Origin of the sequence: Streptomyces sp. NBC_01750 (assembly GCF_035918095.1) — a bacterium.
Lineage (GTDB): Bacteria > Actinomycetota > Actinomycetes > Streptomycetales > Streptomycetaceae > Streptomyces.
In genome coordinates this window covers 7,318,274-7,373,272 of the sequence record NZ_CP109137.1, presented here as the reverse complement: position 1 = coordinate 7,373,272, position 54,999 = coordinate 7,318,274, and the positions used below count along the sequence as shown (strand labels likewise).

The 54,999-nt window shown below is 69.3% G+C and carries 61 protein-coding genes (2 of these 61 only partly in view); 27 read left to right on the top strand and 34 right to left on the bottom strand.

The window, feature by feature from the left end; all coding sequences use genetic code 11:
- The 4 genes from OG966_RS33305 to OG966_RS33290 all read right to left on the bottom strand — a co-directional run.
- Positions 1-880: the 5' portion of a PP2C family protein-serine/threonine phosphatase gene (locus OG966_RS33305; protein ID WP_326653750.1), read on the bottom strand. Its footprint begins 485 nt before the window's first position; 880 of the gene's 1,365 nt are visible here — the first part of the coding sequence; its start codon is at positions 878-880; its stop codon lies off the left edge, out of view.
- A gap of 225 nt (positions 881-1,105) precedes the next feature.
- Entirely contained in the window at positions 1,106-1,480 is a 375-nt protein-coding gene (locus OG966_RS33300) for a hypothetical protein (RefSeq protein WP_326653749.1), read from the bottom strand.
- 72 nt (positions 1,481-1,552) lie between these two features.
- Entirely contained in the window at positions 1,553-1,969 is a 417-nt protein-coding gene (locus OG966_RS33295) for a (2Fe-2S) ferredoxin domain-containing protein (protein WP_326653748.1), read from the bottom strand.
- Positions 1,970-2,267: 298 nt separating this feature from the next.
- Positions 2,268-3,305 (bottom strand): bile acid:sodium symporter family protein, encoded by a 1,038-nt coding sequence (locus OG966_RS33290; RefSeq protein ID WP_326653747.1) that lies wholly within the window; start codon positions 3,303-3,305, stop codon positions 2,268-2,270.
- Between the two features lie 124 nt (positions 3,306-3,429).
- Here OG966_RS33290 and OG966_RS33285 point away from each other — a divergent pair, with 124 nt between their 5' ends.
- From OG966_RS33285 to OG966_RS33260, 6 genes are all read left to right on the top strand, one after another.
- A complete protein-coding gene (locus OG966_RS33285) occupies positions 3,430-4,305 on the top strand; it encodes a LysR substrate-binding domain-containing protein (protein ID WP_326653746.1) in 876 nt (291 codons plus the stop codon).
- A gap of 155 nt (positions 4,306-4,460) precedes the next feature.
- Positions 4,461-5,510 (top strand): MFS transporter, encoded by a 1,050-nt coding sequence (locus OG966_RS33280; protein WP_442806777.1) that lies wholly within the window; start codon positions 4,461-4,463, stop codon positions 5,508-5,510.
- A gap of 230 nt (positions 5,511-5,740) precedes the next feature.
- Entirely contained in the window at positions 5,741-7,540 is a 1,800-nt protein-coding gene (locus OG966_RS33275; protein WP_326653744.1) for an AMP-dependent synthetase/ligase, read from the top strand.
- A gap of 484 nt (positions 7,541-8,024) precedes the next feature.
- Positions 8,025-8,852 (top strand): FAD binding domain-containing protein, encoded by an 828-nt coding sequence (locus OG966_RS33270; RefSeq protein ID WP_326653743.1) that lies wholly within the window; start codon positions 8,025-8,027, stop codon positions 8,850-8,852.
- Positions 8,849-11,575: a molybdopterin-dependent oxidoreductase gene (locus OG966_RS33265; protein WP_326653741.1), complete on the top strand. Its 2,727-nt coding sequence runs from the start codon at positions 8,849-8,851 to the stop codon at positions 11,573-11,575. The genes OG966_RS33270 and OG966_RS33265 overlap by 4 nt, the downstream gene beginning before the upstream one ends.
- Positions 11,572-11,907: a hypothetical protein gene (locus OG966_RS33260; RefSeq protein ID WP_326655583.1), complete on the top strand. Its 336-nt coding sequence runs from the start codon at positions 11,572-11,574 to the stop codon at positions 11,905-11,907. Before OG966_RS33265 ends, OG966_RS33260 begins: the two co-directional genes overlap by 4 nt.
- 276 nt (positions 11,908-12,183) lie before the next feature.
- On the opposite strand, the gene OG966_RS33250 is transcribed toward OG966_RS33260, so the two are convergent.
- The 12 genes from OG966_RS33250 to pqqA all read right to left on the bottom strand — a co-directional run bounded on the left by OG966_RS33250 (position 12,184) and on the right by pqqA (position 24,951).
- The gene (locus OG966_RS33250) at positions 12,184-12,411 is read right to left on the bottom strand and encodes a hypothetical protein (RefSeq protein ID WP_326653740.1); all 228 of its coding nucleotides are present in this window, start codon (positions 12,409-12,411) and stop codon (positions 12,184-12,186) included.
- A 43-nt stretch (positions 12,412-12,454) separates the two neighbouring features.
- The gene (locus OG966_RS33245; RefSeq protein ID WP_442806776.1) at positions 12,455-13,522 is read right to left on the bottom strand and encodes a chitinase; all 1,068 of its coding nucleotides are present in this window, start codon (positions 13,520-13,522) and stop codon (positions 12,455-12,457) included.
- A complete protein-coding gene (locus OG966_RS33240; RefSeq protein ID WP_326653738.1) occupies positions 13,519-15,246 on the bottom strand; it encodes a carbohydrate-binding protein in 1,728 nt (575 codons plus the stop codon). The genes OG966_RS33245 and OG966_RS33240 overlap by 4 nt, the downstream gene beginning before the upstream one ends.
- The gene (locus tag OG966_RS33235; protein ID WP_326653737.1) at positions 15,243-17,420 is read right to left on the bottom strand and encodes a discoidin domain-containing protein; all 2,178 of its coding nucleotides are present in this window, start codon (positions 17,418-17,420) and stop codon (positions 15,243-15,245) included. Before OG966_RS33235 ends, OG966_RS33240 begins: the two co-directional genes overlap by 4 nt.
- A complete protein-coding gene (locus OG966_RS33230; RefSeq protein WP_326653736.1) occupies positions 17,417-19,357 on the bottom strand; it encodes a glycosyl hydrolase family 28 protein in 1,941 nt (646 codons plus the stop codon). Before OG966_RS33230 ends, OG966_RS33235 begins: the two co-directional genes overlap by 4 nt.
- Positions 19,358-19,368: 11 nt before the next feature.
- Positions 19,369-20,145 carry a Tat pathway signal sequence domain protein gene (locus OG966_RS33225; RefSeq protein ID WP_326653735.1) on the bottom strand — a complete coding sequence of 259 codons (777 nt, stop codon included), beginning with the start codon at positions 20,143-20,145 and terminating at the stop codon, positions 19,369-19,371.
- A 5-nt stretch (positions 20,146-20,150) separates the two neighbouring features.
- Positions 20,151-21,716 (bottom strand): glycoside hydrolase family 88 protein, encoded by a 1,566-nt coding sequence (locus OG966_RS33220; RefSeq protein WP_326653734.1) that lies wholly within the window; start codon positions 21,714-21,716, stop codon positions 20,151-20,153.
- Positions 21,713-22,780, bottom strand: a complete 1,068-nt coding sequence (pqqE, locus tag OG966_RS33215) for a pyrroloquinoline quinone biosynthesis protein PqqE (RefSeq protein ID WP_442806822.1) — start codon at positions 22,778-22,780, stop codon at positions 21,713-21,715. The genes OG966_RS33220 and pqqE overlap by 4 nt, the downstream gene beginning before the upstream one ends.
- A 110-nt stretch (positions 22,781-22,890) precedes the next feature.
- Positions 22,891-23,151, bottom strand: coding sequence for a pyrroloquinoline quinone biosynthesis peptide chaperone PqqD (pqqD, locus tag OG966_RS33210; RefSeq protein ID WP_326653733.1), 261 nt, complete (start codon positions 23,149-23,151; stop codon positions 22,891-22,893).
- Positions 23,148-23,804: a pyrroloquinoline-quinone synthase PqqC gene (gene pqqC, locus OG966_RS33205; RefSeq protein WP_326655474.1), complete on the bottom strand. Its 657-nt coding sequence runs from the start codon at positions 23,802-23,804 to the stop codon at positions 23,148-23,150. Before pqqC ends, pqqD begins: the two co-directional genes overlap by 4 nt.
- 128 nt (positions 23,805-23,932) lie before the next feature.
- Positions 23,933-24,829, bottom strand: coding sequence for a pyrroloquinoline quinone biosynthesis protein PqqB (gene pqqB, locus OG966_RS33200; RefSeq protein ID WP_326653732.1), 897 nt, complete (start codon positions 24,827-24,829; stop codon positions 23,933-23,935).
- A gap of 11 nt (positions 24,830-24,840) precedes the next feature.
- Positions 24,841-24,951 (bottom strand): pyrroloquinoline quinone precursor peptide PqqA, encoded by a 111-nt coding sequence (pqqA, locus tag OG966_RS33195; RefSeq protein ID WP_326653731.1) that lies wholly within the window; start codon positions 24,949-24,951, stop codon positions 24,841-24,843.
- A 272-nt stretch (positions 24,952-25,223) separates the two neighbouring features.
- Between pqqA and OG966_RS33190 the strand changes: the two genes are divergently transcribed.
- On the top strand, positions 25,224-26,060 hold the full coding sequence (locus OG966_RS33190; protein WP_326653730.1) for an aldo/keto reductase: 837 nt from the start codon (positions 25,224-25,226) through the stop codon (positions 26,058-26,060).
- A gap of 304 nt (positions 26,061-26,364) precedes the next feature.
- Positions 26,365-26,778, top strand: a complete 414-nt coding sequence (locus OG966_RS33185) for a hypothetical protein (RefSeq protein ID WP_326653729.1) — start codon at positions 26,365-26,367, stop codon at positions 26,776-26,778.
- Between the two features lie 188 nt (positions 26,779-26,966).
- On the opposite strand, the gene OG966_RS33180 is transcribed toward OG966_RS33185, so the two are convergent.
- On the bottom strand, positions 26,967-27,236 hold the full coding sequence (locus tag OG966_RS33180) for a TetR/AcrR family transcriptional regulator C-terminal ligand-binding domain-containing protein (protein ID WP_326653728.1): 270 nt from the start codon (positions 27,234-27,236) through the stop codon (positions 26,967-26,969).
- Between the two features lie 220 nt (positions 27,237-27,456).
- On the opposite strand from OG966_RS33180, the gene OG966_RS33175 reads away from it, so the two are divergent.
- Positions 27,457-28,221 carry a GNAT family N-acetyltransferase gene (locus OG966_RS33175; protein ID WP_326653727.1) on the top strand — a complete coding sequence of 255 codons (765 nt, stop codon included), beginning with the start codon at positions 27,457-27,459 and terminating at the stop codon, positions 28,219-28,221.
- A 188-nt stretch (positions 28,222-28,409) separates the two neighbouring features.
- Positions 28,410-28,868, top strand: coding sequence for an RICIN domain-containing protein (locus OG966_RS33170; RefSeq protein ID WP_326653726.1), 459 nt, complete (start codon positions 28,410-28,412; stop codon positions 28,866-28,868).
- Here the strand turns inward: OG966_RS33170 and OG966_RS33165 are convergent.
- A complete protein-coding gene (locus OG966_RS33165; RefSeq protein ID WP_326655473.1) occupies positions 28,858-29,208 on the bottom strand; it encodes a hypothetical protein in 351 nt (116 codons plus the stop codon). The genes OG966_RS33170 and OG966_RS33165 overlap by 11 nt on opposite strands.
- A gap of 154 nt (positions 29,209-29,362) precedes the next feature.
- Positions 29,363-30,325 carry an AraC family transcriptional regulator gene (locus tag OG966_RS33160; RefSeq protein WP_326653725.1) on the bottom strand — a complete coding sequence of 321 codons (963 nt, stop codon included), beginning with the start codon at positions 30,323-30,325 and terminating at the stop codon, positions 29,363-29,365.
- Positions 30,326-30,406: 81 nt separating this feature from the next.
- Here OG966_RS33160 and OG966_RS33155 point away from each other — a divergent pair, with 81 nt between their 5' ends.
- Positions 30,407-31,243: an NmrA family NAD(P)-binding protein gene (locus OG966_RS33155; RefSeq protein WP_326653724.1), complete on the top strand. Its 837-nt coding sequence runs from the start codon at positions 30,407-30,409 to the stop codon at positions 31,241-31,243.
- 37 nt (positions 31,244-31,280) lie between these two features.
- On the opposite strand, the gene OG966_RS33150 is transcribed toward OG966_RS33155, so the two are convergent.
- Positions 31,281-32,249: a helix-turn-helix transcriptional regulator gene (locus tag OG966_RS33150; protein WP_326653723.1), complete on the bottom strand. Its 969-nt coding sequence runs from the start codon at positions 32,247-32,249 to the stop codon at positions 31,281-31,283.
- 39 nt (positions 32,250-32,288) lie between these two features.
- Between OG966_RS33150 and OG966_RS33145 the strand changes: the two genes are divergently transcribed.
- On the top strand, positions 32,289-32,768 hold the full coding sequence (locus OG966_RS33145; RefSeq protein WP_326653722.1) for a hypothetical protein: 480 nt from the start codon (positions 32,289-32,291) through the stop codon (positions 32,766-32,768).
- On the top strand, positions 32,765-33,241 hold the full coding sequence (locus tag OG966_RS33140; protein ID WP_326653721.1) for a hypothetical protein: 477 nt from the start codon (positions 32,765-32,767) through the stop codon (positions 33,239-33,241). Before OG966_RS33145 ends, OG966_RS33140 begins: the two co-directional genes overlap by 4 nt.
- Before the next feature lie 6 nt (positions 33,242-33,247).
- Here OG966_RS33140 and OG966_RS33135 read toward each other — a convergent pair whose 3' ends face one another.
- Positions 33,248-33,553: a 4a-hydroxytetrahydrobiopterin dehydratase gene (locus OG966_RS33135; RefSeq protein ID WP_326653720.1), complete on the bottom strand. Its 306-nt coding sequence runs from the start codon at positions 33,551-33,553 to the stop codon at positions 33,248-33,250.
- 96 nt (positions 33,554-33,649) lie between these two features.
- Between OG966_RS33135 and OG966_RS33130 the strand changes: the two genes are divergently transcribed.
- Positions 33,650-34,156, top strand: a complete 507-nt coding sequence (locus OG966_RS33130; RefSeq protein WP_326653719.1) for an FBP domain-containing protein — start codon at positions 33,650-33,652, stop codon at positions 34,154-34,156.
- A 7-nt stretch (positions 34,157-34,163) separates the two neighbouring features.
- Here OG966_RS33130 and OG966_RS33125 read toward each other — a convergent pair whose 3' ends face one another.
- On the bottom strand, positions 34,164-35,702 hold the full coding sequence (locus OG966_RS33125; protein WP_326653718.1) for an ATP-dependent DNA ligase: 1,539 nt from the start codon (positions 35,700-35,702) through the stop codon (positions 34,164-34,166).
- A gap of 403 nt (positions 35,703-36,105) precedes the next feature.
- Here OG966_RS33125 and OG966_RS33120 point away from each other — a divergent pair, with 403 nt between their 5' ends.
- Positions 36,106-36,261, top strand: a complete 156-nt coding sequence (locus tag OG966_RS33120) for a hypothetical protein (protein ID WP_326653717.1) — start codon at positions 36,106-36,108, stop codon at positions 36,259-36,261.
- 58 nt (positions 36,262-36,319) lie between these two features.
- Here OG966_RS33120 and OG966_RS33115 read toward each other — a convergent pair whose 3' ends face one another.
- Positions 36,320-36,931: a TetR/AcrR family transcriptional regulator gene (locus tag OG966_RS33115; protein WP_326653716.1), complete on the bottom strand. Its 612-nt coding sequence runs from the start codon at positions 36,929-36,931 to the stop codon at positions 36,320-36,322.
- Between the two features lie 88 nt (positions 36,932-37,019).
- On the opposite strand from OG966_RS33115, the gene OG966_RS33110 reads away from it, so the two are divergent.
- The 4 genes from OG966_RS33110 (at position 37,020) to OG966_RS33095 (ending at position 41,321) form a co-directional block, all read left to right on the top strand.
- Positions 37,020-37,538: a PH domain-containing protein gene (locus tag OG966_RS33110; protein ID WP_326653715.1), complete on the top strand. Its 519-nt coding sequence runs from the start codon at positions 37,020-37,022 to the stop codon at positions 37,536-37,538.
- A complete protein-coding gene (locus OG966_RS33105; protein WP_326653714.1) occupies positions 37,535-39,037 on the top strand; it encodes a PH domain-containing protein in 1,503 nt (500 codons plus the stop codon). Before OG966_RS33110 ends, OG966_RS33105 begins: the two co-directional genes overlap by 4 nt.
- Positions 39,038-39,131: 94 nt before the next feature.
- The gene (locus OG966_RS33100; protein ID WP_326653712.1) at positions 39,132-40,193 is read left to right on the top strand and encodes a phosphatidylinositol-specific phospholipase C domain-containing protein; all 1,062 of its coding nucleotides are present in this window, start codon (positions 39,132-39,134) and stop codon (positions 40,191-40,193) included.
- 318 nt (positions 40,194-40,511) lie between these two features.
- Complete coding sequence (locus tag OG966_RS33095; RefSeq protein WP_326653711.1) at positions 40,512-41,321, top strand: helix-turn-helix domain-containing protein; 810 nt, start codon at positions 40,512-40,514, stop codon at positions 41,319-41,321.
- On the opposite strand, the gene OG966_RS33090 is transcribed toward OG966_RS33095, so the two are convergent.
- On the bottom strand, positions 41,311-41,484 hold the full coding sequence (locus OG966_RS33090) for a hypothetical protein (protein ID WP_326653710.1): 174 nt from the start codon (positions 41,482-41,484) through the stop codon (positions 41,311-41,313). The two genes, OG966_RS33095 and OG966_RS33090, sit on opposite strands and share 11 nt — an antisense overlap.
- A 333-nt stretch (positions 41,485-41,817) precedes the next feature.
- On the opposite strand from OG966_RS33090, the gene OG966_RS33085 reads away from it, so the two are divergent.
- From OG966_RS33085 to OG966_RS33070, 4 genes are all read left to right on the top strand, one after another.
- Positions 41,818-42,240: a hypothetical protein gene (locus OG966_RS33085; protein WP_326653708.1), complete on the top strand. Its 423-nt coding sequence runs from the start codon at positions 41,818-41,820 to the stop codon at positions 42,238-42,240.
- A gap of 335 nt (positions 42,241-42,575) precedes the next feature.
- A complete protein-coding gene (locus tag OG966_RS33080; protein ID WP_326653707.1) occupies positions 42,576-42,929 on the top strand; it encodes a hypothetical protein in 354 nt (117 codons plus the stop codon).
- A 449-nt stretch (positions 42,930-43,378) separates the two neighbouring features.
- Positions 43,379-43,684, top strand: coding sequence for a hypothetical protein (locus OG966_RS33075; protein ID WP_326653705.1), 306 nt, complete (start codon positions 43,379-43,381; stop codon positions 43,682-43,684).
- Positions 43,685-43,827: 143 nt separating this feature from the next.
- Entirely contained in the window at positions 43,828-45,048 is a 1,221-nt protein-coding gene (locus OG966_RS33070; protein WP_326653704.1) for a serine hydrolase domain-containing protein, read from the top strand.
- A gap of 50 nt (positions 45,049-45,098) precedes the next feature.
- Here OG966_RS33070 and OG966_RS33065 read toward each other — a convergent pair whose 3' ends face one another.
- Both OG966_RS33065 and OG966_RS33060 read right to left on the bottom strand, forming a co-directional pair.
- Positions 45,099-45,437, bottom strand: a complete 339-nt coding sequence (locus OG966_RS33065) for an ArsR/SmtB family transcription factor (RefSeq protein ID WP_326653703.1) — start codon at positions 45,435-45,437, stop codon at positions 45,099-45,101.
- A 195-nt stretch (positions 45,438-45,632) separates the two neighbouring features.
- On the bottom strand, positions 45,633-46,007 hold the full coding sequence (locus tag OG966_RS33060; protein WP_326653702.1) for a hypothetical protein: 375 nt from the start codon (positions 46,005-46,007) through the stop codon (positions 45,633-45,635).
- A gap of 297 nt (positions 46,008-46,304) precedes the next feature.
- Between OG966_RS33060 and OG966_RS40985 the strand changes: the two genes are divergently transcribed.
- Positions 46,305-46,676, top strand: coding sequence for a GNAT family N-acetyltransferase (locus tag OG966_RS40985; RefSeq protein ID WP_406733695.1), 372 nt, complete (start codon positions 46,305-46,307; stop codon positions 46,674-46,676).
- On the opposite strand, the gene OG966_RS33055 is transcribed toward OG966_RS40985, so the two are convergent.
- The 3 genes from OG966_RS33055 to OG966_RS33045 all read right to left on the bottom strand — a co-directional run bounded on the left by OG966_RS33055 (position 46,624) and on the right by OG966_RS33045 (position 48,571).
- Positions 46,624-47,082: a hypothetical protein gene (locus tag OG966_RS33055; RefSeq protein ID WP_326653701.1), complete on the bottom strand. Its 459-nt coding sequence runs from the start codon at positions 47,080-47,082 to the stop codon at positions 46,624-46,626. The genes OG966_RS40985 and OG966_RS33055 overlap by 53 nt on opposite strands.
- 2 nt (positions 47,083-47,084) lie before the next feature.
- A complete protein-coding gene (locus OG966_RS33050; protein WP_326653700.1) occupies positions 47,085-47,555 on the bottom strand; it encodes a MarR family winged helix-turn-helix transcriptional regulator in 471 nt (156 codons plus the stop codon).
- Positions 47,556-47,632: 77 nt separating this feature from the next.
- Complete coding sequence (locus tag OG966_RS33045; protein WP_326653699.1) at positions 47,633-48,571, bottom strand: helix-turn-helix transcriptional regulator; 939 nt, start codon at positions 48,569-48,571, stop codon at positions 47,633-47,635.
- A gap of 118 nt (positions 48,572-48,689) precedes the next feature.
- Here OG966_RS33045 and OG966_RS33040 point away from each other — a divergent pair, with 118 nt between their 5' ends.
- The 3 genes from OG966_RS33040 to OG966_RS40980 are packed head-to-tail and all read left to right on the top strand — an operon-like array spanning position 48,690 to position 51,588.
- On the top strand, positions 48,690-49,979 hold the full coding sequence (locus tag OG966_RS33040) for an ATP-grasp domain-containing protein (RefSeq protein WP_326653698.1): 1,290 nt from the start codon (positions 48,690-48,692) through the stop codon (positions 49,977-49,979).
- Positions 49,976-51,205 carry an MFS transporter gene (locus OG966_RS33035; protein ID WP_326653697.1) on the top strand — a complete coding sequence of 410 codons (1,230 nt, stop codon included), beginning with the start codon at positions 49,976-49,978 and terminating at the stop codon, positions 51,203-51,205. The genes OG966_RS33040 and OG966_RS33035 overlap by 4 nt, the downstream gene beginning before the upstream one ends.
- The gene (locus OG966_RS40980) at positions 51,103-51,588 is read left to right on the top strand and encodes a transposase (RefSeq protein WP_442806775.1); all 486 of its coding nucleotides are present in this window, start codon (positions 51,103-51,105) and stop codon (positions 51,586-51,588) included. The genes OG966_RS33035 and OG966_RS40980 overlap by 103 nt, the downstream gene beginning before the upstream one ends.
- On the opposite strand, the gene OG966_RS33030 is transcribed toward OG966_RS40980, so the two are convergent.
- From OG966_RS33030 to OG966_RS33010, 5 genes are all read right to left on the bottom strand, one after another.
- The gene (locus OG966_RS33030) at positions 51,533-51,730 is read right to left on the bottom strand and encodes a hypothetical protein (protein ID WP_326653696.1); all 198 of its coding nucleotides are present in this window, start codon (positions 51,728-51,730) and stop codon (positions 51,533-51,535) included. The genes OG966_RS40980 and OG966_RS33030 overlap by 56 nt on opposite strands.
- A gap of 373 nt (positions 51,731-52,103) precedes the next feature.
- Positions 52,104-52,265: a hypothetical protein gene (locus tag OG966_RS33025; RefSeq protein WP_326653695.1), complete on the bottom strand. Its 162-nt coding sequence runs from the start codon at positions 52,263-52,265 to the stop codon at positions 52,104-52,106.
- 55 nt (positions 52,266-52,320) lie between these two features.
- Positions 52,321-52,668, bottom strand: a complete 348-nt coding sequence (locus OG966_RS33020) for a hypothetical protein (RefSeq protein ID WP_326653694.1) — start codon at positions 52,666-52,668, stop codon at positions 52,321-52,323.
- Between the two features lie 92 nt (positions 52,669-52,760).
- Positions 52,761-53,813 carry a zinc-dependent alcohol dehydrogenase family protein gene (locus OG966_RS33015; RefSeq protein WP_326653693.1) on the bottom strand — a complete coding sequence of 351 codons (1,053 nt, stop codon included), beginning with the start codon at positions 53,811-53,813 and terminating at the stop codon, positions 52,761-52,763.
- Positions 53,814-53,953: 140 nt separating this feature from the next.
- Positions 53,954-54,999, bottom strand: the 3' portion of a protein-coding gene (locus OG966_RS33010) for a phage holin family protein (RefSeq protein WP_326653692.1). 1,030 nt of this gene lie beyond the right edge of the window; 1,046 of the gene's 2,076 nt are visible here — the last part of the coding sequence; the start codon falls outside the window, past its right edge — the gene reads right to left on this strand; it ends in the stop codon at positions 53,954-53,956.

The window sequence follows — 54,999 nt, the reverse complement described above, 5'->3', positions numbered from 1 at the left end:
GGATCTTGCCCGGCGGCTCCTTGCGGTCGCAGGCGATGCCTCGCAGCATATTGCGCATGTGGCTCATGGTGACGGTGGCCTGCAGGTCGTGGCCTGCGACGTCTCCGATGATGAAGGCCATGGCACCGCCGGGCAGCACGAACGCGTCGTACCAGTCCCCGCCGACCTGGGAGACGGCCAGGGCGGGCTGGTAGCGGGCGGCCATCTCGAGGGGGCCGTGCGCGGGCAGATCGGGCAGCAGGGAGCGCTGGATGCGCTCGCCCGTGTGCTGGACCTCGGAGTGCAGACGTGCGTTCTCGACGGCGAGCGCGACGCGGTGTGCGAGGTCCTCCGCCAGCGGAAGACTGTCCTCGTCCAGAGCGCCGGTACTCGCTGTGCGTGCCAGGGTCAGGACGCCCAGCACCTGGCGGCGGGCTCGCAGCGGCGCGATCACCACCGTGCCGGCTCCCAGGTGATCGAACAGTTCCAGCTCCCTGGCGTGCAGAGGATCGGCCGCGCTGTCGGGTGCGGGGAAGGCCGTGACGAGCAGTGGTCCGGCGCCCCGCAGCGCGCGGGCCACCGCGGCAGCCGAGTTCTCGGACACGGGTGGCAGCTCACCCTCGTACAGGCCCGGTGACAGCAGATCCGGCTCACGGTGCTCGACCACCTGTCGGCGCAGGCGGCCGTCATCGTCGAGCAGATCCACCGCGCACCAGTCCGCGAGACCCGGCACCAGCGTGCGGCACAGGCGTCGCAGACCTTCGTCGATGTCGAGGGTGCCGGCCAGCGCCTCGGAGGCGTTGGTCAGCAGCGTCAGCCGGTCCAGGGCATTCTGCACTGCCCGGTCCACCTCATGGATGTCCTCGGTCGGCTGGTCATGGCCCGGGGACCTCGAATCCATGCGCCTGCACCTCTTCCGCGTCTGCCGTCCGCCGCCGTGAAACGCAACCCCGTCGCGCGACCGGGGGCCTGACTCCATGCTGCCGCCCAGTCGGGCACACGACCGGTGGCGACATCCCGACCGCCCGGGCTCGACGCCCACTCACCGACCGGACAGGGGTCCGGGCGCGGAAGCGTCGCCGGATATCAGTGGGCGTACGGCACGGTGCAGTCGAGGGCGAGCCGCTCAGTGGTCGGAATAGCTGAAGTCCCCTACGGTCCAGGCACTCACGTCCTTGATGGCGATGCGGTACATCCCGCCGGTCTCGGGGATTCCGAGACTGCCCTGGAGAATCCTCGCGACATGAAAGTGCAGATATGAGGGGTGGTCGCGCTGACCGCCGGAGGCACCCGCTACGGCGGTCATGAAGATGGTGGAAAACGGGCCGAGCCGGTCCGAGTCCTTGAGGACCTCAGCCACCCGCTCCCTCCAAATGGCCTCAGGAGCCAGCCGTCCGGTGATGACAGCCCCGGGGACAACCACGGTGAGGGACATCTGATTGGTGTGCTCCGACTCCACCGCGGCGGCGATGTCAACAAGCAGATCATCAGGCTTCGACATGAGTACCGACTCTACTCCGCAGCCGGCCGCGGGAAGCGGCCGAACCCCCGGCCCACGGTGCGAGTCGAGCCACTACGGCGCATTGCGGGCGCGGCGGCGGGTCTGTGCCGGGGCCGGGATCGTCTGGAGTTCGAGGGTGGCCGGGAGTTCCGCGAGGCCGGGGCCGCCCGCGCGTACCCAGGCCAGGATGTCGTCCGTGCAGTCGTCGTCCAGCGCCCAGCCGATCCAGGCCGCGCGAGCTCCTCGGCGGCGGCCCTCCGTGGAAGGCTGGACCACGATCACATTCGCCTGACCGCAGGGGCCGAGGCAGTCGGTCGTACGGACCGCGAGCCGACCGTCGGAGGCTGCGGCCGCCTCCCGCAGCCTGGCCAACTGGCCCTCGTGGTCGGTACCGGGATGCTTCCGGGCATCACCGCAGCAGCACCCACGGCAGACGACCAGGGTGCAGGGGCGGGCGCCGTAAGGGCGTATCGCGTACGTCGTCGTCACTCGGCGATCTTGCCAGTCGCAGGGCGCGGCGGGGTCCGCGATCGGCCTCGGCAGCGCGAGGAATTGGTCACGTTCGGCGGTCGTCAGCGCCGCGAGCAGTGCGTTGTTGGCGCGATCTGCGACGGTCTCGCGGCGCCGGGCTTACGGCGTCCGGCGGAGATGGCGTTCGCGTACGGATACGGAAACGGAAACGGATACGCCGAACTTGCCGTGCTCCACGAGTCGATGACCTCTCGCATCCCGGACCATGCCGCACGGGCCCACGAACGCGACCGGGATTCCCGGCCCCCCGGCCCCCTCAGCCGCGTACCCCCGCCTTTTCCGGCTGCGCCACCGGCGCCTCGCCCGGCGCCGCCGCGCCCACTCGCCCATCCCGCGCCCGCCGCTTGGCCAGCACCGCGCAGACCATCAGCTGCATCTGATGGAACAGCATCAGCGGCAGCACCGCCAGGCCCGCATGGGCGCCGAACAGCACACTCGCCATCGGCAGCCCAGCCGCCAGGCTCTTCTTCGACCCCGCGAACTGGATCGCGATCCGGTCCTCACGGACGAAGCCGAGCCGCTTCGACCCGTACCACGTCAGCGCCAGCATCGCCGCGAGCAGCAGCGCCTCGACGAGCAGCAGCGCGCCGAGGCGGCCGGGTGTCACCTGGTGCCAGACGCCCGCGACCATGCCCTCGCTGAAGGCCGTGTAGACCACCAGCAGGATCGACCCACGGTCGACATACCCGAGCGCCTGCTTGTGACGCGTCAGGAACCCGCCGATCCACCTCCGCAGCAACTGCCCCGCGAGGAACGGCACCAGCAGCTGCAGCACGATCCTCAGCAGCGAGTCCGCCGAGAAGCCGCCCGCGCTGCCGCCCAGCAACAGCGCCGCCAGCAGCGGCGTCATGAAAATGCCGGCGAGGCTGGAGAAGGACCCCGCGCACATCGCCGCCGGAACATTGCCGCGGGCGATGGAGGTGAAGGCGATCGACGACTGGATCGTCGACGGCACCAGGCAGAGGAACAGCAGGCCGCTGTAGAGCTGCGGTGGCAGCACCAGCGGTTCGAGGCCCTTCGCGGCGAGGCCCAGCAGCGGGAAGAGGAGGAATGTCGAGGCCAGCACCGTCAGGTGGAGCCGCCAGTGCTTGAGTCCGTCGAGCGCCTCGCGCGTTGACAGCCGCGCCCCGTACAGGAAGAAGAGCAGGGCCACGGCACCGGTCGAGGCCCCGCCGGCCACGCCGGCCGCCGGCCCCGACGCCGGAAGCAGTGCCGCGAGAACGACCGTCCCGAGCAGCGCCAGGATGTACGGATCCGGCAGCCAGGACGGCAACTGCAACGTGCGGCGGCTCATGTGCTCCACTTGCTCTCGGTTCAGGACGTGCCCGCACCATGGTCCTCCCGATCCGGACGATCGGGAATCCCGTACACCACTCTGACAGTCATCACGTATCGCGATAGCGCGCTAGCCTCGAGGTATGTACGACCCGGCCCAGCTCCGTACCTTCCTGGCGGTGGCCCAGACACTGAGCTTCACCCAGGCCGCCCACCGGCTCGGTCTGCGGCAGTCGACGGTCAGCCAGCATGTGCGCCGCCTGGAGGACGCGACCGGGCGCCGGCTGTTCAGCCGGGACACCCACAGCGTGGAGCTCACCGAGGACGGCGAGGCAATGCTCGGCTTCGCCCGCACGATCCTTCAGGCGCACGAGCGCGCGTCCGCGTTCTTCGCGGGCACCCGGCTGCGCGGACGGCTCCGCTTCGGGGCCTCCGAGGACTTCGTACTGACCCGGCTCCCCGAGATCCTGGAATCCTTCCGCCGCGATCACCCCGAGGTCGATCTGGAGCTCACGGTGGAGCTGTCGGGGACCCTGCACGAGCGCCTGGAGGCGGGCCGGCTCGATCTGGTGCTCGCCAAGCGCCGGGCGGGTGACACCCACGGCAAGCTGGTCTGGCAGGACACCCTGACCTGGATCGGCGCGCCTCGGCTGCGGCTGGATCCGGACCGTCCGGTGCCGCTGATCGTCTTCCCGCCTCCGGGCATCACACGCGCCCGGGCACTGGAGGTCCTGGAGCTCCACGGCCGTCCCTGGCGTATCGCGTGCACGAGTACCAGCCTGAGCGGTCTGATCGCCGCCGCGCAGGCCGGGCTCGGCGTGATGGCCCACACCCGCGGGCTGATCCCGCCCGGCCTGGTCCCTGTCCCGGCCCGCGCGGGACTGCCCGAGCTGGGCGATGTGGACTTCGTCCTGCTGCACGGCCACCGCGCGGGCGGGGGCCGCGGGGCTCAGGAGGCGGCGGACGCTCTGGCGACGTCGATTCTCGCGGGCGGCGACCGGCTGTACCGTCCGGCCTGACCGCGCCGCCGGGCGCCGCCCCGTCAGCCGCACGTCGGTCGCGCACATCGTTCGCCGAGGCGCGGCGTACGAGGGGCGGGACCGGTCCATGGGGCTCGGGGTGTGGGGCGCGGTTGAGCGGGGCGGCCGCTGCGGTTGGGCCCGTCCTCGGCGGGGTGCTCACCCAGAGCCTGGACTGGCGGTGGATCTTCTTCATCAATCTGCCGGTGAGCGTGGTGGCGATCTGGCTGACGCTCCGGGCGATACGGCCCTCCGAGCGGAGCGCGCGGCGCCTCGACTGGGCGGGCACGGCGGCCTTCGCGCTGTTCGCCGCGGCGACGACATACGCGGTGGTGCGGGCCGGCGAGGAGGGCTGGGCGTCGGCGCGGACCGTTGCGACGTTTGCCGTGGCGGCTGTCGGGCTTGCCGCCTTCATCGCGGTGGAGCGCCGCGTAGCCGATCCGCTGATCGATCTGTCGCTGTTCGGGCGGCCCTCGTTCATGGCCGTGATGGCGGCGGGTCTGGCGTACAACGCGGCCGCCTTCGGGGTCATGCCGTACATCTCGATCTGGCTGCAGACGGTGCTCGGCATGAGCCCGGTCCGGGCCGGTCTCGCGCTGCTGCCGCTCGCCGCCACGGCGTTCGTGGTGGCCGCGGCGTCCGGCCGGCTGTTGCACGGCACCCCGCACCGGTGGGTGATCGGCGGCGGGCTGCTGCTCATCGGCGGCGGCACGCTGGCGCAGGCCGTGCTGGACGCGGACTCGGGCTGGGCCGCCCTGACGGCCGGGCTCGCCGTGTCGGGCGTCGGCGTGGGCCTGGTCTCGCCCGGACTCGCGGGCGCGGCGCTCGCCTCCGTACCGCGGCAGAACGCCGGCATGGCGGGCGGCGCGGTCAATACCTTCCGGCAGCTCGGCTTCGCGTTCGGCGTCGCGATCTTCGGTACGATCGCCGCCGCCCGGATGACCCGGTCGCTGGACGCAGCCGGCGTCGACGGGGCCGCGGACGCGGCGCACACGCTCGCGGGCGGCGGCGCCGGCGCACTGCGCGGCACGGCGACGGGTGAGGTGCTGCGCGCGGCCTTCGCCTCGGGGCTGAACACCGCGGCGGCCGCCGCGGGGATCGCCGGGCTGCTGGCAGGCATCGCGGTGCTGGTGTGGGTGCGGGCATCCACCGCTCCGGCGGGTCTGGTCCAGACCAATACGCCGGTACCCGTAGAGCGCAGGTGAGCGCACCGTACAGATTCGGTGGAGATTCGGGCGCGGGCATCTGACTCCGAGGTCAGAACCGCGCCCGGGCCTTCCCTGTTGTGGCTGGATATCTGTGGCTGACCTGTGGTGATGCCATTCGTCCACACTTCCACGAGGCTCTCCCGCCCGGCGGCGGCGTGGGGTAGCGTCACGGCGCTGTGCGGAGCGCCACAAGGAGCAGGCCATTGCGCGAGTTCACTGTCCCACCCATGGCCGCGGCGCCTCAGGTCGGCGGGCTGGCGGATGCGGTCTTCGACCATGCCCTGGACGACCCGGACCGGGTCGCTCTCGGCCGCAAGGACGATGCCGGCCAATGGCAGGACGTCACCTCCGCCGAGTTCCGTGACGAGGTGCTGGCGCTGTCCAAGGGGCTGCTCGCGCACGGAGTGCGGTTCGGGGACCGCGTCGCGCTGATGTGCCGTACGCGCTACGAGTGGACGCTCTTCGACTTCGCGCTGTGGACGGTCGGCGCCCATTCCGTGCCGGTCTACCCCACCTCCTCCGCCGAGCAGGTCTTCTGGATGCTGCACGACTCCGGGGTCTCGGCGTGCATGGTGGAGCACGAGGACCATGCCATGACCATCGGCTCGGTGATAGACCGGCTGCCGCAGCTGAAGCGGCTGTGGCAGCTGGACGTCGGCGCGGTGGCCGAACTGGTCCAGGCGGGCGCACACATCGATGACGAGGTGGTGCACCGGCACCGGCGGGCGGTGACCCCCGACTCCACTGCCACCATCATCTACACCTCGGGCACCACCGGCCGTCCCAAGGGCTGCGTGCTCACCCACTCCAACTTCATGTTCGAGACCGACACCGTGATGGCCCGCTGGGAGCCGGTCTTCCACTCCCGGCCGGGCGACGAGGCCTCCACACTGCTCTTCCTCCCCCTCTCCCACGTCTTCGGGCGGATGGTCGAGGTCGCGGCCCTCCGCGGCCGGGTCAAACTCGGCCATCAGCCGGTGATGCAGGCGAGCGCGCTCATTCCCGACCTGGCGGCGTTCCGGCCGACATTCATCCTGGCCGTGCCGTACATCTTCGAGAAGGTCTTCAACGCGGCGCGCCGCAAGGCCGAGGCCGACGGCAAGTCGGGCCCCTTCGACAAGGCCGTCGAGGTGGCGGTGAGGTACGCGGAAGCCATGGAGCACCGGGCCTTCGGAGTCGGTCCCGGGCCCTCCGCCGGGCTGCGGCTGCAGCACCAGTTCTTCGAGAAGGTCGTGTACGGGAAGGTCCGCGACGCGATGGGCGGCCGTGTACGGCACGCGATGTCCGGCGGCTCGGGCATGGACCGGCGGCTCGGCCTCTTCTTCGAGGGCGCGGGCGTCACTGTCTTCGAGGGATACGGACTCACCGAGTCGACCGCCGCGGCGACGGCCAACCCGCCCGAGCGCGCCCGGTACGGCACCGTCGGCCAGCCGGTCCCCGGCACCACCGTGCATATCGCGGAGGATGGCGAGGTGTGGCTGCACGGCGCCCATGTCTTCTCCGGGTATCTCGGCGACCCGAAGTCCACCGACGCCGTCCTGCACGACGGCTGGCTGGCCACCGGGGACCTCGGAGCGCTCGACGAGGACGGCTATCTCACGATCACCGGGCGGAAGAAGGAGATCCTGGTGACCTCGGGCGGCAAGAGCGTCTCGCCCGCGGGCCTGGAGGAGCGGGTACGCAACCATCCGCTGGTGTCGCAGTGCATAGTCGTCGGCAATGACCGGCCGTACATCGCGGCACTGGTCACCGTCGACCAGGAGGCCGTCGACCACTGGCTGGCGATGCAGGGCAAGCCGCCGCTCCCGGCGGCCGAGCTGGTGCGGAACCCGGAACTGGAGATGGAGATCCGGCGGGCCGTGGTGGCCGCCAACACCCTGGTGTCCAAGGCCGAATCGATACGTACGTTCCGGATCCTGGCGCATCCCTTCAGCGAGGAGCACGGGCTGCTCACCCCTTCGCTGAAGCTCAAACGGAAGGCGATCGAGGCGGCGTACGCGGTCGAGGTGGACGCGCTCTACCGCTGACGCGATGCCCCGGCTCACCCCGCGTTCCAGGCCGTCCGGCGACCAGCACCCCATCAACGCGAGTACAGGCGCAGCCCGGTCCCGTATTCGGTATCGCGAAACATGGCCACGAGCCGGACTCACGACTTCACGCCGAAGCCCTGACTTGGCGAGGCCGGCCCGTTCCGCGATATACTTGCCAGGAATCTTTGCGCCCGCCGGTCCTTCCTCGAGCAGTTCGACCGCAGCGGCCTGTTGAATTCCGTCGCTGCGAATTCTGTCGCTCGAGGTTGTGCCGCTCCCAGCGCGTATCGTGACCCGTCGATATTCGGCGAGTGCACCGAGCCGAATGTCCGCGATCTCAAAGCATGTTCGCGCCCTGCCCGTAATAACAGGATCGGGGAGATCCGGCGTCGACACGAACGCGAGCGACGCCACTCGCTGATTGATCGAGTGCGGTAGACGGTCCGTCGCACGATTGTCGTCGTGAGGGAGATCATTTCCCATGGATCTCAACACCATCACGGAAGTCATCCGGCGACCGCCGGACCGGCCAGGCGCGGACTGGCGCGAAGGCGACGCCTGGCTCGCGGGCGGAACGTGGCTGTTTTCTGCGGAGCAACCAGATCTGCGCCGCCTGATCGACCTGACAGCGTTGCGGTGGGATCCCCTCGTCCCGAGCGACGCGGGCCTCCAAATCGGCGCTACGTGCACCATCCGTGACCTGTGTGCCTTTGCGTTGCCGGCTGATTGGATCGCCGGCACCCTTTTCGCGAAAAGCTGCGAGGCGTTCCTGTCATCGTTCAAAGTCTGGAACGCGGCGACCGTCGGTGGCAATATCTGTATGTCTTTGCCTGCCGGCCCAATGATCACGCTGACGATCGCAATCGAGGCGCAGTACGAACTGTGGGCCCCTGACGGGTCCGTGCGCATCGTCGACGCCCTCGACTTCGTGACCGGCAACAATCAGAACATTCTTGCTCCCGGGGAAATCCTGCGGCGCATCGAGGTTCCGGCGCACGCCCTGAGAAAACGCACCGCGCACCGCCGCTACACGCTGACCCGCCTCGGCCGTTCGACGGTATTCCTCATCGGTACTCAAACGCCAGGACTGAGCGACCTGTTGCTCACCGTCACAGCCGGCACTACACGGCCTCTGCGCATTGCTTTCGACACCATGCCCGATGCCCGGACTCTGCAGGAGAGCATCGACGTCATCCCCGCCGATGTCTGGTTCGCAGATCCCAATGGGACCCCCGATCACCGCCGCCACCTGACAAAGTACTTCGCCGAAGAGATTCGCCGCGACCTGGTGGCTGGGGGCCCGGCATGACCTACATCGTGAACGGCAAAAGCTTCGACGAAGAACCGGACCCCGGCCAGTGCCTGCGCACGTTCCTCCGCTCACTCGGCCACTATGGCGTCAAAAAGGGGTGCGACGCAGGCGATTGCGGCGCATGCACGGTGTGGTTGGACGGCAGACCGGTACACAGCTGCATCACCCCCGCGTTCCGCGCAGACGGTCGTAAGGTGACGACGATCGAGGGTCTCGGATCACCCGGCAACCTGCATCCCATGCAGCGGCAGTTCCGCGACGCCCCGGGGTTCCAATGCAGTTTCTGCACCGCAGGGATGATCATGACGTCGGCAATGTTCACCGAGGCCCAGAAAGAGGACTTGCCGCGGGCGCTGAAGGGCAACCTCTGCCGCTGCACCGGCTATCGAGGGATCGAGGATGCCGTGAAGGGCGTCGTCGGCATCGAGACAGCCGCGCCGGGAAAGGCTGTCGGGACGAGCGTCAGTGCGCCGGCGGCCAACGACGTGGTAACCGGTCGCGCCGAGTTCACCATGGACACCCACATCGAAGGCATGCTGCATCTCAAGGTGCTGCACGCGCCACACGCGCACGCCCGGATCGTCTCGATCGACAAGACCGCCGCACTCGCGGTTCCCGGCGTGCACCGGGTCTACACCTGGAACGACGTGCCACGCAGGCGTTTTACTACGGCGATCCACAACGACCATCTTGTCGATCCGGACGACACCTTCATCCTCGACGACACGGTGCGCTTCGTCGGCCAACGCGTCGTTGCGGTCCTGGCCGACACGGCCGGGGCGGCAGAAGAGGGGTGCCGGAGGGTTGTCGTCGAATACGAGGTGATGCCGGCGGTATTCGACCCCGAAGAGGCAATGGCCGAGGGGGCGCCACAGCTGCACGGCACGGACGATCCATTCGCCCGTGATCCCGTCCACAACATCCTGCTCGAGATCCATTCGCACATCGGCGATGTCGACGCAGGGTTCGCCGATGCAGACGTGATCCACGAAGGCACGTACTCCTCACCGCGAGTGCAACACGCGCATCTCGAGACCCACGGCTCGATTGCCTGGATGGAGAACGGGCGTCTGAACGTCCGCACCAGTTCTCAGTCGCCGTCGATCGCCAAGGTCAAGCTCGCACACCTTTTCGCGCTGCGCCCGGACCAGCTCCGCGTGTTCTGCAAACGTGTTGGCGGCGGCTTCGGCGGCAAACAGGAAGTGATCTCGGAGGATCTGGTCGCGCTCGCCACCCTGGACACCGGGCGACCTGTCTGCTTCGAGTACACCCGCGAGGAGGAGTTCACCACGGCTTCGCCACGGCATCCGATGACGTTGACGGTCAAGCTCGGCGCGAAGGCAGACGGAACGCTCACGGCGTTCCAGGTCCGCAATGTGTCGAACACGGGCGCCTACGGCAACCACGGCGGCGAAACGCTGTACGCAGGCGGCGCTGCCGTCATGATCTACCGCTGCCCCAACAAGAAGTACGACGCGTTCTCCGTCTATACGAACACCGTTCCCAGCGGGGCGCTGCGCGGTTACGGGATGACGCAACCGGCGTTCGCCGTGGAATCGGCGATGCACGAGCTGGCACTCGCCTTGCACATCGATCCGCTCGAACTGCGACGACGCAATATCGTGCGACCGGGCGATCCGCTCGTCGCCATGCACGACGGCCCCGACGACGTGCTGTGGACCGAGGACGGACTCGCGAAGTGCATCGATCTGGTGGATGACGCCATGGCCCGTACAGCCGATGAGCCGCCCCCCGGCCCCGAGTGGCTCGTCGGAGCCGGCGTCGCGAGTTCACTGCACGAGACCGCACCCCCGACCGAACACATCTCGGAGGCCTGGGTCACGCTTGGCGACGACCTCATCTACGAGGTGGCCGTCGGAACAGTCGAATTCGGCGAGGGCACCTCGACCGCCCATGTCCAGATCGCCGCCAACCAGCTGGGCACGACGCCGTCGCGGATTCGACTGGTGCAATCCGACACCGACCGCACGGGGTTCGACACCGGCGCCTTTGCGAGTGCAGGCCTTTTCGTCTCGGGTAACGCGGTACTTCGAGCGGCCAACGCCGTGCGTGACCGCATCCTCGAATTCGCCGCCGCTTACACGGGCGTCCATCTCGTGATGTGCTCGATGGACGACGAGGGCGTCGTCTGCGGCGACCAGCGCGTGTCGTTGGCCGAAATCGTCGCATCGGCCCGAGCGCGCGGCATTCGATTCACCGCCGCCCGCAAGGGCTACGGCTCACCGCGAAGCGTCGTCTCCAATACGCAGGGGTTCCGAATCGCCGTCCATCGGGTGACGGGTGAGATCCGTATCCTCTACAGCGTCCAGGCGACCGACGCTGCCGTAGTCATCAACCCCGCGCAAGTCCGGGGACAGGTAGAAGGCGGTGTCGCCCAGGGCATCGGCTTCACGCTGACCGAGAATTACCAGGTCGACGCGAACGGTGTCATGGTCAACCCGAACCTCCGCAACTATCGCATCCCCACCTACGCAGATGTCCCCCGCACCGACGTGCTCCTGGTGAGCTCGGCGGATTCCGTTGGGCCCATGCGGTCGAAGGGGATGGCGGAATGCTGTATCAACCCGGTGGCCCCCGCGTTGGCGAATGCGCTCCACGACGCCACGGGCGTCCGCTACCGGGCGCTGCCTCTGACTCCGGAAAGGATTTACAGCCGACTCAACCGAAAACCGGTCGGCGCCGACGGGTTGAGCACATGACCACCACCGAAGAGCGCGAAGACGCCGCGGCAACGGCAATCATCGGACGGAAGGTTCTGCCCGGGCTGGAGCGGGAGTACGAAACGTGGCAGGAGGACGTCAACGCCGCTGCCGCCGACTACGCCGGGTACCTCGGCGCCGAGATCTCCCCGCCGACACCCCGGCAACCCGACTGGGTCGTCGTGTACCGGTTCGACTCGATAGCCCATCTGCAAGTGTGGATCAACAGCGCAACCAGCAGAGGTTTCTCGATGTGGGGAGCAAGTATTTTGACGGCCCCGCAACCCAGCAGGTTGTCAGCGGCGGCACGCAATCAACGGATCCGCTGGTGACCGTTGTGGTCACCCACCGAGTCCACCCGAACCACGTCGACGACTTTCTCGACTGGCAGCGCCGCATGAGCCATGAGTGGTGGCCGTTGTCGAGGTCGTCGAGGAGCCCGGGGTGGGTCGGCTGCCAGCCCGGCAGTTCACGGGTCAGCGTGTTCGAGGCCGGCGTGTCGCGTACAGCCCCGAACCCCGACGAGCAGCGGCCTCTGACCTCGCCGCGATGTCTGCCCGGCGCAGGGCATGAGTCCCGCGCCGGGCAGCCGCCTCCCGAAGGGCCGGCTAGCCGATCGTCACCCGGAAGACGGTGACCAGGGCGGTGGAGCCGTCGGGCAGCCAGGAGGTGCCCCACGGGATCGTCCAGCCGTTGGAGATGGTTGTGATGGCGGTCGGCGCGCCCGCCGCGCCGGCGTCCTTCGGCTCACCTGCGTTGGCCGGCTGGACGAGACCGGCGACGAGCGCCGCCGCGCCCGCCACCGCCGCCGTGCTGACTGAGGGCCTGCGTCGCATGTGTTCCTCCGTGGGGGGTTGGGGGGGTGCTGTTGTGCGGGGGTCAGCCGCCGTACTGGGCCACGATCTTGGTGTAGGCGTAAGGGGACTGGGAGACGCCGCTGCAGGCGTCCGCGTCGCCGCCGGAGCCGCAGCTGCGGTCGCGGTTGACCGACCAGAAGGCATAACGCGCGATGTGGTGCTGCTTGGCGTAGTTGAGGATCGTCTTGAAGTCGCCCTGGGTGACGGTCTCGCCGGCCTCATCGGTCCTGCCGTTCATCGACGAGACGCCGATGTGCTGGTAAGCGACGGAGTCGCCGTAGCCGTAGGCGCTGGCGACGGAGTCGCCGTAGCCGTAGGCGCTCTTGACCGAGTTCTTGAGGCCTTCCAGGGCGCCGACCGAAGCCTGGCCCATGGTGCCGCTGTGCCCGCCGAAGTCGAAGGGCATGACCACCCAGGCGTCGGCGGCCAGACCCGCATTGGCCCCGCGCTTGATCAGGTCCTTGCCGGTGGCGTCCGGGCCGTTGGGGGTGGTGCCCATGGTGATATAGGTGACGATGCCCGGGTTCTTCTGCTCGACGATCTTCAGCGCGTCGACCACCCGCTGCCGGACGGTCGCGTTGCCGAACTCGGTGTTCTCGATGTCGATGTCGAAGGCCTTGAGCTTGTAGGCGTCGATCACCTTCTGGTAGGCGCCGGCAAGCGCCGAGGCACTGGAGCACTTCTCGCCGAGCTTCGCGCCGCTCCAGCCGCCGACGGAGACGACGATGTCGCCGCCTGCGGCGCGGATGGACTTGATGGCCGACTCGTCGGAGCCGCCCTTGAGGGCGCGGCTGCCGTCCCACTTCGGGTTGCAGCCGCCGTCGGAGAGGATGAAGGCGAGCGTGAACCACTTCACGCCGGTGGCGGCCATGACGTCGGTGGGCTTCTGGGGACTGCCCCAGCCGAGGTATTCGTACGGGGCCGCGGCCATCGCGCCCGGTGCCTTGGGGGCCGCTGTCGCGTCGGGCGCTTCCGGGGCCGCGCCGGCGGCCGGGAGGGCCGCGAGCAGCGGTGAGCAGAGCAGCCCGAAGAGCCCCGCGCCGAGCGCGGACTTACGGAGCGGTGTGGTGGGGGGTCGCACGGTTGTCATCCCCTGTCGAGGTAGTCGAGATTGGGTGCGCCGTTGGCCGTCGTGGCGGTGACGCGTACGGTGTTCGAACCCGCCTTGAGCGGGACGGTGAGGGTGGCGTCGGCCCAGGTGGTCCAGGAGCCGGTGCCGTTGAAGGCGCGGCCGGCCGAGACGACAGCGCCGTTGACGGCGACGTCCATCGGGCGTCCCGCGGCGGTGCCGTTGGCGTACCTGATCGCGATCGAGGTGTCTTCGGCGGTCGCCGATTCGACCGTCCACTCCACGTACGCCCCGGCCGCATTCGGCGTGTTCACGAATCCGCTGCCGCTGAAGCCGCCGTGATCGCTGTCGACGGTCGACCCCGCGCTGTACGAGGCGTTCTCGGCCTCGTACCGCACAGCGGTGCTCGATTGCGGGGTGGCCCGGATCAGCCGGGTCTCCCCCGGCCGCAGCGTCGCGCTGTAGGAGCCGCTCACCACTGGGCCGCTCCCGCCCGACCAGAGGTCGGTGACGGCGGCGGCTCCGGGGAAGCCGACCTGCGACCAGTTCACGCTGACGGTCTGGTTGCCCGACGTCCCGGTGTTGAAGAGGGCGACGATGTAGTCGCCGACTGCCTCCCGCTTGCTCCAGACCTGCTGGGAACCGGAGTTGACGATCCGTCTGGCCGCGACGCCGTCCTGGTCGACCGCAATCAGCCGGTCGTTCGTCAGCATCGCCTTGTCGGTGGCGGTGAGCGCGGTGAGGTCGGTTCCGAGCAGCAGCGGGGACGCGGCCATCGCCCACAGGGTCATCTGCGAGCGCCGCTGGTCCGCGTTGAGCCCGACCTGGTCGCCGTTGCCTATCTCCAGCGAGTCGAGGTCGTTCCAGCCGCCGGGTCCCGCGTACTGCTGCCAGCTCGCGGCGGAGTTGAAGCGAGTGGCCACCTTGTCCCAGGTGGTGAGCGGGAAGCCGCTGCCGTTGGGCCCGGGACCGCAGTAGCACTCGACGTCGCCCTGGGTGCGCCAGCTGTTGGCGAGCTGTCGCCAGGTGGGTGCGTCGGCGATGGCGAGGTTGTTGGAGAGGGCGTAGTTGATGGAACGGCCGGAGGCGCGCAATGCCTTGTCCCAGGCGCGGACGTCGGGGATGTCATGGCTGCCCACGCCGTCGATCTTGAGGTAGTCGACTCCCCAGGAAGCGAACTGGCGGGCCCATGAATTCACGAATTCCTGGGAGCCTGGCTTGCTGTAGTCGATGTAGTACATGTTCTTGCAGTTGTAGTTCTTCTCCTGCTTGGACGTGTCGGCGATGTCCTTGGCGTGGTACGAGGTCCCTTCGATCGGCGTGTTCCTGGTGACGGCGTTCTTGGCGATGCCGGGGGTGACGTAGAAGCCGAACTTCAGCCCCTTGGAGTGGATGAAGTCGGCCAGGGCCTTGATGCCGGAGGGGAATTTCGCCTCGTCGACGGCCCAGCGCCCGTACTGGTCGACCGTGAAGCCGCCTGCGTCGCACTTCTGGTAGAAGTCGTCGAGGTTGATGTAGACGTAGCCGTGGTCCTGGAGACCGCTGCTGACCAGGGCGTCGGCCTGGGCCTTCAGTTTGGCCTCGGTGGGCTGACGGCGTACGAAGCTCCAGCTGGACCAGCCCATGGCGGGCCGCAGGGAGAGACCGTTGTCGGATGCGGCGGCGGGTGACGGGACCGCGGTCGGTCCGGCCGCCGCGAGGAGCAGCGCGAGCGCCGCGAGGAGGATGGTTCTCGGACGACTCATGGCGCCTCCACATCGAGGTGGTCGAGGTTGGGTGCGCCGTTCGCGGTGGTGGCGGTGACGCGTACGGAGTTGGCTCCGGCGGTCAGCGGGACGGTGAGGGTCGAATCGGCCCAGGTGGTCCAGGCGCCCGTGCCGTTGAAGGCCCGGTTCGCGGAGACGACCGTGCCGTTCACGGCGACGTCCATCGGGCGTCCCGCGGTGGAGCCGTTGGCGTGGCGGATCGCGATCGACGCGGTGTGTGCCGTCGCCGATTCGACCGTCCACTCCACAAAGGCGCCGACCGCGTTGGGTGTGTTGACGAAGCCGGTTCCGGTGTAGCCGGTGTGATCCGAGTCGACCGTCGAGCCCGCGGAGCGGGTCGCGTCCTCGGCCTCGTAGCGGTTCGGGGTCGGAGTGGTGCCGCCACCGGCGGCGTAAGTACTTCCGATCCATGCCTCGTCGATCCGCAGCCGCTTGAAGCGAGCCGAATCGCTCGATGCCGCATGGGTGTTGACGACTTCGAGCCGGACATGGCGGGTGGATGTCGCGGGAATGTCGATGACGGCGACGCCGCGCCGGCTGGGCAGGGTTCCGGTCTTCACCGGGCTCCCCCAGTTGGTGCGGTCGCTGCTGACATACACCCGGTAGTCCCTGATCCGCGCGGACTGTTCGGTGCTGGAGCGTACGTAACTCACCGAGTCCTCACGCTGGTTGACGCCGAGGTACTGCACCCGCTTCGCCGCGCCGAGGTCGAAGCTCAGCGAGACGGGGGTGGTCTTGTCGCTGTCCCAGTAGGTGCGGTAGTCGCCGTCCGCCGCGGCTGCGGCGCCGTGCCCACTCACCGATGCGCCCGCGCTCATCGTGTACGAGGAGGCGGGGATGATCCCTTCGCGGCCGCCGGTGGTGACCTTGAGGACGGTGTCGTACGCGTCCCAGCCGCCGAGCCCGGTGAGGCTGAGCGTGCCGCCGCTCTGGCTGTACGCGATGGGCGCGCCGGTACGGAGGTTGGTCACCCCGGTCACCCGGTAGCCGTTGTCCCGCAGCCGCAGGGTCGAGGAGGTCGGCGGGGTCAGGACATGGATGTAATGCCTGTCGGGGTCGGTCCTGCTGACGGTGGTGACGCCGTGCGCGCCGTCGTTCCAGAACCCGGGCGCGAGGCCGCCGTACATGTACCCGCCGCCCTCGGTGCCGTGCACCGATTCACCGATGGCGTCGAGATAGCCCTTGGCGAAGGTGTTGAACGCGACCTGGTTGGCGGGGAGTTTGCCGTTGACCATGGCGGTCTCGGCCATCAGCGCCTTCACCGACGATCCGGCGTTGGTGATGAGCCGGCCGAGAGTGAGTTTGCGGTCGACCGCCGGATCGGAGCCGGTGTACCACCAGGAGCCGGTGGAGGGGAGCTTGAAGTCGGCCTCGGTGAGCCGTGGCGCCGCGGTGTAGACGGCCTGCGGGTAGTCGTAGGACGGGCTCATCCCGGTCTTCTGCTCATTGCTGATCATGTCCATGATCGTCGTGTCTTCGTTGTTGTTGCTGATCGTGTAGCCCGGGCGTTTCTGGTACACCTGCGCGTAGAGGTTGTGGCTCTCCCAGTACGCGTTGTCGTTGTCGATCCAGAAGCCGCCGAGCTCGGGATAGCGGTCCATGACCTCGAAGAAGTTGTCGTAGCTGAACTCCCCGAAGCCGTCCCGGCCGGTCAGATCGACGGACTTGCCCTTGTATTTCGAGTACGCCGCCGAGTCGAGCCACTCATGGCCGCCCTCGTTGTGCCACTGCGGGTCGTCGGTCATGTACAGGATCGTCTTGAGGCCCTTGGCCTTGGCAGCGGTGATCAGCTCGCCGAGGAAATCCCGCTTGGTGCTGCAGCTTCCGGGGATCTTGGACGGCCAGGGGCGGGCGTAGCCGAGGCGGCTGTGGAAGGTGGCGAGCACCAGATACTGGGTGTGCAGCTTCTGCGCTTCCTGGACCCAGTAGTCAGGTGTCCAGCCGCCGCCCGTGACATCGGTCTCCCACTGGCTGCAGCTGTTGTGTGACGGGGCGGTCCGCTGGCCCCAGTGCAGGAAGAGTCCGCCGACGGAAGAGCGCAGGAAGTCCTGGCGCGGGTGTTGGAGATCGGCGCTGGCGGGTCCCGGCAGGGTGAGCGCGCCGAGCAGCAGCGCGCCCACCAGCACCAGCCGCGCCCAGAGGCGTCCGGTCATGCCGGGCCGTCCAGATAGTCGATGTTGGGTGCGCCGTTGGCGCTGGTGGCGGTGGCGCGGACGGTGTTGGTGCCCGCCTTGAGCGCGACGGGCAGGGTGAGAGTGCGCCAGGTGGTCCAGGCGCCGGTGCCTGAGAAGGGCGATGCGGCCGCGACGGTGACGCCGTTGACGGAGATGTCCATCGGGCGGGCGGTGGTGGTGCCGTTGGCGTAGGCGAGGGCGAGATCGGTGGTGCCCGCCGTGGTGGCGTTCACCGTCCACTCCACATATGGGCCTGCCGCGTTGGGTGTGTTGACGAAGCCTGTGCCGCTGTAGCCGGTGTGGTCGGAGTCGACACTCGACCCCGCGGAGTACGTGGCGTTCTCGGCCTCGTAGCGGGCGGTGGGCGCGGGGCCGCCGCCGTCGCAGTTCTGGCTGGAGCCGGTCTGGCTCACGCGCAGCGCACCGCCGCCGGTGTTGGCGCCGCCCACGACGCAGTAGCCGTTGACCGTCTGGAACAGCAGGTCGGATGGGCTGCTGCTGCCGCGCTGGGCGGTGAAGCGGTCGAAGCGGATGCCGGTGCTGCTGTTGGCGATGACGGCGGGACGGCCGTCGTTGGAGGCGAACCGCACCTCGCTGTCGGTGAAGCGGATGTTGTCGGCGTTACGGATGTACCAGCCGTAGGCCGGGCGGGTACCGATGGCCTTGGGGTTGTAGTCCTTCGGGTCGTTGCTCGGCGGCTCGGCGGACATGGTGCCGCTGCCGCCGGGCACGGTGATGTCGACGTCGCTGAAGGTGATGTCGTGGATACGGCCGCTGCCGGACTCGCCCCACAGGGTCGGCGAGAAGGACGGCGTGGTGCCTGTCGCCCTGATGTTCGTGTACGTGACGTTGCTGATGGAGCCGACGCCGGGGTTGTTCCCGCACCGTCTTCTCGTACCGACCTTCTGCAGGATCGGCGAGCGGACATCGGTCATGGTGATGTCCTTGTAGTGGACGTCGGATATCTTCGCGCCGTCCATGGAGACCAGGCCGAGGCCGGACTTGTCGGACCCCTTGATGGTGATCCGCTCGAAGTTGTAGTCGGTGAAGTCGCCGCAGGTCTCGGAGCCGAACATCAGCGCGTTGCAGCAGCCGGCGGAAAGATAGGAGTCGGTGACGGTGACATGCCCGTTGTTGAGCTTGGCGCCGAGCGCGTAGTCGCTCTTGAAGGCGAGCGCGTCGTCGTTGGCCTCGATTTGGGCATTGGTGATCTCGACGTTGGTGGTGGAGATGACGTTCCAGCCGTCGCGGTCCATCGCCGTGTCGATGGTGAGGCGGTCGGAGACGACGTTGTCGCAGTGGTTGAGGAGCGCCGCGAAGTGGCCGCCTTCGCGCAGCGTGATCCCGCTGAGGGTGAGGTTCTTGCAACGGGTCAGCGAGATGATCTTGTCGGCTTCGCCGGACTTCGGGTTGCCGGTGATCAGCGCGCCGTCGCCGTCGATGACGCCGGAGCCGGTGAAGCCGATGTTGGTGAGGTTGTCGCCGTAGATCATGGCGTTGTGGAAGTGGCTGTGGCCGTAGTCCTGGTAGTCGTCCCACTGGTTGGACTCGGGCGGGTCATAGGTGTCGGCGGCGTTGCCGCTGATCGTCGACCCGGCGTCCAGCTGCAGGGTGACATTGCTCTTCATCCTGATGGTGTTCTTCGACTCGTACGTCCCCGGGGGGAATCGGACGACTCCGCCACCTGCCGTGTTGGCGGCGGTGATGGCCTTGTTGATGGCCGACGTGTCGTTGGTGGAGCCGTTGCCGACCGCGCCGTAGTCACGGACGTCGAACTCGGCCGCGGCGGGTGCGGGTGCCGCCGCGACCGCGGGCTGCGGCGTTTCGGGTTGGGCTCCCGCCGGTGGCTGGGCGATACCCAGGGCGACCGCGAAGCCCAGTAAGGCGGTGGCGGCGGTTCTCCGTAAGCTCTTCATGGTCGTCCTCCTCAGACGAGCTGGTAGCCGCGCATATTGGTGAGGAGCATGTGGCAGTTCTGCAGTGAGCCCGAACTGTCGCCCAGGGAGCGGTAGATGCCCCACTTGGGGCGCACCCGGTCCGCCAGGAAGGTGTCGACGCCGGACGTCGACTTGTCGATAACCGTGGCGCCGCCGCTCCTGAGGATCCAGCGGACGGAGCCGGACGAGCCGTTGCCGATCTTGATCTGGAAGTCGACGTCGGTCCACTTGTTGTGCAGTGGCTCGAGGTTCGTACGGCCGACCAGGACATCGCCCTCGATGACCTTGAGCTCGATGGTCTGCACACCGTTCACGCGGCGCAGCGACTGCACCACGATCGGCGAGGAGCCCGTGCCGGGCTGCTTCATCTGCATGATGTGCGTAAAGCTGGTGGTCGCCCTCAGCGTGCCCGGGATGTACATCGAGTACGTGACCCGCCAGGTCTGGCCGGACTTCCACTGGAGGAAGGAGCTGCCGTTGCGGAGGCCGGTCACCTCGTGGCGCTGCCGGTCGGTGCTGGTGTCCCGGTCCACCGTGTGCATGTTGAACCGGAAGTTGTCGCCCTCGGCGAAGATGTGCGGCGCGCCGGCCGGATGGGAGTCCGCCCGGTCGTCCTCGATCGTCTCGAAGGCCTTGAGCTTGTCGCTGCTCGCGGAAGGCGACCAGCGCAGCTGCCAGCTTGCGGCGCTCGCCTCTGTCGCGGGCAGTCCCGCGGCCGCGGCAGCGCCGAGTGCCGCGCCCAGTACCGCTCTTCGGGATGCGGTCATTTCCCTCACCTCGCCCGGAGTTGTTCGTTCATGATGAGAAAGGCGCCGAGACCGTGGAAGTCATTGGTCTTGCGGTCGCGCTTGATGTAGTAGCTGTAGTTCCCGACATTCGTCCCGATGGAAATGTCGGTGAGATTGGTGCGGCCGTCGCCGCCGAGTTCGACCTTCGCCAGCACGCCCTCATAGCCGCGCCGCGCCACCTGCGCGTAGTGCGCGTCGATATATCCCTGCTGCGCGGAGCGGGAAAGGGCAAAGGTGAACATGCTGGAACAGGAGGTCTCGGTCCAGTTGTCGCTGTGCGAGCCCTTGTCGACGACCTGGAACCAGCGGCCGGTGGCCGGGTCCTGGTATTTCTCGAGACCGGCAGCGAGCTTCTGCAGCAGGCGTAGGAGTTCGGCGCGGCGCGGATGGCCGGCCGGTACGGCGTCCAGGACATTGACGATCGCCATGGAGTACCAGCCGATCGCACGGCACCAGTGCTCGGGCGCGAGACCGGTCTTCGGATCGGACCAGCCCGCGTCGCGCGACTCGTCGAAGGCGTGCTTCAGCAGTCCGTTCGCCACCTGCAGACGTCCGCCGTAGACGGCGAGTTGCCTGGTCGCCTCGTTGTCCGTGTACGTCGAGTCGCCGAATTCCTTTCCGTACTCGACGAGAAACGGATTCACCATGTAGACGCCGTCGGCCCACAGTTGGCTGCGCCGGGAGTCCGAAGTCGAATGCCAGAATCCTCCGTCCGCGGTGCGCGGATAGCTGTTCAGGCGGTTCCGGATCTTCTGTGCCGCTTTTTCGTAGCGCGCCTGGCCCGTTTCGTGGTGGAGGATGTTCAGCAGCCTGCCGGCCTGCATGCTGTCGAGGTTGTTGAAGCTCTGTCCGATATTTCCGCTGCCGTCGACGAAGCGGTCGACATAACTCTTGATGTAGTTGAGATAGCGGGCGTCCTGGGTGCGCTGATAGACGAGGTACTGGCCGTAGAGATACAGGCCGACCGGGTAGGACCAGCCTCCGACGGCGCTCGGGGAGTAGCGCGCCATCGTGGACTCGACCATCGCGACCGACCAGTCCGTGACGGCGGAGCCGTCGTCGCCAACGGTGAGCGAGTCGAGATTCGGGCCGCCGGACGCGGTGGCGGAGGATGCTCGTACGGTGTTGGTCCCCGCCCTCAGCTCGGCCGTGAGGTTCTTGGTCCGCCAGCCCGTCCAGCTGCCGGTGGCGGGAAAAGCGAGGTCATCGGCGATCAGTTGGCCGTTGACAGTGATGTCGAGCGGCCGGTCGGCGGATGTCCCGTTGGCGAATCTCAGGCCCAGCGTGGCATTTCCGCTCTGTGCGGAGTCCACCGTGAATTCGACCTGCGAGCCGGCCGCATGCTCATAGTTGACAAATCCGGAGCCGGTGAATCCGGCGTGGTTGCTCTCGACGGCACCGAGGCTGATGGCGGCGTCCTCGGCCTCGTACCGAACGGGCGCCGCCGCGGGGGCCGCGGGATTCGCGGCCGCGGGCACGGGCACGGGCACGGCGGCGAGTGTGCTGCCCGCGAGCGTGGCCGCCAGCAGCAGAATCGTTAGTCGCTTCATGGTCCTTCCTTGCGGTAGGTGTACGTGGGGGCGTCGACGGCGCCGGGGATGCGCGGACGGTCGACGAGGTCGCGTACGAACGCGTGATCGGGCGAGAGATGGCAGGCCGGATCGGTGCGGGTGGCGTAGCCGGTGAGGGCGTACGCCTGGCAGCGGCAGCCGCCGAAGTCCTTGGTGCGCAGCTCGCAGCTGCGGCACGGGTCCTGCATCCACTCCTCACCGCGATAGATGTTGAAGGTCTTGGATTCGCGCCAGATCCGCTCCAGGGGGTGGTCCTTGACGTTGGGCGCGTCCAGATCGGGCAGTGCGGCGGCAGCCGGGCACGGATAGACCGTGCCGTCCGGCTGAACGGTGAGTGAGACCGCTCCCCAGCCGCCCATGCAGGGCTTGGCCGTACCGTCGACGTAGTCCGGCACGACCCAGATCAGGTCCATCCGGCCGGCCAGCCGTGTGCGCCACCGCTCGACGGACTCGCGGGCCGCGGCGATCTGTTCGCGGTCCGGCAGCAGGGCGTCACGGTTGCGCAGGGCCCATCCGTAGAACTGGGTGTTGGCCAGCTCGATCCGCTCCGCGCCCCAGGCCAGCCCGAGTTCGACGAGGTCGTCGAGGGCCGCGAGGTTGGCCCGGTGGAGTACGACGTTGAGGCCGAGCGGCAGGTCCGCCTCCCGTACGAGCCGGGCGGCGCGCTCCTTCGCCGCGAAGGACCGGGCTCCCGCGATGAGTTCCGAGGCGACCGGGTCGGCGTGCTGGACGGAGAGCTGCACGCTGCGGAGCCCGGCCGCCGTCAGGGCCGCCAGCCGCTTCTCGTGCAGCCCGACGCCGCTGGTGACCAGCTGTGTATGGATGCCCGCGCCGTCGGCCGCGGCGACGATCTCGGTGAGATCGCGGCGCAGCAGCGGTTCGCCTCCCGAGAGATGGCTCTGGACGACGCCCAGGTCAGCGGCCTGCCGGAACACCTCGGCCCACTGAACCGCGGTCAACTCCTCTGACCGACTGACCAGTTCGACGGGGTTTGAGCAGTAGGCGCAGTGCAGCGGGCAGCCATGGCTGAGCTCGGCGAGCAGTGCCCACGGCGGATCGGCCCCCGCCGATTTCTCGTCCCTCGTTCCCGCGGTTGCCTCAGCAGTTGTTTCAGCGGCTGTTCCAGACGTTGCTTCAGTAGGTGTCTCGGCCGTCACTTCAGCCAGCCCTCCTTGCGCAACCGCCCGAGAAACGCGGGCACTTCGTCGGCCACGGGCGCGCCTGGGTGCTGCCCGGCCAGTTCCGCGACGATCGCGTCGACATCGCGCGCACCGTCACAGAGCCGCACGATGGATCCGGCGTTGCCCTGGAGGACGACCACGCGCTCGGGCAGTATGAGCAGATCGGCGCCGCGCACCCGGTCGTGCCGGAAGACGACCGACCGTGAGAGCACCGGTTTCCAGGTTTCGCTCATGCCCGGTCCCCCGCGTGTTCCACGGCGTCCAGCAGCGACCAGAGGACCTCGCACTTGAAGGCGAGCGCGGCCACGGCCGCCTCCTGCTCCTGCCGCGTCCCGGCCCATGCGAGGACCAGCTCGAGGGCTTCCGCACTGTCGCGGCTGCCCTGCCCGATGCGGTTGCGGAAGTAGATCAGTCCGTCGGCCTCGATCCACCGGTAGTGGCGTTCGAAGGCCGCGATACGGGTGCTCATGATGCCGGGCGCGGCGAGTTCGGTCAGCGAGGCGGCGACGGCTTCGAGCGGCGGGCGCAGCCGGCAGAAGTTGACGTATCCGTCGACCGCGAGCCGTACGCCCGGAAGTACTTCCGCGCCCGACACCAGCCGCGCCCGGTCGATCCCGGCGGCCTCGCCCAGCCGCAGCCAGCGCTCGATGCCGCCCTCGCCCTCCACCGTCCCGTCGTGGTCCTGAATCCGGCGCAGCCAGGAGCGCCGCAGCGCGGAGTCGTCGAACTTGGCGAGGATCAGGGCGTCCTTGACGGGGATGTGGCGCTGGTAGTGGAAGCGGTTGAGGATCCAGCGCCGCAACTCGTCCGGGGTGAGCGCGCCTTCGTGCATGCGCACGTTGAAAGGGTGGCGGTCGTGGTAGCGCTCGGCGGGTACGGCGCGCAGCCGCTCCGTGAACTCGTCCGGACTCCATGGCTCACCGGCTTCCGCTGCTCCGGTTGTGCCTGTTACGGCCGTTGCTCCCCCTGCTTGTGTTGACTGCGTTGATCCCGTTGGGGGCAGAGCGACTGTTCTCACAGCTCGATCACCATCCGGTCGGCGGCAACCTCGAGTCCCCATTCGCCGAGCAGCGCGTGCTGCGGGGCGTCCGGCTCCACGAGGGGGTTCGTGTTGTTGAGGTGGGTATAGAGGCAGCGGGCGCCGAGCCCGGCGAGCCGCCGTGCGGTGCCGTTCGGCCCGGCGATCGGCAGATGCCCCATTCCGGTTGCCGTCCTGGCCGAGATTCCGGTCCGTACCGGCTCGTCGTCGTCCCAGAAGGTGCCGTCGAGAATGACGCAGTCGGCCTGCTCGACCGCGTCCTGGAAGTCGTCGGTCCACCCGGCGAGCGCCGGCGCGTAGAGCAGGCTGCGGCCGGTGCTGGTCTCGCGCAGCCGTAATGCGACCACCCAGGTGGGCTCATCGGTACCGGTACCCGCGGCGTAGCGTGGTCTTTTGGCCGAGACGGGTACGGCATCTATTTCCACGGTGCCGCCCTTGACGAGCACTTCCGCTTCGCGGCTCAACTCGCGCCATTCGATACGGGTGTACGGGGCGAGTACCTCGCCCAGACGCAGCGGGCCGAGCAGCGCGTCCCGTACCGGCCGGGTGGCGAGGACGTCGAAGCCGTCGGCCTCGCGCAGCCGGGCGATGCCGAGCGTGTGGTCGAGTTCGGCGTCGGTGAGGATCACTCCGGCCACGGGGGATTCGCGCGGCCCGGGCCCCGGCCGCAGCGCGTGGCTGTCCTCGATCTGGTCACCGATGTCGGGGGTGGCGTTGACGAGATACCAGCGGCCCTCGTCCGCGCACAGGGCGAGTGAGGCGTGACGACGGCGCCGGTGCGGGTGTGTGCGTGCCCCGGCGCAGCCGGGACACGCACAGTTCCACTGGGGCAGTCCGCCGCCCGCCGCGGTGCCGAGCACCTGCAGCAGCATGGCGGCGGGGTCTACCGGTCGGTGAGGGCGTAGGCGGTGACTTCGAGCGCGGTCTCGACGACCACGAACTCGGGAGTCTGCCAGTCGACCGTCTCCTCCGATGTTTCCTTGGTGTCCTTCATGTGCGGTACCTGCCTTCCTGAGACGTGGGGGTCAGGAGTGATTCAGGAGTGATTGCTCCGTAGCGCATGGTTGAGCAGGACTGAACATCCGTTCACATGAGTGTCCGGCGTTCAGTTATGTGCCATAGAGTTGCGTCTTGATGGGACGCGGTCAATGGTCCGGACCGATAAGGTCGGAGCTGTATCAGGCCAACTTCGGCGTCGGGAATGCCTCCACAAGGGTGGTCGTTGAGCATGGGAGTACCAACCGACGACGTAAGGATCGACCGCTCGTGAGCAAGGTCCCCTCCATCTCCCTCAACAATGGCGTCGCGATGCCGCAGCTCGGTTTCGGTGTCTGGCAGGTGCCCGACGACGAGGCGGCGAAGGTGGTCGGCACGGCTCTGGAGGCCGGCTACCGCAGCATCGACACCGCGGCCATCTACGAGAACGAAGAGGGCACCGGCCGTGCGGTCGCCGCCTCCGGCATCGCCCGCGAGGACCTCTTCATCACCACGAAGCTCTGGAACAGCGAGCAGGGGCACGACTCGACCCTGCGCGCCTTCGACGCCTCGCTGGACAAGCTCGGCCTCGACTACGTCGACCTGTATCTGATCCACTGGCCGGTGCCGTCCAAGGGTGCCCATGTGGAGACGTACAAGGCCTTCGAGAAGATCTACGCGGACGGCCGCGCCAAGGCCATCGGCGTCTCCAACTTCCTCCCGGAGCACCTCGAGCGCCTCATCGGCGAGACCTCGATCGTCCCGGCCGTGAACCAGATCGAGCTGCACCCCCAGCTGCAGCAGGCCGAGTCGCGCGCCTTCCACGCGGAGCACGGCATCAAGACCGAGGCCTGGTCGCCACTGGGGCAGGGCAAGGGCCTCCTCGAGGTCCCGACGGTCGTCGCGATCGCGCAGAAGCACGGCCGGACGCCGGCCCAGGTGGTGTTGCGCTGGCATCTGCAGATCGGCACTGTCGCGATCCCCAAGTCCGCGACCCCGTCCCGGATCCGGGAGAATTTCGACATCTTCGGCTTCGAGCTGGACGCCGACGATCTGGCGGCGTTCGCGGCGCTGGACGAGGGCAAGCGGCTCGGCCCCGACCCGGCGACGTTCGACTACGGCGCCTGACCGCGACACATGAACGACCACATCGCCGCCCGGTCCCCCCGGGCGGCGATGCCGTTCCCACGGCCGGAGGCACGCGCGCACGGTGGCGTAAGCCGGTCGGTACGAGGCGATCACCGCCAGGCGGGGAACACGACCACAGCCGCCGCGCACAAGCCGGCCGCAGCGGCGCGACCTGCGCAGCCCGCGCCCTTGATACGCAATACGACTCAAGGTTGATGCATACCGAGCGTGTCGATTCATCACATTTATGGTCGATATGCCTAGGGTCGGCGCTCGGATGTTCCCTTCACCCTGGAGAGTCTCAATGGAGCGTTTCAAGCTCGCATCGATTACGGCCGGCGCGACGGCCGCCGTGCTGGCCGGGTCGGTCGGGGTAGCAATGGCGGTAGCCGCCCCGGCACCTCCCGCGCCGATGCCGGTCCCGGTCCCGGAGCCGCCGATGGCACGTCCAGTGCTGACGGCGAGAGCCACGGTCAGCAGCGTCGGGGCGTGGGAGCAGTTCCGCGTGTACGGCGTCGGCTGGCAGCTGGCCCCGGGCACCAAAGTGACGCTGCAGCAGCGGCAGGGCGGGCGCTGGGTGACCCTGCCCGCGTCGATGAACACCACGCAGGGTTCCACCTACAAGATGCGGGTCCTTCTCGGCATCAAGGGTCTGAACGAGCTCCGGATGATCGGCGGGGGCATCGCCTCGGACCGCTTCACCGTCACGGTGCACTGACCCGCCGTCGCTCGGACCGCCTCGGCCGTCGGGCTCCGCGCGGTGGTCCGGAAGCGGTGTTCCTGTCCGCGGTCAGGGGCGGCCCAGCCACCCCGGCCAACGCAGTTCACGCCCGGGATCGGCGGTAAGGACCTCGGGCGTGAAGGTGGTGTCGCCGCTCGCGTCGTGGCACCACCTGTCCCTCGCCGTCAGGGCCGCAAGGCTCGTACGCCCCTGAGCACGCCGCCCACCAGGCGGTCCACGTAGACCGCGTCCCTCGGCCGGCCGGTGACCAGCACGCGGTGGTACAGAGCGCCGGCCACCTGACCCAGGACCGTCTCCGGATCGGCATCGGCATCGGCATCGGCACGCAACTCCCCCTGCTTCCGGGCCTGTTCGAGCAGTGACAGGGCCATGGCACTACGCCGGTCGGACACCGCTTGGACAGCGTCGCCCGCATCGCCGCGGCGAGCCGTCACGGGCCACGGCGGCGGCGATCTCCGGGGCACAACCCGCCGACCCCTCGTTCACGCTCGCCGCCCCGCCACGTACTCGCGGTCGCTCCCGACGTCGACTCCACCCGGCGTGACTCCGCGGCGGGCCCGAAGCGGCATTGGCCTGACCGCCCCCGAAACGCCTGCGCCCCGGCGGAGGACAATGTGGAGGCGGCCACGCTCCACGACTGCCTAGGCTTCCCCCATGCCAAGCTCAGAACTACAGCGGATCTACGCCTTCCTGTCGGCCTTCGCCCGCCGCCAAGCCGCACGCACTGTCGACCTCCCCGGCGGATTCGCCGTGTATGACGACACCTTTGTGCACTCCCGCGCGAACAACCAGGTCGTCATCGACAAGGACGTCGACTCCGAGGCGCTGCCCGCCATCGCCGACGAGGCTCTGGGGCATCTGCCGCAGCGACTGATATCCGTCCTCGACGACGAAGTCGGCATGGCGTGTGCGGAACCGCTGATCCGGGCCGGGTACACCCACTCCACCTATCTGATCATGCTGCACGCAGGCCCGGTGCCGACCGGCGGCCACGCGGAAGAGGTGGACCTCGAAGCGATCAGGATCCCGCTCACCCGGCGCTGGCAGGACTTCCTTCCGGACGTCGACGACGACGAGGTCGTACGCCACCTCGTCGACCGACGCGAGGCGCGCCGCCGTGGCGCCGACGTAGTTCACTTCATCGGTGCCCGCACGGAGGAAGGCGAGGTCGCCTCATGGGCCGACCTCTATCTCGACCCGGCGACCGGCACGGCCCAGATAGAGGACCTGATCACCTCGGAGACCCACCTCGGGCGCGGTTACGCCGGCGCCGTGCTGACCACCGCCCTGCGCCGGGCCGCCGACGCGGACTGCGGGACGCGGTTCCTGATCGCCGATGCGGCGGACTGGCCACGCCACTGGTACGAGAGGCGCGGCTTCTCGGTCATCGGCTACGCGCACGGCTTCGAACGCGACTGACAGAGCGGCATCCCGGGTCTCGGTGGTGATGGCCTGGTGCTCGGGCGCGGCGTCGTCGGCCCGGGAGCCCGGAGGCCGGGCGGGCACGAGTTGGGGTGACGATCAGATGCTCCTCGGTGGGCCGGCGCGCCGGTACAGCGTGGTCTCGGCGGCGCATGCCCGCACGGAGATCTCCATACAATCGGCGTATGTCTAAGGAGATGACGCCCGGTCTCTACCTGGTGCGCAATATCGGCAGCGGACTGCTGCTCGAGGTGTACGGCGGAGCCAAGGGCAGCGGCGCCAATGTGCAGCAGGGCAAGGAAACCGGGTCTCCGGCCCAGCAGTGGCAGATCGACCCGGTGCCCAACGGCAGCGGGCTCTATCACTTCGTGAACGCGGCCAGCGGCAAGCGGCTCGACGTCGCGAACGCCTCGACCGAGAACGGCGCCAACATCCAGCAGTGGAAGGCCAACAACTTCGGCGCCCAGGAGTGGATCATCGAGCAGCACCTGGACGCGCTGGGCACGGTCACGATCGTCAGCTTCATCAGCACGCTGCTGCTCGAAGTAGCCGACGGCAGCACGGACGACGGCGCGAATGTGCAGCAGTGGGAGGACACCGACTCGCCCGGTCAGTGGTGGCAGCTGGAACCTGTCACTTCCTGAGCAGGAGCACGGCCCCGACGGCACATGCGACCAGTCCGACCCCGCCCGTGCCGATCGCGCCCGCGGCCATGAAGCCACGGGAGGAGCGCCAGGAGAGCACCGACCACTTCGACTGCGCGGACAGCAGCGATCCCGTGCTCAGCCACGAGGCCGCAGAGAACAGCGACTGGGCGGACCCGATCGAGCCGACCGACAGGGTGCTGCCGACCGAGCCGACCGAGAGCACCGACCCGACGGAACCGATGGAGAGCACCGAGCCCACCGAGCCGACCGACAGTACGGAATCCTTCGACCAGAGGGACAGCGTTGATCCGGACCCCGTGAACCCCGGGGGCCGCATTGTCTGCGTCGTCTGCGTGATCTGCGTGGTCTGCTTGGCCATGGGGGCTATCCTGCCGCTGATTCAACCCCGGCGAGCGGTGTGCACCGTGCGCGCCGTGAGCAGACACGCGTCCGGGCGTTGCCGCGGCCCCTCAGGGTCGCTGCCGCTGCCGTCACGGCGAGCGTCGTTGCCGTTCCGGCAAAGCCGTACCCGTACGGTGCTCCAGCGGGCTGATGCCGCGTACCCGTTTGAAGGCCGCGCTCAGTGCGAACGAGCCGCTGTAGCCGACCTTCCTCGCCACCGCCTCCACCGTCGCGTCCGACTCCCGCAGCAGATCGGCAGCGAGCGCGAGCCGCCAGTCGGTGAGGTACGCCATCGGGGGCTCCCCCACCAGCTCATGGAAACGGCGGGCCAGTCCGGCCCTGGAGACCCCGCACTTGGCGGCCAGTGAGGCGACGGTCCAGGAGTGCGCGGGATCGTCCTGCAGCAGCCGCAGCGCGCGGCCGACCACCGGGTCGCCCATGGCCAGGTACCAGGCGGGCGCCTCGGCGTCCGGGCGTGAGAACCAGGAGCGCACCACGGCGATCAGCACCAGGTCCAGGATCCGGTCGAGCACCACGCTCTGGCCGGGCTCGTCCCGGGAGATCTCGTCGTCGAGCACCGGCATCAGCGGACAGTCCCAGACCTCGGCCGGCAGATGAAGCAGCATGGGCAGCGCGTCCAGCAGCCGCCCGCTGACCTCGCCCTTCATCTGGTACGTCCCGACCAGCATGGTGGCCGATCCTTCCGGGTCGTTCCCCCAGCTCCGGACGCCCAAGTGCATGGACTCCGCGAGCGGTTCGCCCTGCAGGGTGTGGCAGGTGCCGCCGGGCCCGATCAACGCCGTTGGCTCGCGGGTGAGTTCGTCCGCCGTGGTGTACGCATCCGGGCCGCGGGCGATCGCGACGTCGCCCGGGCGCAGCAGCACCGGGTCACCGGTGTCGGGAATGATCCAGGCCTCGCCCGCGGTCATGCAGAGCAGGCTGAGCGGGGCGTGGTCCTCGATACGGACGGACCATGGCGGCTCCATCACCATGCGGAGCAGAAAGGCTCCCCTGGCACGCGGTCCGTCCAGAAGTCCCGCGAGAGCGTCCATGGCTCACAGCGTAGACGGACGCATATGGAATTGAGCCTCTGGAGCATGGAGGGTCCAAGCGCGGGCCACGAGCCTTGAGGCATGGCAGAGAACCTGAAGCAGGAGACGGTGTTGGTGACGGCGGCCTCCGGCAAGACGGGCCGCCGGGTGGCGGAGCGGCTCGCGGCGCTCGGGGTGGATGTGCGGGCGGGCTCCCGCAAGGGAGAGGTGCGGTTCGACTGGGAGGACGGGTCCGGCTGGGCGCGGGCGCTGGACGGCGCGGACGCGGCGTATGTCGCGTACTACCCGGATCTGGCGGCTCCTGGCGCGCCCGAGGTGATGCGGGCCTTCGGGCGGGTGGCGGCGGAGAGCGGGGTGAGGCGGCTGGTGCTGCTCTCCGGCCGCGGCGAGCCGGAGGCGGTGGTCGCCGAGGGCGCACTGCGGGAGTCCGGCGTGGATCTGACCGTGGTGCGGTCCAGTTTCTTCGCGCAGAACTTCAGCGAGGGCGCGATGTACGAGGGAGTGCTGGCAGGTGAGATCCCCTTCCCCGCGGGTGAGACCGCGGAGCCGTTCATCGACGCGGACGACCTGGCGGACGTGGTGGTCAAGATCCTCACCGAGGAGGGCCATGCCGGGCTCGTGCACGAGGTGACGGGTCCTCGGCCGGTCACCTTCGGGGAAGTGGCGGCGGAGATCGGAGGGGCCACGGGCCGGGAGGTGCGGTACGTGCCGGTGTCCGGTGCGCAGTACGCGGAAATGCTCCAGCGGTTCGGGATCCCGGAGCCCGAGTCGCAGTGGCTGGCGGACCTGTTCACCATGCTGCTCGACGGGCACAACGCGTCGGTGACGAACGGCGTGCGGCAGCTGCTCGGCCGGGAGCCGAAGACCTTCGCGGCGTTCGCGCGGGACGCGGCGCAGGCGGGTGCCTGGAGTGCGTGACCGGCGGGGGCACGGCCCGGTGACTGGCTGCCGAGGATCAGGCGGAGGCGTACGTTGCCGCCAGCGCCTCGGCCGTCGCGGCCATACGGGCGCGGAGTTCGGGTGGCCCGAGGACCTCGATCTCCGCGCCCATGGCGAGAAAGTCGCCGTGCGCGTGGTCGGTGGACTCGATCGGGAGCAACGCGCGGGTCCAGCCGTCCGGTTCCACCGTGCCGGTGTCGGCGAGGGCGCGGGCGGCCGGGCCCTTCAGACGGGCCGCGGCGCCCGGCGAGAGCCGGACGAGCGCCTCGCCCCCGTACAGGCGGGCGTGGAAGTCCGCCTGGTAGCGCTGCCAGTACGCGGCCAGGTCGAAGTCCTCGAGAGGCTCGAACTCCTCCGCCGGCTCCCCCTCCCCCGCGACGACTTCAAGGATCTGGTCGACCCGGTACGTCCGTGGTCCCGGTCCCGCGACGACGTACCAGCGGCCCGCCTTGAGCACCAGTCCGTACGGTTCGAGACGCCGGTTCACATCGGTCGGCTCCTTCCACCGGCGGTAACGGATGTGGAGCACCCGGCTGTGCCACACCGCGTCCGCGACGGCCGTCAGACAGGGAACCTCCTCGCCGGGCGCGTACCAGCCGGGCGCGTCCAGGTGGAACCGCGAGCGCATCCGGTCGGCCTGGTCACGCAGCTCGGCGGGGACTGCCGCACGCAGCTTGAGCTGCGCGGCGGCGAGGGCCGAGCCGAGCCCGAGTTCGGCGGCGGGCCCCGGGATCCCGGAGAGGAACAGCGCCTCCGCCTCCCCGGCGGAGAGTCCGGTCAGCCGGGTGCGGTAGCCGGCGAGCAACTGGTAGCCGCCCGCGTGGCCCGCGTCCCCGTACAGCGGCACCCCCGCGGCGTGCAGCGCCTCGACGTCCCGGTAGACGGTGCGTACCGACACTTCGAGCTCCTGGGCGAGCTGGGCGGCGGTCATCCGGCCCCGGGTCTGGAGCAGCAGCAGGATCGAAACAAGACGGCTGGACTTCACTGACACAGGATGTCAGTGAAGCGGACTTAGCGTCCTGGCATGACCTTCGCAGAGAAACGGCTGTGGGCGCCGCCGCCGATCGAGGCCGACGGCCGTCACATCAAGCGCTACCACGTCACCGGCGACCCGGACGGAATCGATCCCGCGGTGGAGAAGGCCGCGTACGCGATCCTTCCCGAGCTCCTCCCGGAGCCGGACGGCACCCCGCCGGCCACATTCGTCGTCCTCCACAGGGGAGGGGACGACGGCGCGTACCTCAACGCGTACAGCTGGGTGTGGGACAACGTGCTGCACTTCGGTGCCGCGGTCGCGGGTCAGCCGGTCCTCGGCTGCCCGGACAGCGATCCGACGCATTTCGTCAGGCTCGACAGACCCTGGATCGGCTGTGTGTGGGAGCTGCCGCCGATCCAGCACGAACGGGACGCCTGGGTACGCCACATGCTCGCCCCGGACCGTCCCGGCCTGGACGCCTATCTCACCGACTCCCTTCCCGACGGCACCACAGGAGACCGCTCATGAGCACCACCCACGACTTCGACTTCCTGCACGGCGAGTGGGCCGTCGCCAACCGCCGCCTTGCGGACTTCCTCGACGAGTCGAGCGCGTGGGAGGAGTTCCCGGCTGTGAGCCGCGCGTCCCGCCACTTCGGCGGCCGGGCGAACTTCGACGAGATCGAGTTCCCGACGCGGGGCTTCAGGGGCCTGACGCTGCGGCTGTACGACGCCGAGCGCGAGGAGTGGTCTCTGTACTGGTCGAACGACCGCACCGGCGTACTCTTCCCGCCCGTGGTCGGCCGATTCGGAGCGGACGGGCGAGGCGAGTTCTACGGAGACGACACCCACGACGGCAAGGACGTCAGGGTCCGCTTCACCTGGTCGGGAATCAGCGAATCGGCGGCCCGCTGGGAGCAGGCGTTCTCGGTCGACGGGGAGCGGACGTGGATGACGAACTGGGTGATGGAGCTGTCGCGCCCCGCGCACTTCGCCGTGTGACGGCCGTCAGGCCGCGCCGTGCCCCGCGGCGATCCCCTCCACCCGCTGCGCGAGCTCGAAGTCCTTCTCGGTGACCGCTCCGCCCGCGTCGTGGCTGTTCACCGACAGGGACAGCGTGTTGTAGCCCAGGGTGAGATCCGAGTGATGGTTCAGCTCATCCTGGATCTGTGCGATGTGTACGACCATGGCGGTTGCCGCGAAGTGGTTGGCGAGGCGGTACGCGCGGGCGATCCGGTCGCCCTCCAGGGACCAGCCGGGGAGTTCCCGCAGGCGGTCCTCGATCTCCTTCTGCGACAGCGGCTCTGTGGGCATGACGGGGTCCCTTCAGGAACGGCTCAGGAAAAGGCAGCGGCTTCGGCCACCATAAATGGGATGCCCGTTCAGACGCGCTCTGTGTACGTTCCACCGGTGGAACCACTGACCGAAAAGCAGATCCGAGGATCCTTCGTCAACTGTACGAAGGGCGAGGCCACGCGTATGAAGCTGCCCATCGGTTTCGGCGAACTCTCCTGGGACGAGTTCGACTTCCTGGGCTGGACCGATCCGGGCGCGCCGCTGCGCGCGTATTTCGTGCTGCCGCGGGAGGGCCGTCCGGTCGGCGTCGCCCTGCGGGCGCCTTCCACCGGACGGACCAGTGCTGTCAAGTCCAGCATGTGCCAGGCCTGCTTCACGGAGCATGCCTCGTCCGGGGTGACCTTGTTCGCCGCCCCGCTGGCCGGGGCGGCGGGACGGGATGGCAACTCCGTGGGCACGTATCTCTGTGCCGACCTCGCCTGCTCGCTGTACATCCGCGGCAGGAAGCAGCCCAAACTGCGGGGCGGGCTGCACGAGGAGACGCTCACGCTCGAGGAGCGGATCACCCGCACGGTCGATAATCTGACGGCCTTCGCCGACAAGGTGATGGGGCTGCGCTGATCTGGATTCAGCTGCGCGAATCAATGACCTGTTCGATGGTGTCGGCCTGCCCGGCCGGCTTGTCGGGACGGTGACGCACGACGCGTGCAAAGCGGAGCGTGACGCCGGCCGGGTAGCGCGGGGAGCGCTGCACTCCGTCGTACGCGATCTCGACGACGAGTTCGGGGCGGACCGTCACCATGAACCCGTCGTCTCCGGTTGCCAGTTCACGCAGCCGCTCCGTCTGCCAGCGCAGCATCTCGTCGGTGAGTCCCTTGAAGGTCTTGCCGAGCATCACGTACGTGCCGTCGGCGGCGCGTGCGCCGAGGTGGAGGTTGGAGAGGAGTCCGGTGCGTCTGCCGTGGCCCCATTCAGCGGCCAGGACGACGAGGTCGAGAGTGTGCACGGGCTTCACCTTGAGCCAGGACCGGCCGCGGCGGCCTGCGACGTACGGCGCGTCCAGGGCTTTGACCAGGACACCCTCGTGGCCCCGGCGCAGGGTGTCGGCGAAGAACTCCTCGGCGGTGGCGATCTGTTGGGCGGATGCAGGATCTTCGACGACGGTACGGCGGACCCGCATCGGTTCGGGGACGAGGCGGGCGAGGACGGCGTGCCGGTCGCCGCCCGGGAGGTCGAGGGTCGGTTCGCCGTCGGCGGCGAGGACGTCGAAGAAGACGGGTGACAAGGGCAGCGTGGCGCGGGCCGCGTCCACGTCGATGCGGGAGCCGACACGGGACGCGATGTCCTGGAAGGGGACCGGTCTCCCGGCGTCGTCGAGGGCGATCACCTCACCGTCGAGGATGAAGTGGTCACCCGTCATTTCGCGTGCCGCGGCGGTGACTTCGGGGAGGCGGTCGGTGATGTCATCGAGGGACCGGGTGTAGATGCGGATGTCCTCACCGGTGCGGTGCACCTGGACGCGGATGCCGTCGAGCTTCTCCTCGACGACGCACGCGGCTTGCAGTGCCTGAACCGCATCGGTCACCGATTTCGCGGTGTGGGCGAGCATCGGCTGCACGGGACTTCCCACCCGCAGCCGGAACTGTTCGAGCGCGGCCGGCCCGTCGGCGAGCAGGGCGCGGGCGACGCGCGGCAGGGAACCGTCCAGCATCACGGCACGGCGTACGTCACCGGCCGGCGCGTCCGCGGCCTTGGCGACGGCCTCCAGGGCGATCGCGTCCAGCGCGCCCTGGCGTACTTCGCCCATCAGCAGCCGCATCAGGAACTGCTGCTCCTCGGCGGTGGCGGCGGCCATGAGCTCGCGCACGAGGCGTTTGCGCCCGGCTTGGGCACCGGGACCGGTGACGCCGGCGAGGCGGGTGAGGGCGGCATCGGTGTCGGACACGGTGAGGCTCGGGGTGTCGGCGGGCGGCGGGGGTTCCTTGAGGACGCTCCAGCCGATGCCGATACGGCCTTGGGGGACGCGTCCGGCGAGATACGAGATGACGAGCGCGACGTCGCCCGGCCGGGTACCGGCGAACAGTTCGGCGAGCGCGCCGATCTTGCGCGAGCGCGCGGAGGTGGCGGCGACCTGTTGGGACACATCGGCGAGTCGGGCCAGCAGCATGCGGCCCATGGTGCCGTGCGGCGCGGCGCGGCGCACGGCGACGGGTTCGCCTCCGGCGGGGAGCGGGTGCCTCCGGCCGGGAGCGGGGTCATGCTGCCCGGACCCGGAGTGCGGGTGCCTCCGGCCGGGTGCGGGTGCCTCCGGCGGGGCGCGGGTTGCCTCCGGCGGGGTGCGGGTTGCCTGCGGCGGGGTGCGGGGTCTTGTCGGGTACGGGCTCCGGCGCCCCTCCGGGCTCGACTCCTCGCGGTCGGCGGCGTACAGGGTCTTGGCGCGTGACCCGGGTTTTGCCGCCAATCCCCTGCGGTTCGCCGGTGGAAACCACCCACGAAGAACAACCACCAACGCCCCCGGCCCACCTCGACCACATGACCGGACGACTGCGCCACCGGCCCACGCTCACCACATGACCGAGCAACTGGCGGGGATGACCCTGCACGGCCCCTCCCCACCCGGACGAGACTCGCTCGGACCGCGGGAGGGCAGCGGTTCGCCGGTGGAAACCACCCACCCACAGCAACCACCAACGCCCCCGGCCCACCTCGACCACATGACCGGATGACTGCGCCACCGGCCCACGCTCACCACATGACCGGATGACTACAAGACCGGGTGCCCCCCTAGTCCCCGAACAGCCGGGCCACGTGCAGGTCCAGCAGACTCAGTGCCCGCTCCGGCGTGTGCACCTCCAGCAGCGTGTACGCCGTCAGCCCGTCCACCAGGCTGATCAGCAGCATCGCCTCGTCGTCCGGGACACGGTCCGCCGACACCTCCCCCCGTTCCACCGCCCGCCGCAGCAGGCCCGCGAAGAACTCCGCCAGCTTGGGGATACCCTCCCGCGCCTCCGCCCGCAGGCGCTCGTCGTGCACGGCACGAGCAAAATACGCCGCTCCCACCAGCGTTCCCACCCGGCTCTTCTCGTCCAGCGGCAGCATCCCCGCCAGGCACTCGCGCAGCACCGTCCGCGGCGCAGGCTCCTCGTCCAGGTCTGCGACGACCGCGCCGATGCGCTCCCGGATCCGCCGGTCGGCAAGCACGTTGATGTGCCGGAGCGCGAAGAGCAGCATCTCGTCCTTGGTACGGAAGTAGTGCTGCAGCCTGCCGAGCGAGATGTCCGCCTCCGCCGCCACATCCCGCAGGCTCACCCCGTCCAGCCCCCGCGTGCTCGCGATGCGCCAGAGCGCCTCGGAGATCTCCAGGCGTCTGGCCTCGTGGTCCACCTTCTTCGGCACCGCATCCTCACTCCCTTTTACAAGTCACTTGTACCGTTGTAACGTATCGCCGTCCAATACAGTTGACTTGAAAAGCGGTGACGGCTCCATGCCCCTCCACCCCGCCCCGCAGCTGCGGCCGCCCCGTCACCGGGTCGACCCCCGAGCCCGGCGCTGGTGGACAGTCCAGGCGCTCCTCCTGGTGAGCGGGCCGATGCTGCTGACGGCCCTCACGCTCGTGCTGCTCTCCGCCCTCTTCTTCGCCGGCGCGCTCCCCTGGCTCGCTCCCCTCCTGCTGGTCACGCTCGTCGCTCCGGCGCTCGGCTATCCGGTCCTCATGCCGCGCCGCCGCTACGCCGTGCACGCCTGGGAGCTCGGCACCCACTCCGTCTACGCGGCCGGCGGTTGGTTCTGGCAGCAGCGCAGGATCGCTCCGCTCTCCCGCGTGCAGACCGTGGACACCCTGCGCGGCCCGGTCCAGCGGTGGTACGGGCTCGCGACGCTCACCGTCACCACCGCCTCCACCGCGGGCAACATCAAGATCGCGGGACTGTCCGACGCCGATGCCGAGGAGCTGTCCCGGCGCATCGGCGAAGCCGCCCGGACAGCGCCGGGAGACGCGGCATGACCACTCTCACCGGGGCTGCCGCCGCATGGCACCGGCCCGACCCGCGCACCCTTCTCGTGCACTGCGGCTGGCTGGCCCCGCCGCTCGGCTCGCTCGCGCTCACCGCGCTCGCCACCGGCGGACGCATCCCGGCGAGCGGCTGGATCACCCTCGCCGCTCTCGCCGTCTCGTTCGCCGTCATCACCGCCACCGGCCTGATCCGCTGGTCCCGTACGCACTATCAGGTCACCGCCGACTCCTTCACGCTACGGAGCGGAGTGCTGAACAGGCGACGGCGCACCGTCCCGTTGCACCGCGTCCGCAGCGTTGATCTGACCGCCACACCGCTCCACCGGCTGCTCGGTCTCACGGTCGTCAGGGCCGGCGCCACCACCTCGGGCGACGGCCGCGGCGAGATCGCCCTCGACGCGTTGACGGTCCGCGACGCGCACCGGCTGCGTACCGCACTGCTCGCGCGCGCCGACGTTCACGCGCTGGCCGAGGACCCGGTGCTCGCCCGCATCGACCTGCGCTGGCTGCGCTACGCGCCGCTCACGTTCTGGGTGATCGGCGGCGTGGGCATCGCCTTCGGCAGCGTGTACCGCGTCTTCGACGGCATGGGCATCGAGCTGTGGCGGGTGGGCCTCGTCCAGGACTCGTTCGCGGAGTTCGGCAGCAGCGCGCTGTGGCTGACGGTCCCGGCCGCCCTGTTCGCCGTGATCGCCCTCGGCTCGATCGGCGCGCTCGCGCTCTACGTCGAGAACTGGTGGGGTTTCTCCGCCGTATGGACCGATGCGCGCACACTGACCGTACGGCGCGGACTGCTGACCACCCGGGCGGTGACCGTCGAACGGGCCAGGCTCCATGGCGTACTGCTCCGTGAGCCGCTGCTCCTGCGGGCCGCCGGCGGGGCGACTGCCTCGGTGGTCGCCGGCGGGCTCGGGGACAAGGAGGAGACCCGCAGGCGCAGCGCCCTCCTCCCGCCCGCACCGCGCGACGAGGCGCTGCGGGTCACCGCCGGTGCGCTCCGCATGCCCCAGCACCCTTTCGAGTCCGTGCCGTTGACCGCGCATCCACGGGCCGCTCTGCGACGCAGGATGATGCGCGGCCTCCTTTTCCTCGTACTCCCGGTGACGGCCGCGCTGCTCGCCCTCGGGGCACTGCTCGCGCCCGTCCTCCTGCACTGCGCCTGGATCTTCGCGCTGGTCGCGGCGCCGATGGTGTGGCTGCTCGCCCGGGACGCGTACCGCAGTCTCGGCCATGCGCTGCACGGCCCTCATCTCCTGGTCCGGGCCGGTACGTTCAGCCGCGACACGCTCGCGCTGGAACGTGACGCGATCGCGGCGTGGACCTTCTCCAGCTCACCCTTCGCCCGGCGGGCCGGCCTCGTCACACTCACCGCGGCGGTGGCCGCAGGTGAACACGGCTACCACGTAAGGGACTTGGCTGCCGACGAGGCGCCCGCCTTCGCGGCGACGACGGCACCGGGAATTCTGGACGAGTTCCTGCAAAAACGGTAACGGCCGAGTACCGTCTCCCCACGGTTCACTCAAGTCCCTTAATCTTCCGTCGATTTGATCGATCCGATGCAATCGACGTAAAGACAGGGGACCCATGGGGAAGCTCTCACGCGCGGCCGTGACGACCACAGTCGCGGCCGGGCTGCTCGCCGGCGCACTCGCTCCGGCGGAGGCGTCCACGCCCAAGTCGGCGGACCCGGGGCAGCTGCCCTACTCCTCCGCCACCTGGGTCGGCGTGCACAACGCCTACGAGAAGGCGAAGTACCCGTACTTCGCGGATGCACTCGACTCCGGCGCCGGGATGCTCGAAATCGATGTGTGGACCAATGTGTTCGGCAGATCGTGGCGCGTCTCGCACAGCAACCCCCTGGGCAACAACAACAACTGCGTGAACGCGGCGCGCGCGGCGGAGCTGCGCACCAAGTCCAGGAACCAGGACCTCGGCGGTTGCCTCGCGGACATGAAAGCGTGGCACGACGCCCACCCCGGCCACCGTCCCGTACTCATCAAGATGGAGATGAAGGACGGCTTCCAGGCCAACAACGGACGCGGCCCCGCCGCGCTCGACGCGCTGCTCTCCGCGCGGCTCGGCGACGCCCTGTTCCGTCCTGCCGACCTGGCGGGCGGCCGCCCGGAGCTCGACACGGCGGTACGGACGGACGGCTGGCCCGCCCGTTCGGCGCTCGCGGGCAAGTTCGTCATCGAGCTCATCCCCGGCACGGTCGAGGAGGGCAACCCCGCCGACTCGCTGTGGACCGACCGCGAGTACGCCACCCATCTGCGCGATCTCGCGGCGGCGGGCCGACTGCGCGAGGCGGGCGCGTTCCCGGCGGTGCACGGCGCGGCCGCCGGCGACCCCCGCACCCGGTACGCCGACGCCCGCATCCGCCCCTGGTTCGTCCTCTTCGACGGGGACGCCGGCACGTATGCGGGCGGCTCGGTCGACACCGCCTGGTACGACCGGAACCACTACCTGGTCGTGATGACGAGCGCGCACAGCGTGGCGCCCGCGATCGACGACACGAATCCGACCGAGACGCAGGCCCGGGACCGCGTCGGGCTGCTGGCGGGCCGCCATGCGAGCGTGGTCTCGGCCGACTGGTATCCGCTGCCGTCGGTACTCGCCACGGTGGTTCCGCGGGGCGGCGGCCAGTAGCGGGAGGTCACGCAGATCACAGCGGATGGGGGAGCGATGCGACGGAACAGCCAGCGATGGTTTACCGTTCATCTACATGTGGGTGTGGAGGGGACGGCGCCCCCGTACCTCACCATGTGCTCACAGGAACGGTCGTTCGACTGAAGCCCCTGTGAAGCGATTCGCCGGGAGGCGACCGCCATGCACACCCACCCCCTGGGCTGCCCCGGCCGGAGACCCCCGCTCCGGCCGGGGCTTCTGATGCGCGCGACCGGCGCCCGCCGCGAGGCGCGTGGCTGAGGCCGCATCATGCGGACAGGGCCGTACTACGGTCTGGGTATGACAACAGTCGGGTCCGGCACGGGAGTAGGGCCGCTGCTGCGCGGCTGGCGCGAGCGGCGCCGGGTGAGCCAGCTGGAACTGGCACTGCGCGCCGACTCCTCGGCCCGCCACATCAGCTTCATCGAGACGGGCCGCTCCCGCCCGAGCGAGGACATGATCCTGCGCCTGGCGGAGCACCTCGAGGTCCCCGTTCGGGAACGCAACGCGCTACTGCTGGCGGCCGGATACGCGCCGCGGTACGCCGAGACGCCCCTCGATGATCCGGCGATGGGGGCACTGCGCGAGGGAATGGAGCGGCTGCTGCAGGGCTATGAGCCATATCCGGCCACCGTCGTCGACGGCGTCTACACCGTGGTCGCCGCGAACCGCGGTATCGCGATGCTGCTGGAGGGCCTGCCGGAGCGCCTGCTGACGCCCCCTCTCAACGCCATGCGGATCACGCTGCACCCCGAGGGACTGGCCCCGCGTATCCGCAATCTGCGGGAGTGGCGCGGTCATCTGCTGGCCCAGATGGAACGCCAGATCGCCCTGGTCCGCTCCGAGCCGTTGCGCGAGCTGTACGACGAGGTCGCCGCGTATCCGTTTCCGGAGACCGGCGGCGACCCCGGCGACATGGCGGACCCGGCGCCGTACCCGTACTTCGCACTTCCGCTGCAGATCGAGCACGAGGGCCGGGTGCTGTCCTTCGTCTCGTCCGTCTCCACCTTCAACACACCGATGGATGTGACCGTCGCCGAGCTGGCGATCGAGACGTTCCTCCCGGCCGACCCGGCGACGGTCAAGTACCTGCAGTCGCTCACGCCGTAGTGGCGGCGCGCGGCGCGGACCACTGCAGCACGGCGAAACCGGCGACGGTGATCGCCTGCACGGGGATCCAGACGGCACCTGCGGCGCTCGGCTCCAACCACAGCACGAGAGCGGCGACGCTGAGGACGGCCCAGAGCAGATTGGCGTCGACGACGAACTTCACGGGCAGCTGCGGCGGCTGCCGGCGCGAGGCGAGAGCGCCGACGCCCGCGGCGAACAGAGTGCCACCGGCGAGGACACCCTCTCAGAGGTCACTGGAGATGGCCGGCGGAGGCGGGGCAGGACATGCACTGGCGTCCGTCGGCGTGCAGGTCCTGGATGGCAGTGAGGACCGGACCGGACCCGGCAGTACGGGGCTGTGTACCACCCGCCTTCGATCTGCTCGGCGTCACCCGGAGGACCTCAACTCGCCGCCATGCAAAACAAGTTGACGTTCCGATCATGAGTGCTGTGTCATCTCACTTCAATCGAACACCGGCACGACGGGAAACTCTTTATGAAGCTCAAGAGACTGGCACAGGTCGGTCTGGCCCTGGCGGCGAGCGCGATCATGGTCGCCGGGATGGAAGGTTCCGCCTCCGCGAGCGGGCTCAACGTGTCCGTCAGCAAGAGCTGGGGCACTTCGACGTTCTACCCGGACGGTGACTGGCTCTACATCACCGACCACTCCGCCGACGGCTACGCGGTGTACGGCAAGATCCAGCAGCGGGTATGCGCCAACGTCGGCTGCGACGGGTACACCTGGCAGGACCTGCGCACTGGTTGCTACGACACCACCAGCATCGGCGACAACGGCACCGAGATCCGCCAGTGCAACTACGACATCACCGAGAACATCACTGTGCGCGTGTGCGAGGCCCGCTACAGCGGTGGCAGCCGCTACGGCGACTGGTACTGCAGCGACGAGACCAAGTCCTGATTCCGGGCAAGCTCTACGCCTACGGGGCGGGGTCGCATCGTAAAGGTGCGGCCCGGCCCTGTGAAGCCAATACCTGAGTGACCTCCGGGCAGGACACCAGAGGCTTGTAGCGGTCGGTATCCCGCCCATGGGCCGCACGGGATCCGTGGAGGCGAACCCCTGCCCCAACCTGGCCGTGTTGGAGCGACTGACCACCGCCGTGCCGTTCGAGATGAGCGACGAAGGATCGCCTTCACCCGCCGCTATCTCCCCGAAGACCGCATGGTTGAGCTATACACCAAACAGGTCGGGCGGGTGGTGTCGTCTGGGCTGCGGTGGGCGCTTACGGGGTGGCGGTGCTGACCCGTGCGGAGGACGCCGCCTCGGACGCGACGGTGGGTCTCGGGCAGCGGATCCTCCAGTTGGTGTGGCGGCGTGGGGACAAGGCGGGCCGGGACGAGCTGGAACGAGTGGTGGGGGAAGCGGCCGACGAACAGGACGACGCCTACACGACGGCTGTGCTGAGCAGGCTGCTCAAGGGTGCATTGGAGGACGATCCCGAGTTGCGGGAGGAACTGGCCGGCGTACTGCCCGCCCCGGCCGCGGACACGGTGGACATCACCGCTTCGGTGAGCGATCGATCGCCGGTCAGCACATCGGTACCGCGATCACTGGTGACGGCCACACCCTGCCCCGGTCGTGAGCACTGACGACGCCGCGTCCGGGCCGCGGTTTGAGGCTGTCGGAGCGCGCTCGATAGCGGCCCAGCAGATCGGCAACGCCTCCACAGGCAATGTTGTGCTGCCCGCCAAGGCGTTGTACGCACCGGACAAGGTCACTGCGGCCCCAGGCATCTCGAACCTGCCTCCGGCCCCCTCTGTCTGGGACGTGAAGAGGAACTGGCCCGGCTGCGACGGGTGCTGGACGGCCGGGGTGAGGGAGCGATCACGCAGAGCGGAGCGGTGCACGGCCTGGGCGGGATTGGTAAGAGCACCCTCGCCCTGCGATACGCCCATCGCCACCGCGGCGACACACCCTGATCTGGTGGATCAACGCTGCATCCCCCGACGAGATCGAGTCACCGTTCACCGACTTCACCGGGGACCTGGTTCCCGACTGGGCTGTCACAGACGGGCGTGCAGCGCAGGTGGCGTGGGCGATGCAGTGGCTGGCCTGGCATCCGGACTGGTTGCTGGTCTACGACGACGTCGAGGACCCCGACCACCTCGCCCCCTACATCGGCGCACTACACCAGGGGCATCATCTGGCCATCAGCCGCCGCACCACGGGCTGGCCCGACAGCACCATGACCCTGATCCTCGGAAGCCTCCACCCCGACGACGCCACCACCCTTCTGTGCCGCCTCGTCTTCAAGGACACCGCTCCCACACCACGGCAGAGAGCCGACGCCCGCGCGCTCGCCGGGGATCTGGGGAATTTGCACCGACACCCCTGGAAGGGCTGACCACCCGTGATGCGTGCCCGGGGCCATCCGGCGGGAACGGCGCAGGTCGCGCGACGGGTCGGGCGCTCCTACGATGGGAGGAGCACCCATCGGGGGTGGTCTCGGGGACCGCTTGTCTGACGCGGGATCAGAGGTGACCGACCATGGGCAGGTACCGCCCGACCCGAGCGCGTCGATCCCGTCGGGCGACCGTACCCGCCGCCGCGGCCCTCCTCCTCGCCGCCCTGTGCGCAGGCACCGGCCCCGACCGGTCCACCACCACCTCGGTAGGGCAGAGCTTCGATCCCGCCACCGTGCAGAAGCTGGACGCGGCGATCACGAAGATCATGAAGCAGACCAGCATCCCAGGCCTCAACATCGGCCTGTGGATGCCCCGCTGCGGTGTGTACGAGAAGTCCTTCGGCGTCGCGGACAAACAGACCGGCACACCCATGAAGTCCGACCTCTACACACGGATCGGCAGCGTCACCAAGACCTTCACCGTCACCGGCGTCCTCCAGCTCGTCGACCGGGGCAAGGTCGGACTCGACGACCCCATCTCTCAGTACGTCTCCGGCGTCCCCGGCGGGGACGTAATCACCGTGCGCCAGCTGGCCGAGATGCGCAGCGGTCTCTTCAACTACACCGACGACGAAAGGTGGCTGGCGGCCCTGCGCTCCGACCCGCACCGCTCCTACACACCGCGCCAGCTCCTGGACATCGCCTTCAGACATCCCCCGACCTTCGAACCCGGCGCCAAGTGGGAATACAGCAACACCAACACCACCCTGCTCGGGATGCTGGTCGAGAAGGTCAGCGGGCAGAGCCTCGGCGACTACCTCCAGGAACACGTGTTCACGCCGCTGAAACTGACCGACACCTCACTGCCCGGCGACAGCGCCATGCCCGACCCGCACGCCCATGGGTACACCAACTTCACGCCGACCGGCGCCATCGCCGACGCCACCAACTGGAACCCCTCCTGGGCCTGGGCCGCCGGGGGAATCATCTCCGACCTCGACGACCTGCACACCTGGGTCCCTGCGCTCGCGGACGGCCGGCTACTGACCAGAAAGACACAGGCCGAACGACTCCGGACACTCTCGATCGGCATCCCCGGAGCCTCGTACGGCCTCGGCATCCTCAACTTCAACGGCTGGCTCGGCCACAACGGGGACCTGCCCGGCTACGAATCCATCGCCGCCCAGCTCCCCACCGAGCAGGCCTCCCTGGTGATACTCATCAACACCGACACCGACTACAAGGGCAAGAACCTGTCCACCGTGATCGGAAACGCAGTCACCTCCATCGTCACCCCCGACCACCCCTGGTCCCGCCCCGCATCCACCCAACCCAAGCAGTCCCCGGCCCCGAGCAACCGCTGACCGAGCCCTGCCGCGGCCACCGGGCCGGGCTCTCGCGATGCCATGCCGGTTCACCGACTCACGTCGGCCTGCCGCAACTCGGCCAGCAACTCGTCCTGACCGACGATGAGTTCGGTGAGGATTCGGCGGGCCGCACGGAGTAGCTCCGCGACATCGCCACCGGCCAGGGCGTAGCTGACGGTGGAGCCGTCGCGGATGGATACGACGATGCCGGAGCGGCGCAGCACCGCGAGCTGCTGGGACAGGTTCGACGGTTCGATCTCGATCTCGGCCAGCAGGTCTCGCACTGGTACGGGGCCGTTCTGCAGCAACTCCAGCACGCGTATGCGGACGGGGTGTCCGAGCATGCGGAAGAACTCCGCCTTGGCCTGGTACAGCGGTACCTGCATATGAACGCTCCTGCTGGGTTCGACGGCCTGCCGTATGTCGAGGCCTCTGCTGCCGCCGCCGGGGGCGTTGCAGCGCAGGGTCGATCCTCCCGCCTCCCGGTACCGCACTCCCAGGGGGTTCAACGCATCGGGATGTGGCTACTTGAAGAAATCTTCAAGTCATGGGCAGACGAAGGCGGGAGAGACCGACGGTGCCTAGATCTCGAGCTCTGCCTCTACGCGCTTCAGTTGGTGACGGGCCATGGCCAGGTTCGACTTGGCCTTGTCGAGTACGAGGTAAAGGAAGAGACCGTTGCCGCCACGACTCTTGAGCAGGCGGATGAGGTGGTACTGGGTGCCCAGGGTGATCAGGACGTCCTCGATCCCGTCTTTGAGGCCGAGTTGTTCGATAGTGCGCGTCTTCGCCCGGATCACATCGGTGTTGCCGGCCGCCGCGACGGCCAGATCGAGGTCCTTCCCGCCCCCGAGAGTGCCCAGCGCCATCCCGCTGGTGTAGTCCACGAGGGCGGCCCCGAGACTGCCCTCGATCGATGTCATGGCTTCCTTGAGAGAGGTCTCCACACTCGGCACGTCAGCACTCACTCCTCGTCAGACTGCATGGGTGGACGGCAGTTCGCTCCTGCGGCTGCCGACGGACTGCGACGATGACGCTACTGATCGTGTGCAAGGTGCGGATGGCTCATGCCATAACCACGATGCAAGCGGCGATCAGCCTTTAGGATGCGCAGCCGGCGACCGCTCCCGCCGCTCACAGGCAACGGCCCGGCCCGCGGGCCGGGCCGTTGCCTGTGCCGCCGCGCACATGCGTCTCCGGACCGGCTCTCCAGGCCTTCCCGTGAGTTGACCTCGTGATCTTGCCCGGAAAGACTGCCGGAAGTCGCCCGTGCATGTGCTCGGCGGGAGGGGCGGATGATGGGTGTGACGTTCGAGCCGATCGGCCGGTCCGAAGAGGCAGTAGGGCAGCTGGATGTGGTTGTGCCTGCCTACCAAGAGGTCTATGCGGAGCCGCCGTACCGCGAAGGCCCCCAGGATGTCGCCGATTTCCTCGTGCGTGCCCGGCGGCGGGCGACGCGGGACGGATTCCGGCTCATCCTGGCGCGGGACGCCGACGAGGTTGTGGGGTTTTCGTTCGGCTACTGGCTACCTGCGGATACGGGGTGGTGGAGTGCCATGCTGGAGCCGCTGGTCAGGCCGACGGTGCCTGGGCGCAGTCCAGTTCGGCGTTGGCCCGGGCGGTGACCGCGGTCAGTACGCGGCTTGCCGCCGCCAGGTCTTCGGCCGGGAGGCCGCCGTACAGCCGCTCGGTGATCCCGGCGGTGGCGGTGCTGATCCGGCCCTGCAGTGCCCGGCCCGCGTCCGTGAGGCAGATACGGGACTCGTTTCCCGGCAGCGTCTCCACCAGCTTGGAGGCCGTCAGGTCGGCGATCGTCGCCAGCGCCACCGATTCGTCGATCTTCAAGGTGCTTGTCATCCGGAGGACGAGCCGGTCACGGTCCATGACGGAACCGCTGTCCGCGGTGGCGTTGAGTGCCACCACCTGATGGAACGTGGCGCCGGTGCCGGCCACCAGGCGTTCCAGGACGGCCCGGGTGGCGTAGTGCGCCTGGCCTATGACCTGGCCGTTGAGGGGCGGGGTGGTGGACATGGCTACTCCTCGGTCGGAACGTCGAGTGGTGTGTCGAGCAGGATCGCGAGTTCGCGGGAGAAGACTTCGGCCCGCCGGCCGTCCAGCCCGCCCAGGGGCGCCAGGAGCCGGCCGAGGAGCTGGTGGACGATGGCGATGGCGCGTCGCGTGACCTCGCGCCCATGGGTGGTGAGCGACAGCCGGACCGCCCGCGTGTCGGCGGGGTCCGGGGCGCGCTCGATGAGACCGGCGGCCTCCAGGGTCCGGGCCAGCTTGGAGACATAGAGCGCTTCGAGGCCGGTGTGGTCGGCGAGTTCGCGCTGGCTGGGCCGTAGTCCGGACCGCTGCATACCGAGCAGTGACGCCAGCAGTGAGTACTGCGCGTGCGTCAGACCCAGCGGTCCGACGGCCCGGTCGACAGCCGCCCGCCATTTCATCGACAGGCGCCAGACCAGGAAGCCGGGCGTCGGGCTCTCGGATGCGGAATCACTCATGAGTGAAACAGTACATAGATACTATGTACGTGGCTACTATTTTCGGCTCGACGAAGCCAACAGGCGGACGACGGCCTCTAGGACTCCACCGCCGCCGTGAAGCGCGCCGCCACCGCCGCCACCGCGGCCCGGAGCTCCGGCCCGCCCTCGACGCGGAACCCGAACGGAATCCTCGCCAGCCACTCCTCCGCGTACATCGCCGGAGTGCTCGTACTGCCGACCAGTACGCACCCGTCGCCCGACGCCTCCAGTCGTCCCATGGGGGGCCTGACCCACCGCGCCACCTCGGACAGGGGCGCGTCGAACACCACGCGGGTGGGGTACTCCCAGCCCGTGCCCAGGTTCTCCTCCAGCGCCGCCACCGGGTCGAGGTCGTCGGGCGGGTCGAACGCGCGGGTCGTCTGATGGACCGCGCCGATCCGGTCGACCCGGTACGTGCGGATCGCGTCCGCGCGATGCGAGCGGCACAGGAGGTACCAGCGCCCGTGGCGGACGACCACCGCCCAGGGGTCCACCTCTCCCTCCGACTCCTTCCCCGACTCGCTCCGATACGCCACCCGCACGCTCCGTCGGAACGCGGACGCCGCGACCAGTGCGCTGGTGGTGGCCGGATCAGGCCGAGCCGAGTACGGGTCGGGCGCAGCCGACGCATGGTCGCGCAGCGTCGCCGCCTGCCGTCCGATGTTCTCCGGCAGCGCTCGGATGACCTTGCTCAGCGCACTTGCCACGAGCTCGTCGGCGTCGTCGAGCGCCGCCATGACCAACCCCAGTGCCTCCGGTTCCGTGAAGACCACCGGCGGCAGCCTCGTCCCGCGTCCCAGCCGGTACCCGCCGTACGGGCCTCGGGTCGACTCGACCGGGATGCCCGCCTCCCGGAGGATCCCGATGTACCGGCGCGCGGCCCGCTCCGTGACACCCAGGGACGCGGCGAGCTCGTCCGCCGTCGCGCCGGGGCGGGTCTGGAGGATTTCCATGGTGCGCAGGGCCCGTGCGGTGGGGCTGAGATCGGTCGGCACCCGAGCAGATTAGGTGGTCACTTCCTATACCGGAAGCAGATTGTCCGGAACCCGTCGTAGCGTGATGCGCCGTCCCACCGCACGGAAGGGGGAACTGATCGTGAGAGAGGGAGCCACGTTGTCCGACGATGTCGTACCCACCGGCCGACAGTCCTCGGCGGTCGCCACCGGACGGCCTCGCGTCCTGGTCATCGGCGGCAAGGTCGAGCACGTGCGCAAGGCCCGGGAGCTCGGCCTGGACGTGGTTCACGCCCAGTACCCGGACGAGTATGGCCGCGGCCACTGGCCCTACGTCGATCAGGCGTTGCTGCTCGACTACGGCGACACCGACCGGCTCCTGCCGCTGGTCCGGGTGTTGCACGAGGCGTACCCGTTCCAGGCCGCCGTGTCGCTGTTCGAACTCGGGCTGCTGCCGACGGCGCGGATCAACGAGGCGCTCGGCCTCGGCGGCGAGTCCGTCGCCACCGTGGAGCTGCTGCTGGACAAGTGGCGGATGCGCCGGCACCTGGCCGCGAAGGGCATCAGCCCGGTGGCCTCCGCGGTCGGCCGTTCCGCGCAGGACGTTCGGGAGTTCGTATCGGAGCACGGGCTCCCGATCATCGTCAAGCCGATCCGCGAATCGGGCAGCCTGGGGGTGTTCTGCATCCGCGACCGAGCCGACGTGGACGTAGTCGCCGAACGGTTCCGATCCCTTGACGACGGGCATTGGGCCGCCAAGGACCTGTCCTGTGCCGATTCCTTCGACGAGTTCCTCATGGAGGAGTTCCTGGACGGTCCGGAGATCAGCGTGGAGACCCTGACCTTCGACGGCCGGCATGTGGTCGTCGCGGTGACCGACAAGGAGTGCGTCGGCCCCGGTTTCGTCGAGATCGGACATTCGCAGCCCAGCGGCTGCTCGGCCGAGACACTGCGCGAGGTCACGCGGTTGGTGACGGACTTCCTCGACGCGGTGGGGCTGCGCAACGGTCCAGGGCATACCGAGGTCAAACTGACCTCGCGCGGCCCGCGGATCGTCGAGTCGCACAACCGCATCGGCGGTGACCGGATCAACGAACTGGCCGAGATCGCCTACGGCGTCGACATGGAGCGCTACGCGCTGGGCGCCGGGTTCGGCGTGGTGGAGCCGCTGACCATGTCGCCCGAGCCTCGGGGCGGAGCGGCCGTCCGGTTCCTCACGCCGCAGCCCGGACGGGTCGTGGAGGTGACCGGCGTCGACGCCGTGCGCGCGGACCCGGCGTTCGTCGACCTCCAGTTGGAGGTACAGCCGGGCGACGACGTACCACCGCTGACCTGGAACGAGGACAAGGTCGGTCACGTCATCGCCCGCGGCGCCACCGCGACCGAAGCGATCGCCCACAGCAGGCGGCTGGCCGCGGCGATCCACGTACGCACCGAGCCCGTCGCGTGAGCACCGCGCCGCCGGAGGTCGACGAGCAGCGATTCCGCGACGCGCTGCGCAGCCTGCCCGGCCGGGTGTGGATCATCAGTCTCGGCATCCTGGTCAACCAGGTCGGCAACTTCCTGCCCGTGTTCATCGTGCTCTACCTGACCGAGCGCGGCTACTCCGCCGGTGCCGCGGGGTTGGTGCTGGGTGTGTCCGGGGTGGGCAAGGTGCTCGGCAACGCCGTCGGTGGCCACCTCGCCGACAAGATCGGCCGGCGATGGACCATCGTGCTGTCCGCGGTGACCACCGCCGGGCTGACGGCGGTCGTGCCGTCCCTCGGGCCGCTCCCGCTCATCGTCGCGGTGGTCGGTCTCATCGGCGTGACGTCGCAGATCTACCGGCCGGCCGCCGCCGCCGTGCTGCTCGACGCCGTGGATACCAACCAGCGACGGCTGGCCGCCTTCGGGGTGTTCCGGTTCGCGATGAACGTGGGCGCCGCCCTGGGCGGCGTCATCGGCGGTGTGCTGGCCAGCACCTCCTACACGGAGCTCTTCCTGGGCAATGCCGCCGCGTGCCTGCTCTTCGGCGTGGTCGTGGCGATGCTGCTGCGAGATGCGCCCCAGCCGCGGTCCGGCCACGCGGACACAAAGGCGGACCGGGCGGTGGGATACCGGCAGGCGTTCGCAGACCGCACCCTGGTGCGATTCCTGCTGATGACCGTGGTCGCCGAGTTCGTCTACATCCAGTCCACAGTCGGCCTGCCCCTGCACGTCAGCGACGTGGGTCTGAGCGAACGCGACTTCGGTCTCCTCATCGGGCTCAACGGTCTGCTGGTGTTGGCCCTTGAGCTGCCCATCACCGGCGCGGTCTCCCGGTACCGGCCGGAGTACGTACTGGCCATCGGCAACCTGATCACCGGTGTCGGTCTCGCGCTGACCGGGTTCACGGCCAGCATGGTCCTGCTGGCGGCGACGGTGCTGATATGGACGCTCGGCGAGATGATGACCAGCTCAGTCGCCATGGCCTACCTGGGAAGTCTGACACCGCCGCGGATGGTCGGGCGCTACCAGGGGTTGCACGGCGCCGCGTACACGACCGGTACGGGCGCCGGACCGCTCATCGGCGGCGCCGTGTACGCGATCGGCCCATGGGCGCTGTGGACCCTGATCGGCGCGGCCGGGCTGCTGGCCGCCCGGCTCAGTCTGCCGCGCCGCCGCGCGAAGTCCACAGTGGACGAACCGGATTCCTGACCTGGGGTTGGAACGATGGTCGACGCGACGTCACCGGCCCCGCGTACACGAGATCTGCGATGCCTACGCGGCCGGCTACGCCCAGCTGCAACCCGCCGACCGACGGCGCCCACTCCGGCGCCCTGGAGGAGATGGCCCGGCGGTCGTGGCAGCCGGTGCCGCAGATCGCCAAACGCGCCGATGACACCCGCGGATTCAACGTTCCGCCGAGGCGGTGGCGTGTGGAGCGACCCTTTGCCTGGCTGTTGCGCACCCGGCGGTTGTCCCGGGACTACGAGACGCTCCCCGACACCGCCGAAGCGATGATCACCTGGTCGATGACGATGGTCATGACGCGGCGGCCGGGCCGGGCGCGAGCCGGTAGGCCCCCGACCGCTCCTTGACCGGCCGGCCCCGCTCGGCCGGCCGACGGGCCCGCGAGCGCACCACCCCTTCGATCCTCGCCGGGGTCAGCTCCAGGCCCATCGCCGCGGCGATCTGCCGACAGATCAGCCCGGACCCGCCCTCGCGGTGATGCTCCGCCAAAACCGCCAGGGTCGGCTGGTGATCGAAGGCCAGGATGCCCGCGTCCAGCCCCCGAACGCCACGACGGCACCACCGAACCCGGCCGAGCGGGCCCCGCCGACCCAGCCGACCGCGTCTGTGAAGCCAAAGCCCCCGAAACGAAGGCGTCGCCGACCACCTCACCAGCGGATACCAACGACGAAGAGGGCGCCGGCACTTCGCCGGCCTGCTCCCGGGCACCCAGCACCGATGCCATCGCCCACCTCACCGTGACCGAGCCGATTCCGGACGCCGGACGGCTGCCTCACCCGCGACCGCATCATGCCAGCCAGAACCAGCCGGTCATGTTCGGATGAACAACGGCCTCTGACGTGTGGGCTCGCAGGCGGAGGCGTCAGGCGGCGCCGTCGTCGGCTGACACGCGGCGGGCTTCGGAGGGGGCCTCGGGGTCGTCGAGTTCGGTCTTGGCCGGGCGACCGTGCTCCTCCGGTTCGCTGGAGCGGGCGGCCTCGGCGCGGAGCATGGCATTGAGTGCTGCGAAGGGGTCGATGAGCATGGCTGTGCACCTCACGGTTGCTGTGGCTGACGGGGGCTCGGCGGAGACGGGCTCCTCAGCAGCGCAGGACCACACAGCGCGCTGTGCGCGGCGAAGACGGCGGTTCCGTGGACCGGCTTGGGCCGGGACGGTACGGGGCGGGACCGACGGTCCCCGGACACTGCCGGAGCCGGGCCTCCGGCGCGGCCGCCGGCGCCGTACGGCGCGTCCGGCCCGGCGCCCGCTGTTCCGTGTCGGCCTCGTCCGGGTGGCTCTCCCCCGCGGGATCAGCAGGCACCGAGGCCAGGGGCTGCCCGGCCCCGGCCTGAGCGGCGGAGGACTGGATCGCGCCCAGCAGGGCCAGGAGCAACACCAGCAGCAGAGCGGCACGACGGGCCGGGGCAACGGGCGTGGACTGCTGCATGAGGCACGACCTCCTGGACATGCCTCCACTTCCCGGGAACGAGCCTGTTCCGCCCGGGTACGGGCGAGATCCGCTCTACCGGAGTACGCGCATTACGCCGAATTCACGGCGGGGTGCGGTGTGATCACCGTGACGCCCGTTCCGGACGCGCCGCCCAGAGCAGCGAGCACCGCCGGTACGTCGTCGAGGCCGATCTCCGTCGTCACCAGCAGATCCGGCCGCAGCGCGCCGGAGGCGACCATCGCCATCATCTCCGGGTAGGCATGTGCGGCCATGCCGTGGCTGCCGAGGATCTCCAGCTCCAGCGGAACAACCCGGTCCATCGGCAGGTGCACGCCGTCGGGCAGCAGTCCGACCTGCACATGCCGGCCCTGGCGGCGCAGGCTCTGTACGGAGTTCACGCAGGTCACCGGAGCGCCCAGGGCGTCGAGCGAGAGATGGGCTCCGCCGCCCGTCGCCTCGCGGACCGCCCCGGCGACGCTGCCGGTCAGCGTGGCGGCGTTCACGCACACGGTCGCGCCGAACGTCCTGGCCAGCTCCAGTGCACCGGGCGAGACATCGACGGCGACGACTCCGGCCCCGCACGCCGCGGCGATCATCACCGCGGACAGGCCCACTCCGCCGCAGCCGTGCACCGCGACCCACTCCCCCGGCCGCACCCTGCCCTGTCCGACCACGGCGCGGAACGCGGTGGCGAAGCGGCAGCCCAGGCTCGCGGCCGTGGCGAACGACATGGTCTCGGGAAGAGCCACCAGGTTGGCGTCGGCGTGGTGCACCGGGACGTACTCGGCGAAGGAACCCCAGTGGGTGAAACCGGGCTGCTCCTGGCGCTCGCACACCTGCTGGGCGCCTCGCGCGCAGGCGGCGCACCGGCCGCAGGCGCAGATGAAGGGCACCGTGACCCGGTCGCCGGGCCGCCAGTTGGCGACGTCCGAGCCGACCGACTCGATCACGCCTGCCAGTTCATGACCGGGTACGTGCGGGAGGGTGATGCCGGAGTCGTGGCCCATCCAGCCGTGCCAGTCGCTGCGGCAGAGGCCTGTCGCCTCGACCCGGATGACCGCACCGTCGTGGGACGGTACGGGGTCGGAAACCTCCCGTACCTCGAGCGGCTTGCCGAACTCCTCGAACACCACAGCACGCAACAGGCACTCCCCGGTCCGCCGGATCTTCCGTCGCCTCAACGTATCCGGAATGCCTGGCCCCGCGGAAGGAAAACCCGTGGCGCTCCGGGCGCCCGTGCCTGGCCCCTGGTACCCGGCATTCGGCCCCCCGGCTCCCGGGCTCAGGGTGCCCGGTCCGGCGGGGAAGCCTCAGCCGGTCCGATCGGCACCTGCGGCCCGTCGCACTCACGCAGCCAGCGCCTCAGCACCCGGTGCACCGCTTCCGCGCCGACCAGTTCCGCGCCGTCCGCGACGGGCGCCGAGAGATCGACCGGCGACAGCAGGAAGGGCTGGGCCTGTTCGCCGCCGAGCCCGCCGTGCGAGCCGATCTGCTCCTCGAAAGCGTGCACCGTGCCCGCTTCCGGGTCGTGCATCGAGTTGACCATGATGTCGGCGACATGCGGGAAGGAGTCGCCGCGGCGTATGGCGTCGGCCGCGCCCCGGCCGAAGACGGCCAGCGGACCGCTGTCCGCCAGCTCGGTGACCGGCACCTCCACCCCGCCGGGGCCGAGCACCACCGAGCCGTGCTCCTCGCTGCGTACCAGCAGGAAACCGATGCCGGGATGGTTGGCGAGCGTACTGAGCAGCGCGGGATGGCGGTGCTCGATCTGCTCGCGGCTGAGGCGCTCCGAAGTGTCGGGGAAGGAAATCAGCGCGAGATTCCCCGAGGCCAGCACGATCGGGCCCGGGCCCGGCGCCGGATGTTCGTCGGCTCCCTCGGCCACCCGCCGGTGGAGCGCGCCGCGCAGGGCGTCCCCGGCGGCGTCGCGGGCCTCGGCGCCGCGCTTGGAGCGTTCCGCCCGACGCGAGACCGGCAGCCCGCATCCGGCCCGCACGAGGTCCTTGAGCGAGAGTCCGTACGCGCCCTGGAAAGTCTCCCCAGGGCTCTGCCCGTGGTCGGAGAGCAGCACGATGCGGTAGCCGCGCGGTGTGTGATCGGCGACCTTGGCGATCAGCGCGAGCGAACGGTCGATGCGCTCGAGCACCATCGAAGCGTCCCGGCTGTGCGGTCCGGAGTGGTGTGCCACTTCGTCGTACGCGACGAGGTCGGCATAGACGGCGGTGCGTCCGGCGAGCATGTCTCCCATCACCGCGGCTACCACCACATCGCGCTCGACGACGGTCGCGAACGCCCGGATGAGGGGGTAGAGCCCGCCCCGCTTGATCC

Excerpts from the sequence above, each read along its gene's own strand:
- OG966_RS33260 (WP_326655583.1), top strand. The coding sequence starts at position 11,572 with ATGACCACCACCGAAGAGCGCGAAGACGCCGCGGCAACGGCAATCATC.
- OG966_RS33145 (WP_326653722.1), top strand. The coding sequence starts at position 32,289 with ATGACCTTCGCAGAGAAACGGCTGTGGGCGCCGCCGCCGATCGAGGCC.
- OG966_RS33135 (WP_326653720.1), bottom strand. The coding sequence starts at position 33,553 with ATGCCCACAGAGCCGCTGTCGCAGAAGGAGATCGAGGACCGCCTGCGG.
- OG966_RS33185 (WP_326653729.1), top strand. The coding sequence starts at position 26,365 with ATGGAGCGTTTCAAGCTCGCATCGATTACGGCCGGCGCGACGGCCGCC.
- OG966_RS33025 (WP_326653695.1), bottom strand. The coding sequence starts at position 52,265 with ATGCTCATCGACCCCTTCGCAGCACTCAATGCCATGCTCCGCGCCGAG.
- OG966_RS33140 (WP_326653721.1), top strand. The coding sequence starts at position 32,765 with ATGAGCACCACCCACGACTTCGACTTCCTGCACGGCGAGTGGGCCGTC.
- OG966_RS33155 (WP_326653724.1), top strand. The coding sequence starts at position 30,407 with ATGGCAGAGAACCTGAAGCAGGAGACGGTGTTGGTGACGGCGGCCTCC.
- OG966_RS33275 (WP_326653744.1), top strand. The coding sequence starts at position 5,741 with ATGGCCGCGGCGCCTCAGGTCGGCGGGCTGGCGGATGCGGTCTTCGAC.
- OG966_RS33270 (WP_326653743.1), top strand. The coding sequence starts at position 8,025 with ATGGATCTCAACACCATCACGGAAGTCATCCGGCGACCGCCGGACCGG.
- OG966_RS33175 (WP_326653727.1), top strand. The coding sequence starts at position 27,457 with ATGCCAAGCTCAGAACTACAGCGGATCTACGCCTTCCTGTCGGCCTTC.
- pqqA (WP_326653731.1), bottom strand. The coding sequence starts at position 24,951 with ATGAAGGACACCAAGGAAACATCGGAGGAGACGGTCGACTGGCAGACT.
- OG966_RS33105 (WP_326653714.1), top strand. The coding sequence starts at position 37,535 with ATGACCACTCTCACCGGGGCTGCCGCCGCATGGCACCGGCCCGACCCG.
- pqqD (WP_326653733.1), bottom strand. The coding sequence starts at position 23,151 with ATGAGCGAAACCTGGAAACCGGTGCTCTCACGGTCGGTCGTCTTCCGG.
- OG966_RS33290 (WP_326653747.1), bottom strand. The coding sequence starts at position 3,305 with ATGAGCCGCCGCACGTTGCAGTTGCCGTCCTGGCTGCCGGATCCGTAC.
- OG966_RS33070 (WP_326653704.1), top strand. The coding sequence starts at position 43,828 with ATGGGCAGGTACCGCCCGACCCGAGCGCGTCGATCCCGTCGGGCGACC.
- OG966_RS33165 (WP_326655473.1), bottom strand. The coding sequence starts at position 29,208 with ATGCGGCCCCCGGGGTTCACGGGGTCCGGATCAACGCTGTCCCTCTGG.
- OG966_RS33220 (WP_326653734.1), bottom strand. The coding sequence starts at position 21,716 with ATGAAGCGACTAACGATTCTGCTGCTGGCGGCCACGCTCGCGGGCAGC.
- OG966_RS33110 (WP_326653715.1), top strand. The coding sequence starts at position 37,020 with ATGCCCCTCCACCCCGCCCCGCAGCTGCGGCCGCCCCGTCACCGGGTC.
- OG966_RS33100 (WP_326653712.1), top strand. The coding sequence starts at position 39,132 with ATGGGGAAGCTCTCACGCGCGGCCGTGACGACCACAGTCGCGGCCGGG.
- OG966_RS33240 (WP_326653738.1), bottom strand. The coding sequence starts at position 15,246 with ATGAGTCGTCCGAGAACCATCCTCCTCGCGGCGCTCGCGCTGCTCCTC.
- OG966_RS33065 (WP_326653703.1), bottom strand. The coding sequence starts at position 45,437 with ATGCAGGTACCGCTGTACCAGGCCAAGGCGGAGTTCTTCCGCATGCTC.
- OG966_RS33075 (WP_326653705.1), top strand. The coding sequence starts at position 43,379 with ATGCAGTGGCTGGCCTGGCATCCGGACTGGTTGCTGGTCTACGACGAC.
- pqqB (WP_326653732.1), bottom strand. The coding sequence starts at position 24,829 with ATGCTGCTGCAGGTGCTCGGCACCGCGGCGGGCGGCGGACTGCCCCAG.
- OG966_RS33125 (WP_326653718.1), bottom strand. The coding sequence starts at position 35,702 with ATGCTGCTGGCCCGACTCGCCGATGTGTCCCAACAGGTCGCCGCCACC.
- OG966_RS33235 (WP_326653737.1), bottom strand. The coding sequence starts at position 17,420 with ATGACCGGACGCCTCTGGGCGCGGCTGGTGCTGGTGGGCGCGCTGCTG.
- OG966_RS33300 (WP_326653749.1), bottom strand. The coding sequence starts at position 1,480 with ATGTCGAAGCCTGATGATCTGCTTGTTGACATCGCCGCCGCGGTGGAG.
- OG966_RS33095 (WP_326653711.1), top strand. The coding sequence starts at position 40,512 with ATGACAACAGTCGGGTCCGGCACGGGAGTAGGGCCGCTGCTGCGCGGC.
- OG966_RS33050 (WP_326653700.1), bottom strand. The coding sequence starts at position 47,555 with ATGAGTGATTCCGCATCCGAGAGCCCGACGCCCGGCTTCCTGGTCTGG.
- OG966_RS33265 (WP_326653741.1), top strand. The coding sequence starts at position 8,849 with ATGACCTACATCGTGAACGGCAAAAGCTTCGACGAAGAACCGGACCCC.
- OG966_RS40980 (WP_442806775.1), top strand. The coding sequence starts at position 51,103 with ATGGGCGCTGTGGACCCTGATCGGCGCGGCCGGGCTGCTGGCCGCCCG.
- OG966_RS33020 (WP_326653694.1), bottom strand. The coding sequence starts at position 52,668 with ATGCAGCAGTCCACGCCCGTTGCCCCGGCCCGTCGTGCCGCTCTGCTG.
- OG966_RS33055 (WP_326653701.1), bottom strand. The coding sequence starts at position 47,082 with ATGTCCACCACCCCGCCCCTCAACGGCCAGGTCATAGGCCAGGCGCAC.
- OG966_RS33250 (WP_326653740.1), bottom strand. The coding sequence starts at position 12,411 with ATGCGACGCAGGCCCTCAGTCAGCACGGCGGCGGTGGCGGGCGCGGCG.
- OG966_RS33230 (WP_326653736.1), bottom strand. The coding sequence starts at position 19,357 with ATGAAGAGCTTACGGAGAACCGCCGCCACCGCCTTACTGGGCTTCGCG.
- OG966_RS33160 (WP_326653725.1), bottom strand. The coding sequence starts at position 30,325 with ATGGACGCTCTCGCGGGACTTCTGGACGGACCGCGTGCCAGGGGAGCC.
- OG966_RS33085 (WP_326653708.1), top strand. The coding sequence starts at position 41,818 with ATGAAGCTCAAGAGACTGGCACAGGTCGGTCTGGCCCTGGCGGCGAGC.
- OG966_RS33170 (WP_326653726.1), top strand. The coding sequence starts at position 28,410 with ATGTCTAAGGAGATGACGCCCGGTCTCTACCTGGTGCGCAATATCGGC.
- OG966_RS33245 (WP_442806776.1), bottom strand. The coding sequence starts at position 13,522 with ATGACAACCGTGCGACCCCCCACCACACCGCTCCGTAAGTCCGCGCTC.
- OG966_RS33285 (WP_326653746.1), top strand. The coding sequence starts at position 3,430 with ATGTACGACCCGGCCCAGCTCCGTACCTTCCTGGCGGTGGCCCAGACA.
- OG966_RS33120 (WP_326653717.1), top strand. The coding sequence starts at position 36,106 with ATGACCGAGCAACTGGCGGGGATGACCCTGCACGGCCCCTCCCCACCC.
- OG966_RS33225 (WP_326653735.1), bottom strand. The coding sequence starts at position 20,145 with ATGACCGCATCCCGAAGAGCGGTACTGGGCGCGGCACTCGGCGCTGCC.